We start from the raw sequence: 57671 nt of genomic DNA, 5'->3' as shown, positions 1-57671 counted from the left end.
CTGGCTCTCGTAGCCGCTGCAGCGACAGAGGTTGCCGGCCAGCTGGCGCGACAGCTCCTCGCGCGTGGCGACGAGGTTCGGGTCCTCCTTGGCGGCGCGGGCGAGCGCCAGCACGTTCATAATGAGGCCGGGGGCGCAAAAACCGCACTGCTCGGCGCCCTCGGCGGCCATCGCACGGGCCAGCGCCTCGGACTCGGCCTTAAGGCCCTCAAGCGTGGTGATGGTGTGGCCCTCTACACGGGCGGCGGGAACTGAGCAGCTCAGCACCGGGTCGCCGTCGAGCCACACCGTGCACAGGCCGCAGTTGGTGGTCTCACAGGCGCAGCGCACCGACGCGCAGCCCTGCTCGCGCAGCAGCGCAAAGAGCATGGTATCGGGGGCAATCTGAACCTTGACCTTGCGGCCGTTGAGCGTAAAGAAAAGATCGATGAGTTTGGCAGCCATTAGCGCACCTCGCTAGAATCGACGCCGGGCACGCGGCGGCAGGAATACTCGTCCGTGGCAAACTTGGGAATCTGCACGCCCTCGAGCTCGCGGGCAAGCGCGGCCGAAAGCTCGATGCCGGCGGCGCGGCGCACGGCCTGAATCGCCAGCGGGGCCGAGATGCGACGGCGGTAGTCGGCCGAGCCCCACATGTTGGTGCCATAGCTCAGCGCGCGTACGGACGCGGCAAGGGCGCGAAGCTCGTCCTCGGAAGGATGCTCGTTGGTAAGGCCGCACGCCTCGCCCTGCAGCAGGGTCGCGCGCAGCGGGCGGGCGCCCACGGTAACATGCCAGGAGCCGTCCCACCAGGCGGCGGTGACGTTCAGCGAGGGGAAGTCGGTCGCGGCCTTGCGCACGGCCTCGTAGCTCGCACGGTAATCGTGCTTGACGACCACAACGTGCTCGATCACGTCACGCACGTAGCCCATCCGCACGAACTCCGCGAGCGACACGCGGCCGTGGCCCGTCAGCTCAACATAGGAATCGAGCGCGAGGAAGGCGGAGAGAACGTCCGAGAAGCCAAAGCGGCCGTAGATGCTGCCGCCCACCGTGGCGGTATTGCGCAGCTGCACGCCCACGATGTCGTGGACGGCGAACTCAAAGACATTGTTGACAAGCGCGTTGAGCCCAGCATGACGCTCGAGCTGGCGCAGGGTGCACATGGCACCGATGCGAAACTCGGTCTCGGTCTCCTCGATCTGATCGAGTCCGCAGGCCGAAAGGTCAATCGCCGTCGCCACGCGACGCGAACCCAGGCGCATCCAAATGCCACCGCCCACAATCTTGTTGTTGCGGTTCTTCTGTAAGAGCTCATAGGCTTCGGCCGCGTTTCCAACACGGACGTAGGTACCGAACTTGAGCACGTTCTCCCCCATCTCTTCACTTGTCCAGTACCTTTTAGTGTACCAAACGAGGGGCCGCACACCGTTTTAGGACAAAATCCACCCACCCATCCTTAACTTGCGGTGATATACGGACTGATTAGCCGTTCTGGAACGCAAAACAGTCCGTATATCACCGCAAGTTATGAGGAGTCCTCCGGAATAGAAAAGGCTCCCAGCCGGATAGCTGGGAGCCTTCTGCGATGCTATGTCGAGCGAAGAATTAGCAGACGCCCTGGGCGAGCATGGCGTCGGCGACCTTCAGGAAGCCAGCGATGTTGGCGCCCATGACAAAGTTGCCCTCCTGGCCATACTCCTTGGCGGTGTCGTCCACGTTGTGGAACATGCCGCGCATGAGCTGCTCGAGCTTGCCGTCGACCTCCTCGAAGGTCCAGGACAGGTGCTCGGCATTCTGGCTCATCTCCAGGCCGGACACGAGCACGCCGCCGGCGTTGGCAGCCTTACCGGGCATAAAGGCAACGCCGTTCTCCTGGAAGTAGTTCGTAGCCTCGATGGTCGTGGGCATGTTCGCGCCCTCGCCGACCACCTTGCAGCCGTTGGCGACGAGCGCCTGGGCGTCCTCGAGCAGCAGCGTGTTCTCGCGAGCGCAGGGCAGCGCGATGTCGCAGGGCAGCTGCCAAACGCCACGGCCGTCGCCCTCGTGCCACACGGCGTTGGGCTTCTCGTCAACGTACATGGCGAGCGTAACGCCCTTGTCGTGGCCGGAGCGCTTCTTGTTGTAGATGTGCTCGAGCACGGTGTAGTCGATGCCGTCGGGATCCTCGACCCAGCCGTGGGTATCGGAGCAGGCGAGCACCTTGCCGCCGAGCTGGGCGACCTTCTGGACCGCGTAGATGGCGACGTTACCGGAGCCGTGAACGACGACGTTCTTGCCCTCGAAGGAGTCACCGCGGCTCTTGAGGTACTCGTCCACAAAGTAGACCAGACCGTAACCGGTGGCCTCGGTACGGGCGAGCGAGCCGCCAAAGGAAAGGCCCTTGCCGGTAAGGACGCCGGTCCACTCGTTGGTCAGGCGCTTGTACTGACCGAACAGGTAGGCAACCTCGCGGCCGCCAACGCCCAGGTCGCCGGCGGGAACGTCGGTGTTGGGGCCAATGTGGCGATAGAGCTCGGTCATGAAGGACTGGCAGAAGTGCATAATCTCGTTGTTGGACTTGCCCTTGGGGTCAAAGTCGGAACCGCCCTTGCCGCCGCCCATGGGAAGGGTGGTCAGGCTGTTCTTGAGGATCTGCTCCAGACCCAGGAACTTGAGCATGCCCAGGGTGACCGTCGGGTTAAAGCGCAGGCCGCCCTTGTAGGGTCCAATGGCAGAGTTGAACTCGACGCGGTAGCCGCGGTTGACCTGGACCTTGCCCTGGTCGTCGACCCAAGGGACACGGAACATAACGATGCGCTCGGGCTCGACGAGGCGCTCCAGCAGGGCGGCCTCCTCGTACTCGGGGTGGGCGTCGAGCGCCGGCTGGATGGTGCCGAGGATCTCGGTCGCGGCCTGGATGAACTCAGGCTGCTCGGGATAGCGGGCCTTGAGCTCGTCGAGAACTTTCTGCGTGTAGCTCATGCTTCCTCCAATTGATGGAAAAGAAAAGTGTCGTTCGAGGCGCCCCATGCGCCGCGAGCTTTATCGAGTATGGATAATATCGCACTGTTGCAGCAAAGTTTCGCATAAGCCGACGAGCAGATGTTTCGTTTTGATTACGATGCAGGTAGAAGCGTTTTTGAGTACCCGACGCACAAATCGCGTGTTTCGAAGCTGTTTCGTCCACATGTTCCACACCACCACATTGGGGACAGGCACCTTTGTGGTGGTGTGGTAGTTAGAGGACGAGTTGATGGTAGTCGGCAGGGGTAATGCGGCCTTCGGTGGCAGCGCGGAAAGCGGCGAGTGCATCGCCCGAGAACGGCATGGCCCAGCACAGCCCGCAACCTGCGGTAATGGAGCCGGGCAAAGGCATAATGCGCCCGGGCACACCGGCGGCAAGGCATAGCTGCTCGCATTCCATCACATCGAAGGTACTGTCAAACGACACGATGATCTTGCGTTCGTGATCAGGGGCATCACCGAACGAGGCCTCGCGGTGCGACTCGCGATACGCAGCCGCCGCTGCCTCTTCCTCGGCCGTATGTCCACAGCCGCCACAGCCGCAGGTGCAAGGCTCGGACCCATCGCAAGTGCAAGGTTCCCCGGTATCGGGGCAAATATCATGTGACACGGCATCTCCCGTCATTGATGTGTGCAGATCTAGGCGAGCAGCTCGGCTGCCGCAAACTCCTCGGGCGTATTGACATTCTCGAAGCAGAGCGTCGAGCCTGCGACCTTAACGATCTGCGGCTCATCCATATAACCAGCCTGAACGCGATTAATCAGGCAGCGAATGCGCTGACGGTCGCAGGCGAGCAGCTCTTGGGCGACCGGCGCACACGCGTCACGGCGCCAGACGGCGCAAAGCGGCTCAATCCCCCGCTCCTCGCGCGGCACGCACACGTCGAGCGCCTCGGCCTCGACACGATCGGCAAGCGCGCCAATGAGTTCCGGCGAGACAAACGGCATATCGCAGGCGACGATCGCTACGAGCGGCAATCGGGCCGCGGCCAACGAGCTCGCGATGCCGCGCATGGCGCCCGCCGACCCTTCAAGGTCCGCCACCACACGCGGCACCAAGCCGCCAAACGCGCACTCCTCAAGGTAGACAAGCTCGCTGGGACGCGAAGTCGTCACAACTAACTCGCCGGCAACTGGCGCCAGCCGACCCAGCACACGCTCGATGAGCGGCTCGCCGCAAAACGCCATGCGCGCCTTATCGCAGCCCATGCGCGAGGACAGCCCGCCCGCCTGGACGACACAAGAAAGATCGGCTCGTCTTACGGTAGTCATACGGCAAAACACCCCCATCGGCATGCTCGAAACCCGGTGCACGAAGCTAAATACCGCCGCCGAAATAGCGGCACTACGAAAAGCTCGTGCAAAAACAAAACAGCGCCTTTGCGGCACGCAGCAAGACCGCGAGCACAAAAGCGCTGGTAGCGTATGGCGGGAACGTATGTGAATCGAACACATCCAAGACGTTTTGCACGCCTCGCAACGGTTTTGAGGACCGCGGAGCCCACCGGAGCCCATCCGTTCCCAAGTGCGGCGGTATTTTACCAAACTAGCAGGGTAGTCTTTTTGGGACGGGGCTTTTTTAGCTGCCCCATCCGGAGCCCTCAAAGCTTAAGACATATTTGACATAGGGTAGCTAAAAAAGCCCCGTCCCAAAAAGACTACCCCGGTGTCGCGCCACGAAAACGGGCTATCTACTACGTTTGACCGGCATGGGTCGAGCATGCCCCGTTTTTAGAAAATCGGCAAACCGTCTACCTGCGGTTTTAATTTCGCGAATTTCGGAATGGTTGAGGGTAGTCGACTAAACGTAGTAAATAGGCCCTTTTCGTGGCGATCAGCCCGACTCAAGGCTCAAGGTGGCCAGCTTCAGCTGGCCACCCTCAAAGTTGCGGTGGAATAGTTCCTGGAAGAGGCATCTCAACCGGAAAACAGGAACTATTCCACCGCAACTGAGGAGGTGGGGCGGGGTGGCCGATCTAGCGCAGGGACCTCAGGCCGCCGGCCTCCTTGTCGAGCACCGTAAAGCGTACGGCGTCCAGATGCTCCAAGATGCTGATGGCGCGTTTGCGCGACACGCCCAGGGCCTCGCGCAGCACGCTCGTGGTGGCAGCGCCGCCGGCTGCCTCAATGGCGGCGGCGACGAGCTCACGCGCATGGGCCTCGGCGGCAGCGGACAGGGCAACGTCGCGCTCGACCTTAACGATCGAGCGGTTGAGCGAAAGCTCGCGCAGGGCACGCGTCATGGTGTCGCGGCCGAGCTGCAACTGTTCACCCACCTCGGGAAGCACCGGTGCGTCCAGGCCGGCCTCGTCAAGCAGCGCGACAATCCGCTCGCAAGCCTCTCGCACCACACGCGCAGCGGCGGCTGCGGAGTGTGGGTCGAACACCTCGGCGCCTTCGGCAGCACAAACGCCGCGCGAGCAGCCCTCGGCAATCAAGGCCGCGGCAACGGCATCGTCGGCAGCAGGCCAGGCAGCATGGGCAACGGCACCGGGCGTAAAGCCCGTCTCCTTGGGAGCCGCCGCGTGCATGGCCGACAGGGTCGTCGCCAAGGCATCCATCGCGGCGTCGAGCGCGGCGGTACTCGTGTACAGCGCCACGTCGCCCGCGGTAAGCTCACACACCGTGCCCTGGCCCACCAGCGCGCGCAGCGCAGCGTCAACATCTCCGGCAGCCATATCCAGCGCCGCGGCAACGTCGGCAGCCACGACCGGCAACGCCTGCAGCGCCAGCCACGCGTCCACACCAGTAACGACATCGCCGGCCTCAAGTGCTGCAAGCAGCGTACGCTCCCCCGCCGAAAGCTCGCGCGAGCGACGACAGCGCGAAAGCAGCACACGCCCGCCGCCAATGAGCATAACGGGCGAATACGACAGCACCACGGCATGGTCTCCGGCTCGCAGCGGCAGCGGCTCCTCCAAGCGCACCTGCACGGTACGGATCTCGCCCACCGCCATGGGGGCCTCGCCCTCCAAAAGCATGATGCGACCCACGACTTCGGCCGTGCCGGCCATCACATGCACGCGCGCGCCCGACTCGAGCACGCGCGGCTTGGCGCCCTCGCGGCCCAGGTAGGTGAACGTCATCATAAAGCGCAACGACTGACCAAAGCGGTCCGCCACGCCCAGCATCTCGCCACGGTCAAGCGCCGCGACACCGTCACCAACCAGGTTGAGCGCCACGCGCTGTCCGGGCAGTGCTCGCGGCGTATCGCCATGCACCTGAATCCCGCGCACACGACAGACCGTACGCGACGGCAGGGCGACGAGATCGTCGCCCACCGCAACCGGCGCATCGTGCAACGTTCCCGTCACGACAGTACCGACGCCCTTGATCGTAAAGCAGCGGTCAATCGGCAGACGCGGCGCGGCATCGGTGAGCTCGGCACGGGCACGGCAGGCATCCCAGCAAGCGGCAACCTGCTCGTCGAGCGTAGCCAGCAGGCCATCGATCCCCTCGCCGGTCTTGGACGACACGGGCACGATCGGCGCGCCTGCAAACACGGTACCTGACAAAAAGTCATCGACATCGAGCTCGGCAAGCTCGGTCATCTCGGCATCGGCCAGGTCGCACATCGTCAGCGCGACCACCATGTGCGTGACGCCCAACAGCTCCAGCACATGTACGTGCTCGCGGGTCTGCGGCATCACACCCTCGACGGCCGAAACCACCAGCACGGCTACATCGATGCCCGTGGCGCCCTGCACCATGGCACGCAAGTAATGCGCGTGGCCCGGCACGTCGACCAGGCCGACGATCTTGCCGCTCGGCAGGGCCAACTCGCCAAAGCCGAGCTCAACGGTCATACCGCGGCGACGCTCGACCTCCAAGCGGTCGGGATTCTTGCCGGTCAACGCCTCAATCAGCGCCGACTTACCGTGGTCGACGTGGCCCGCCGTTCCAACGATAACAGGGCATTCCACCAACGCTTCGACCCCACTCATCGGCGCGCCGCCTTGGCAACGCACGCGGAAAGCGTCGACGCCGCCGTCTCGATATCGCGGTCGCCCACGAGCGTGCGCACATCAAACAGGACGCGATCGTGCGAGGCGCGCGTGACGACCGGCGTGTCGAAATCTTGGACGAGCGAGCGCTTGAGCGCGTCGACAGACAGGCGCCCGTCGACCGGGCAGACGGCCACGCACATCGTGGGCAGCTCGACGGTAGGCAGCGAGCCGCCGCCGGGAGTCGACGACTCCTCGACGATTTCCACCTGCACGGCACACGGGCAGCCAGCCTTATCGAGGCCCGTCACCATCAGCTCGCGCAGCTTGCGTGCGCGACGCTCCAGATGAGCCTGCGGAAGCGTGAGCATGTTGAGCACCGGCACCTCGCGATGGGCCACATCCGCCCCGTCCATGTAGATGCGCAGTGTAGCCTCGAGCGCCGCCAGTGCGAGCTTGCCCGGACGCAGGGCACGCATAAGCGGATGCGACCCGCAGGCCTGGACCAGATCGCGACGGCCCATGATGATGCCCGCCTGCGCAGCACCAAGCAGCTTATCGCCCGAGCACGACACGATGTCGAGCCCGGCGGCAACCGAGGTCGGCGTGGTCTCCTCGCCGCCGCGCACCAAGATGTCATCGGGCAGGAGCGCGCCCGACCCCTGGTCCTCGTAGAACAGTAGACCATGCTTGTGAGCAAGCGCCGCAAGCTCCCGAGAACCTACCTCCTCGTGGAAACCCTCGATACGGTAGTTGGAAGGATGGACCTTAAGGATCATCGCCGTATCGGGCGTGATGGCGCGCTCGTAGTCGCCCAAATGCGTGCGGTTGGTGGCGCCGACCTCGACGAGTTTGGCGCCCGAAGCCGCCATGACATCGGGGATGCGGAAGCTGCCGCCAATCTCGACAAGCTCGCCGCGGCTGACGATAACCTCTTTACCCGCGGCATGGGTGGCAAGCACCAGCAGCACCGCGGCGGCATTGTTGTTGACCACGAGCGCGTCCTCGGCACCGGTGAGTGAGCGGATCAGCTGCGCGGCGTGCTCCTTGCGCGACCCGCGCGAACAGGTGTCGACACTGTACTCGAGTGTGCTATACCCGCGCGCGACCTCGGCCACGGCTTTGGCAGCTGATTCCGCGAGCGGGGCGCGACCCAAGTTGGTATGGATAACCACACCCGTGGCGTTGACGGCGGGACGCAGGCTCGGCAGCGCAGAGCGATGCGCACGCCACTCGATGGCCGAGGCCAGCTCGCGCTTGGAACGCGGGGCGGCGCCAACACGAATCGCGGAGCGCTCCTCGTCGAGCTCGGCCGTGACGGCGGCATGCACCACCGCGTCGCAGGTCTCCCCCGCCGCCTTCACTACCGGCCACTCGGCAAGCAGCTCGTTGACGGAGGGAATGGCGCGCAGGCGGGCGCGCACCTCATCGGACATGTTCTGGCTATCGCTCATGTGCGGCCTTTCAAAAACAGGGCTGAAACTATCGCGAATCAGTCGAATCAATCAGTTGCGTCAATCATTCGTCATTATCCTCGCACGCCGCAATCTTTTCCACGCGAACGGCGTTTTCCTGGGTAAGCGCGGCACCCGTCAACGAGTCCCAGCGCAGCGGCGTGTGGTCGAGCGGCCCGACGCCCAGGGCCTGCCGGCCACCACCCTCAGCACCCAATGCGCGTCCGCCGGGAGCGGCCGAGGTGAAGATACACGCCGGGTGCAGATAGGGCGTCGTCTCCACGCGCACGCGATCGCGGCCCATGTCGCTCACAAGCTCGACGACCTCGCCGTTGGCGATACCCATGTGAGCGGCGACATCGGCGTTCATCTGCACGGCGTCCAGGTCCGACCCCGCCTCGGCAGCACCCGCTGCAGCGAGCCTGCGCGACGTGTGCGACTCAAAGGGCCGGTTGCCGCCAATGAGGCGAAACATCCCCGGGCCGGGCTCCACCATGGGAGCGATCCAGTTGGGCACGCGACCCAGACCGGCACGTTCCCATACGTCGCTTGCCAGCGCAATTTTGCCGCCATCCAGGGGAATCGCCGGCTCACCCGTACGCGACGGCAACGAAACACCCGTATCGGCCCAGCCGCGCACCTTGAGCGCAGTGAGGTCGATCCCAAACGGAGCCACCTGGGCAGCCGCCAAGTCGTCAGGCGTAAAGTCAAAATACTCGCCCACGCCGCAGGCAGCAGCCAGGCCGGCAAAGATCTCCCGGCCGGGACGCGTGTCATCATGCAAGACCGGCAGCACGGCGTTGCGATAGAACACGCGCGCATCGTTGCGGCCCACGACCGTACCGACGCCGCGGTCGGCCTCCAGATACGTCACGTCGGGCAGCACATAGTCGGACGCACGCGCCGTCTCGGACCAGCGGATATCGATCGTCACGAGCAGGTCGAGCTGTTGCAAGATACCAAGCCACGCATCGGCGTTGCCGTAACCCGCACCGGGGTTGCTGGCATAGACGATGAGTCCGCGCAGGTCGCCGGCGAGGATCGATTGGCCGATGGTCGTGCACAGGCCGCGCACCGGATCGACGAGCGGATAACGCTCGGAACCCAACTTGGGCACACGCGGCACCGGCGGCGTCGCAAAGCGCGCAGGGTCCAAGTCGCCCAGCGCGAGCGGGGTCGGCGGGTTGAGCGCACCGCCCACATGCCCCAGGCAGCCCAACAGCACATCGACCAGGCAGATAGCGCGCGCCGTCTGGGTGCTGTTGGCATACGCAATGCCGATGCCACCGTGAAAGCCCGCGTCGACCACGGCGGCAGGCGCCGCAGCAGCCAGGTCGCGTGCCGTCGCGCGGATGTCATCTGCCGGTACGTCGCACATGGACTCGGCCCACCCGGGCGTCCAAGCGCCAGCCGCCTGCGCCAGCTCATCAAAACCCGTGGTATAGCGGGCCACAAAGTCGTGGTCGTACAGGTCCTCGGCAATCAGCACATGCGCGATGCCCAACAGCAGGGCCAAATCGCAGCCCGGGCGCACGCGCAGCCAGCGATCGGCAAGCGCGGCCGAGCCGCTGCGCCGAGGGTCAACCACGATAATCTTCGCCCCGCGCCGGCGTGCATCGTTGAGCGCGTCAACGGCCCCCATCGTCGACGAATCGACAATGGAACGCCCCAAATACATGATGCAATCGGTATGCGCCAGGTCGGACGCCGGGCTGTAGCCCAGGCTGTGCTCCCAGCCGGTCAGGCGGCTCACCTCGCAGGCGCCGTCGGCACCGTACACGTTGGGCGAACCCAGCGCATGCATAAAGCGATAGGCCCAGTAGCGGTCGAACGAGGGCACGCCAAGCGTCATGCCCAGCGCACGCGGACCATGCCCGTCGACAATCCCCCCAAGGCGCGCTGCAATCTGCGCAAACGCCTCGTCCCAGGTAATCGCATCAAACCCCGAGCCATCCCGACGGCGGCGCATGGGGTGCAAAATGCGGTCGCGCTCGTCAAACGGCATTGCCAGACGATGCCGTCCGCGGGCGCACAGGGCTCGTGCCGCGCACGGGTGCCCCGGCACCGGCAACTCGGCCACCACGCGACCGTCCTCAACGCGTGCCGCAAAGGCGCAATCGGCATAGCATCCCCCGCATGTGGTCACCACAGCGCGACCGTCACGCTCCACAGCAGATGCCATCTCGATTACCCCTTTCACAAGCCAAACACAACAGGCCAAAAGCCCGGCAACGAGCCCCAGACCCAAAAAGCCTCCCGCACGGCAACGCCCCGCGGGAGGCCCAACGTCAAACAGACGGTACCTTACGCCTCGGACTTCTTGGCGTAGATAAACCAGTAGCCGAGCGCGATCAGAACCGCGCCGCCCACGATGTTGCCCAGCGTGGCGGCGGATAGGTTAAACGCAATGCCCGCGGCGTTGAGTGCATCGGCCCCGGCGACCTCGGCACCATAACCGCATGCATGCATCACGGCACCCATGGGCAAAAAGTACATGTTGGCAACGCAGTGCTCAAAACCGCAGGCCACAAAGGCTGCGATGGGCAGCAGAATGCCAACGACCTTATCGACCACGGTCTTGCCGGCAGTACCGATCCACACGGCCAGGCACACAAAGATGTTGCATAGGATGCCGCGGAAGAAGATCGTCACCCAGTCGATCGTCACCTTGCCAGCAGCGACACTCACCATGGAATTGGCGACCGCCTCGCCGTTAAGTTTATAGATGCCGGCCATGTACACCAAAAAGACGATGAACAGGGCACCGACAAAATTGCCGACCCACACGACGACCCAGGCCTTGAGCATCTGGGCCAGAGTGATCTTTTTGCTCTTGAGTGCGCAGACCATAAGCGAATTGCCGGTAAACAGCTCGGCGCCGCACACCAGCACCAGCACCAGGCCCAGGCAAAAGCACAGGCCGCCCACGACACGCTGGGCACCCCAGCCCAGCGTGCTGTCGCTCAAAAACACCGTAAAGAACAGGCCGCCGAAGGCGATAAACGCACCGGCGAACATTGCCAACAGAAAGGCCTTAGCGACCGGCAGGTTAGCCTTGGTCACGCCGGCGGTCTCGGTCTTGGACTCGATCGCGGCGGGCGCCAGGCAATCGGGAGCGGGGTACTCCACCTTGGAATCTGCCATGTCAATCACTTCTTTCCTATTCAGCAGAGGCAAGCGCTGCTATAGCTCCTGCCCCAAGCGGACAAAGTGGGAAAAGTCGTTGGCGGCCACGGCGTCGTACACGGCGTCGACGGCCTCAAAGACCTCCGGGGACATGGGGTTATAGAACTCCGTATCGCCCGGCTGAATCCCTATGAAGACGATATCTTCGCACGATTGCTCGATTTCTTCGATCAGAATCGACAAGGGAAGCGAATGCGTGGTAAACATCGACTTGCGGGCCACATCGCGTTTGTCGAGCAGGCGGATGGCGCCGACGGGCAGCGCCATGTCGGCGGCATCGACCAACACCAGGCGCGGCGGACGCTCGCGCTTGACCTCGATGATGTCGTCCTCGGGCGTTTGCCCACCGTCGATGGTGTACCAACCGGCGATGGGCGTGTCCTCCATCTTTTTGGAGAGCACGGGGCCGGCGGCATCGTCGGCGCGCAGCACGCTTCCCGCCGTGAGCACAATGCCCGCAAACGGGGCGCCGTTCACACGGCCATCCACAACGCGACCCATTACTGTAGCCTCCCCGTCAGATACACGCCCGACACATCGCGCACACGCTCAACCAGATCGCGAAACTTCATTAAGAACGCAACCTGCTGGGCATGCAGGCCAAAGTCGTCATCGAACACCGAGATGCCGGCCTTGGCCGAACCGCGAAAACCACGATCGTCGAGCAGCGTGTCGCAGGCCTCGAGCAACGACGGCACCGCCGCCTTGTCGAGCTGGCACTCGCCAAAGGAGCGGATGGCCTCGAACTTGGTCTTGGCCTCCCCCTCCGGCAGCGCGTCGACGAGCGAATAGAACACGTTCACCGGCACCGACAGGCGCGGCTCAAAGCAGTCGAGCACGCCGGTGTGGTGGCCCACGGCGAGCGTGTAGTACAGCACGTCGCAGGCCTCCTGGGGAACGTCTTCCTCGGTCTCCACAAACTTACGCGTGAGCTCATAGAAGACCACCTGGTCGGGCGTATGGCCCAGGCAGGGGTCGGCGACGCCCTCGGCGGCCTCGTCGCTTGCGCGCGAGGCATCGCCAAAGGAGCCGCCGAGCATACCGGGGCCCGCAAAGTAACCAGAGCGGTCCGTGAGCTCCATCTAGCGACCTCCGGCCAGCACCAGATCCTGCAGCGCCGAGTAGACCTCAACGCGGCGAGGATCATCTTGCTTGTCGATGAGCAGCGCCATAGCACCGCGGATATCGCCCTTGGGCGCGCCCTCGAGCGTATCCATAAACTCATTGGCCAGGTCGCGGCCGTAACGGTAGCCGCTCATGGCGCGAGCTTCGCGCTCGATGGCAACGCGCAGCTTGTACGGCACGCCGGGGTGCAGGATATCGGCCTGCTCGCCGGCGGCCTCCACCGTGGTCTCGGCATGGAGCTTTTGGTCCAGCAGACCGAGCGCCATGGCAAAGCCGTAGATGGTCTGCGCGGGGCTAGGCGGGCAGCCGGGGATGTAGACATCGACCGGCAGAATCTTGTCCGTGCCGCCCCAGACGCAGTAGTTGTCGTAGAAGATGCCGCCGGTGCAGCCGCACGCGCCATAGGACACCACGATCTTGGGATCGGGTGCGGCCTCAAAAGCGCGCAGGGCCGGCATGCGCATGGCACGCGTCACGGCACCGGTGTACAGCAGCACGTCGGCGTGACGGGGCGAGGGCACGACCTTGATGCCAAAGCGCTCGACGTCGAAGACGGGCGTGATGGAACCGAAGATCTCGATCTCGCAGCCGTTGCAGCCGCCGCAGTCAACGCGGTAGACGTACACCGAGCGCTTGATCTTCTTAAGAAGGGTCGCCTTGGCCTTCTCGATACTCTCGTCGAGCTCGATCTTGGTCGGGCGGTACTGAAGCCGCTCGGGCAAAAGCGTGGGTTCGGCCATGGTTACTCCTCCTTCGTATCAAAATCCATGATGATGCCCTCGACCGGTGCAGGTCCAGCGGGGATCTCGGGCGCATCGGGGTTGAGCTCGCGGTCGACATACTCCGGGTTCACGCCGTGGCCGCCCAGATACTCCATGCCGGGGCCCTGGGGCTCACCGGACGCAAGCGTCTCGTTGGCAGCCATGCCGCGCGCGTTGCCGGTCTTTACGGCCGAGGCGGCGCGCAGGGCGTCGAGCTCGCGCTTGCACTCCTGGCACATACCGACGGTACGGGCGGCCTGCTCGGCCTCCATGCCGCCGGCCTTTTGCAGCAGGCGCTTAGCGTAGTCGATCTCCTTGTGCGGGGCAAACGGCTTGCCGCAACGCGAGCAGTGCTCGAGCGTGTAGAGGCTCTTGCTGGTGAGGTCGTCCTTGCTCATGACGGCCAGCTCAAACTCCTCGGTGAGCTTGATGGCCTCCATGGGGCAGGCTTCCTCGCAACGACCGCAGAAGATGCAGCGACCGTAGTCGATCGACCAGGTGATGGTATCGGCCGCAAGGTCGGTGTCCATGCGAATGGCATCGGCCGGGCACGCCACGCCGCAGGCACCGCAGGCGATGCAGAGCTCCGCGTTGTGCTCGGGCTTGCCGCGCATGTCCTTGTTGGTGGGAAACGGCGCAAACGGGTACTTGACCGTTGCGTCGCCTGCCTTGGCGTTAACCTTCCAAAGCTTCAGCATATTAGAGCGCCTCCTCATCGAGCGGAGCGGCCATGGTGCCCTCGCCCGCAAGCGGCGACTTGTCGCGCCAGACGTTCTCGAACTGCTCCTTGTCGAGCACGTGGTCGCGCTTGGCGGCGACATCGGTCACCGTCACGCGGTCGGTGCAGGAGTAGCACGGGTCGAGCGAGCCGACGATCAGCGCCGCATCGCCCACGGTGTTGCCGCGGAACATGTAGCGCAGGACCGGCCAGTTGCTGTACGTGGCGGCCTTGGCGCGCCAGCGGTAGCACTTCTGGTTGTTGCCGAGCATGGCCCAGTGCACGTCCTCGCCGCGCGGCGCCTCGGTGGCGCCGATGGCGTACTTGTGCGGGGTGTACTCCCAATCCGTGGTAAGGATGGGGCCCGACGGGCAGTTCTCGAGCATGGTCTCGATCATATCGATCGAATCGTAGACCTCCTGGATGCGAACGGCGGTACGGCCGAAGGCATCGCAGGTGTCGGCCGTAGCGGCGTGCATCTTTTGGACGTCCGGATCGGCGTAGCCGTCGAAGGGATGGTCAAAGCGCACGTCGCGGGCATAGCCCGAGCCACGCATGAGCGGGCCGACCGGCGAGAAGTCGCGTGCGATCTTGCGGTCCAGAATGCCGATGCCACTCGTACGCTCGATAAAGTTGGGCGTAGAGAGCAGCACGTCGACGAGTTCTTGAACCTCGGAGCGCAGCTGGTGGATGGTCGTGAGCGTGGAGAGCTTCTGCTCGGCCAAAATGTCGCGACGCACGCCGCCGATCACGTTGAGACCGTAGGTCTTGCGGTGACCGGAGAGCTTCTCGGCCAGGTCCATAGACTTCTCGCGGACGCGGAAGAACTGCTGGAAGCCGGAGTCGAAGCCGGTGTAGTGCGATGCGAGGCCAATATTGAGCAGGTGTGAGTGCAGACGCTCGACCTCAAGCATGATGGCGCGGATATACTGGGCGCGCGGCGGGACATGAATGCCCTGGGCGCGCTCGACGGCCTCGGCATAGGCCACCGAGTGAGCGCAGCCGCAGATGCCGCAGATACGGTCGGCGAGGAACGTCACGGCGTCATAGTTCAGGCGCGTCTCGGCGACCTTCTCCATGCCGCGGTGCACGTAGAACAGACGGTAGTCGGCATCGACAATCGTCTCGCCCTCGACGAACAGGCGGAAGTGGCCAGGCTCGTCGGAGGTAATGTGCAGCGGGCCCATGGGGACGAGCGTGGTCTCCTTGCCCTTGGTGTCGGCCAAGAACTCGTAGTTTTCCATGTCGCTCGCGGGAGCGGGACGGAAGCGGTAGTCCATGGAGTCCTTGCGCAGCGGGTACAGGCCGCTGGGCCAGTCATCGGGCAGTACCAGGCGGCGACGGTCGGGCAGACCCTCGGGGATCAGGCCGAACATGTCGCGCAGCTCGCGCTCACCCCACACGCAGGCGGGGACGAACGGCGTCACGGACGGGAACGTCATCTTGGCGGGATCGACCTCGGTGCGCACGGTCACCCAGCCGGGGTCCTCCCCCTCCATGGAGATGACGTAATACACGGCGTAACGGCCGCACAGACTGCGCTCGTCGTTGCCGATGATCACGGGAATCCAGCCGTAGCGCTCGTAATACAGGTAGTGGACGGCCTCGGGCAGCTTGTCCTGCTTGACGGTAATCGTCAGCTGGTCCTCGCACTGCCACTCGACCTTCTCGATGCAGCCCGGAACGGCGCGGCGCAGGGCCTCGACATGGCTCTCGCAGCGGCGGGCGTAGACCTTATTCTCAGTTTCAATCATTCGTTACTCCACCTCGCTCTGAGCGGTCTCGGTACCGAACACAGCGCGGTACATCGGCGTCGCGTGAAGTTCCTCGGTGCTCTGCTCGAGCACGATGCCGGTCGCGGTCTCCACACCGTGCACGAGGGGCAGCGGGGTGGCGATGCCAAACCACAAGATCATGACAGCCAGGATGATTTCGGGGATAAGCATGAGCGCCGGGGCCTCATGCTTGCCCATGCCCTGGGGCGCATGGCCGAATACCGACTTGAGTGCGATACGGGTGAGCGCGGAGATTGCCACGGTAAGACCGAGGGCGACCACGACGACCAGCCACATGGGGCCGGCGGTAACACCGGCGACAAAAGTCAGGAACTCGGAGATAAACATGCCAAAGGGCGGGAAGGCGGCAAGACCGAGCAGCGCCAGGATGGCGAGCGCAGCGGTTGCAGGGGCAACCTCGACGACGCCCTGGATCTTGGCCAAGCTACGCGTGCCAAAGGCGTGCTGAATGTTACCGGACACGCAGAAGGCAAGCGTCTTGGTAAAGCCGTGGAACACGCAGTGCAGCAGGGCCGCGGCGATACCCAGAGGGCCACCGATACCCAGGCACAGGGCGATAACACCCACGTTCTCCACAGACGAGTACGCAAAGCGGCGCTTGAGGTCGTCCTGGCGAAACATCGAAAGCGCCGCCACCAAAATGGACAGCGTGCCGACGATCAACAGCAAAAGCTGCGGATACTCGGCGCCCACGGCCTGGATGGTAAAGCCGTAGAAGCGCATGATCACAAGCATGGCGCACTTAAGCAGCACGCCCGAGAGCAGGGCCGAGACAGGGCTCGGGGCCTGGGAGTGGGCATCGGGCAGCCAAGTGTGCATGGGGAACAGGCCGGCCTTGGTGCCAAAGCCGATCACGATAAACGCAAAGGCGAGGCGCATGAGCGTCGGGTCGAACTGGTCGGCATACGGCAGCACGCACGACAGGAATGCGGCCTCGTGGGCGTTGGGAATCACGTCGGCGGCGTTGGCGTAGATCAGCAGCGTACCGAACAGGCCAAAGGCCACGCCGGCGGTGCAGACCATCGCATACTTCCAAGAAGCCTCGAGGGCCGTCTTGTTCTTGTAGATACCCACGAGGAACACAGTGGAAAGCGTGGTTGCCTCCACGGCGGCCCACGTGAGGATCATGTTGTTGGACAGGCACGCGAGCAGCATGGTGAACACGAACAGGCTAAACAGCGCAAAATACTGCTTGGCGCGCTCGGCGGGCATGGAGCCCTCCTCGATATCGGCCTTTACATAGGGCAGCGAGAACAGCCCCGTGAGAAAACCGATAAAGCCTATGAGCAGCACAAAGATGGCGCCCAGCGAATCGAGGTGGAACCACAGGCCAAGAGCGCTCGCGGTGTCGCCGCTCATAAGGACGTTACCGGCCGTCATAATCGACAGCACCAGGACGGCTGCGACGGAGACCAGGTTGAGACCGGCAAACACGTTATAGGACGTGTTCTTGGGCAAAAACGCCATGACCAGCGAGAACACCAAAGGAGTCGCGAGCAGGGCGAGAATCAACGTTTCCATGGACTACCCCCTCAGCTCGGACAGGTCGCGCGCATCGAGCGAGTGGGAGTCGTCCCAAATGCGACGCACGACGATGGACATGATGATGACGGCAAAGATGGCGTCGGTGGCGATACCGATCTCGATGATCTCGGGAGCGGTGGGGGCCAAAAGCGCGAGCGTCACATGGCTGCCGTTTTCCATAAGGCAGTATCCAAAGATCTGCTTCATGATGTTGCGCTGCGAGATGATGCAGGTGAGGCCCACAAAGAAGTGAGCGAAGCTAATAGCGAGCGCAGGCGTTGCGACCTCGGCCGTGGGCAGGCTGATCTGCGTCACGACGGCAAAGCAAATCGCGACCTCCACGGCGATGATGCAAATGGCCCATGCGGGCTTAAGGCCGGCCTTGAGCGATGCGTCGCTCGGCTCGCCCATCTTCTTGTATGCGCGGTTGAGGATGTAAGGGACCAGGACGACCTTGGTGATAAAGGCAGATCCAGCCCACATAAGCAGCTCCTGCGCGCCGGTAGTGACACCGAGCGTGGCGAGCAGCCCCACGAGCACCAGCGACTGCACCGCATACCAGCTGATGGCGTGCTTGATGTTCTTTGAGACGACCACCATGGTGGACGTGACGATCAGAAGGCCGCCAAGGATGTTGACGATCGAATAACCCATGTCGTTCTACCTCCTAACCGATCCAGCTGGCCGAAAGCGGGCCGCTGACGATGACCATGATGATGAGTACGATGAACACGAATGCCATTGCCTTGGGGAGCGGTGCACCAGCGGCGACTTCCTCGCTCGGCTCACCGGGCAGGCAATAGCCCATCCACTTGAGGAACCAGGCAAAGGTGGCGACGGTCTCGGCGACCATGATGCACACGAGCACAAGAATCGCGACGTTGCCGGCACCAACGGAAAAGCCGCCGGCGATAATCTGGAACTTCGAGAAGAACGTGTTCATGGGCGGCACGCCGGCAATGGCGAGCGCCGCCACACCAAAGCCCACACCCGAGATCGGGTACTTCTTTACGATGCCGCGCAGCTTGGGCAGCATACGCGTGCCGAGCGTAAAGGAGAACGAACCCGCGATCAGGAAGAACAGGGTCTTGGCGAAGGCGTGGTTAAAGATGTGGCACACGGCACCATCGAAGGCGAGCTGGCTGCCAAAGACCGAAAGGCCCAGACCAAAGAACACATAGGAGAGCTGGGCGATCGTGGAGAAGGCCAGCAGGCGCTTCATGTCCTTTTGCGGCAGGTACATCAGGAAGCCAAAGAGCATGGTGACCATGGCGTTGATAATGGCGACCCAGCCCACGATCTCGGGAATCTCGCCGGCAGAGACGAGTGCGCGCGCGAACACGCACACGCCGACCTTAACCATCGAGGCACCATGCAGGTAGGCCGAAACAGGCGTCGGCGCCTCCATGGCCGAAGGCAGCCACATGTACATGGGAACCTGTGCGGACTTGGCCCAGGCCGCAAACAGCACGAGCAAAAGGACGATAGCCTTGAGCTTGGCGTCGAGGCCGGCAATCGCGGTAATGGCGAAGGTGCCGGTGTGGGCAAACACGATGGCGGCGCCCAGATACAGGCCGAGCGCACCGATATGCGTAATGATCAGGGCCTTCATGCCGGCCTTCTTGGCCGTAGGCGACATATAGTAGCTGATGAGGCCCCAAGAGCAGGCACCCGTGATCTCAAAGAACACGAGCTGACCCAAAAGGGTCGAGCTGTACACGAGGCCGGCCATGGCACCGATGAAGGTCGCGAGATACGCGTAGAAGCGACGACGCGGTGCGTCGGGATGCTCACGGTTATTCTCGCTCATATAGGGAATCGAATAGATCACGACAAGCAGGCCGATACCCACAAAGGCGGGCGCGAGGAGCGTGCTCATGCGATCGAAGGTGAATCCCATGACGAGGGTCTGCCCAAACGAGATCAGGGGGACCTGCGTGTCGGGCATGCCGGCGCCAGCGAAATTCGCGGCGAGGGCGATGGTGCAGGCCGTCGAGACGGCGGCACCCAAAACGCTGAACCACTTGGCGTACGGACGGGGGAACAGGGCGACGAGCACCGAGGCCACCATCGGGGCCGCGATAGCGACCAAGCCGAGAAGGGACAGACTGACTGCAAATGACATTGTTTCTCCCTTCTCCTACACGCCGACGACCACGAAGACAAACGCCAGAACGGCGATGCCCACGACGGCCCAGGTCTGATTACCGAGTACCTTAAAACGCGAGCGCGAGCAGGAGTTCTCGATCACGCCGCACACGACAAAGTCGATAAGGCACTTCACCAGGAAGATGACGGCGCCCAGAACGGCGGCGGCGCCCACGGTCGCGGGCTCGCCCCAGGGGACGAAGATCGCGCAGAACCAAGCGACGACCAGAACCTGTTTCATAGACATGGCAAGCTTGGCCATGGCGAGCGACGGGCCGGAAAGCTCGGCGAGCGGACCTTCCTGAAGCTCTTGCTCGGCCTCGGCCTGATCAAACGGCAGCTTGCCGAGTTCCATGTAGCAGGCAATCGCAAAGGCGATGCCGGCGAGGATCACGGCGACCGGCGCGTCGATGGCGCCCGTCATGATGTGCTGGCCCATGGTGGCGATGTCAGTGGAGCCGCACACCAGGGCGGCGGCAAACAGCGCCAGCAGCATGGACGGCTCGATGAGCACGCTCATGAGCAGCTCGCGGACGCCGCCGATACCGGCGTAGGCGTTGGACGAATCCACACCGCAGAGGGCGAAGAAGAAGCGGGCGAGCGCCAGGCTGTACATGATGGTGATGGCGTCACCAAAGACCGGGATGGGGCTTTGTGCCGTAAAGAGCGGCAGACCCATCGCGAGCATAAAGGCGACGGCGAAGAACAGCGGCGGCATGATGCGCAGCGCAAAGCTCGCATCCTCGCTCTGGGACTCGGGGCGCGCAAAGAGCTTGGCCAGGTCGCGATAGTCCTGCATGATGCTGGGGCCGCGACGGTTGTGCATCTTGGCGCGGATCACGCGGCCGAGACCGGAGAAGAACGGTGCGACGGCCATGACGACCACGCCCTGCAGAACGGCAAGTACGATGTTGTTCATGCTCTCCCCTCCTTAACCCATTTGCACGGCGAGCACGAGGAACACCACGAGTGCCGCGACGATGTAGCAGATATAGATGCTGTAGTTGCCGCCCTCGAGCTTAGTCGCGAGGTCGGCGAGCTTCTCGACACCCTTATGCGGGGCATCGACGAGAACCTTGTCGGGTACGGGCTCCACAGCCTCGGCCACACCGGTGAGCTTCTGGAAGAAGTGCGCGATGGACCAGCAGACGGCCGTGCAGCGGTCGCGCAGCGTGTAGAGAGGCTGCATAAACCAGGACACCTCGGAGGCAAAGGTCGTGGCCACGACGGGCATATGCTCGTTGGGAGCATAGCCGCACGCCCACGGCTGGGACTTCTGCACCTTGCCGACGGTCTTGAGCTTGCGATAACCGCAGGCAAGGCCGACGAGCACCACGAGCGCAATAGCGATCGCGGGCGTGGAGGTGGCAGCGCCGGAGTACTGGTTCATGAGCTCCATGCCCTCGGCGGCAAACACGCCACCGTACGGATGCAGCACGGACGCGGCGACATCGACCAGCACGGGCGCGATCACGGGAGCGCCAATGCCCAGCACGACGCAGATGGCCGCAAGCAGGCCCTGCGCAAACACCATGGGGGCGGGAACCTCCTTGGCATTGGCCGCGGCCTCGGAGCGGGGCGCGGAGGCAAAGGAGACGCCATAGGCCTTGACGAAGCACGTAACAGCCAGCGCGCCGGTAATGGCGAGCGCGACGGCAGCGAACACGGCCACGATCATGACGGCCTTGTCGCCCTGCATGGCGGCATTAAACAGCGACTGGTAGGTAAACCACTCGGACACAAAGCCGTTGAAGGGCGGGATGGCCGAGATGGCAAGCGCGCCAACGAGGAAACAGATGGCCGTTGCCGGCATACGACGGAACAGGCCGCCCATCTTCTCCATATTGCGCGTACCCGTGGAGTACAGCAGCGCACCGGCGCCCAAGAACAGCTCGCCCTTAAACATCGCGTGGTTAAACGTGTGGTAGAGGGCGGCCATCAGGGCCAGGACGGCGATGCCGACAGAGTTGAGCGCCATGGCGGCCATGGAGGCGCCGACGCCGAGCAGAATGATGCCGATGTTCTCGACGGAGTGATAGGCCAGCAGGCGCTTGATGTCATGCTCCTGCAGGGCGAAGGCCACGCCGAGGACCGACGAGATCGCACCGAAGACCATGACCATAAGGCCCCACCAGACCTGAACGCCCGAGGCGGAGAGCAGGTCGAGACCAACCTTGAGGATACCGAAGATACCGATCTTGATCATGCCGCCGGACATGAGGGCCGACACGTTGGACGGCGCCTCGGGATGTGCCTTGGGCAGCCAGCCGTGCAGCGGGATGATACCGGCCTTGGCGCCAAAGCCAAAGAAGGCGAGCACGAAGCACACGGATGCGACCGCGGGGCTAAACTGCGTGGCGCGGAAATCCGCAAAGGCAAACGAGCCACCGGCGAAGTTGGTCATGGTGAGGAAGCTCGCCATGATGAGCACAAAGCCCACGTGAGCGATCACAAAGTAGAGCCAACCGCCGTGAATGGAGTTCTCGTTCTCCTCGATCACGACCAGGAAGTACGAGGTCAGCGACATGAGCTCAAAGGCGACCAGGAACCAAAACACGTTGTCGGCGGTGATGACGAGCATCATGGACGCCACGAAGGTGTTAAAGAAGAAGCCGGCGCGGCCCTTTTTGCCCGGGTACTCATCAAAGTAGTTGAGACCGTAGATCGAACCGGCAAACGCGAGCACCGAGATGAGCGCCACGAACAGACCGGACAGCTGATTGAGCAGCAGCTGGAAATGGGCAAACGGGAAGAACACGATGGTGTCGACCGACGTGACATCGCCCAGCACGGCCTGGATACCGGCCACAAACGAAAGCACCGCGGCGGCGGCGCCGATAAGGCAGCCGGCGGTTTTGGCAGCGTTATCGGCCTTGATCAGCAGAACCGAGGCGAGCGCACCGATGCACGAGACGGCAAGCGATGCGATAAACAGCGTCATGCTATCCATTGTTTACGCTCCCTTCTGCTTTCTCGGACAGGCCCTGGGCCACAGCGGTAACGTCGACGACAGGACCGTTTTCGATCGAACGCAGGCGCTTGGCCTCGTCGAGCTCGCGATCGGCCGCGCCGCCCATGACGGTCAGCGCCTTGGTGGGGCACGCCGCCACACAATGCGGGCCGTCTGGATCGAAGGCGCACAGGTCGCACTTGACAGCGCAGGTGTACTGGCCAGGAGCCCACGTAAGCAGGCTGCTCAGGGACTTAGGATACGAAGGCGTCGGATCGCACATGCCTGCGACACCGGCGATAGACGTGCCATCGGGATGGATGGCTCCGAAGGGGCACGCGATGGCGCACAGCCTGCACCCGATGCACTCCTGCTCCTTGACGTGGATGCGGTCGCCATCGTGCTCGATGGCATTCACCGGGCAAACCTCGGCGCAGGGGGCACCCTCGCAATGGTGGCAGGCAAGGGCGGCCGAAATACCGCCGGTCTTCACGAGCGCCAGGCGCGGCGTATCCTGAAGACCCTGCATCCGGTGGGCGTCGGCACAGGCGGACTGGCATGTTCCGCAGCCGATGCACCTCTCCGGGTTGATGTCGATGAAGCGGTTCATCCCCACTTCCTTTCAAAATAACGGGCCGGGCTCCCGAACGTACGGGACGCCCGGCCCAAAAAGCCAACGAGAACGGGACTACACGATTTGATTCACGTGTGTCTCGTCGTCGAACTTGGCGGCGCCGGGCTCAACGTCCTGGGGAGCGGCGGCGTCGACCAGAGCCTGCTTGAGCTCGGTGTACTGACGCTCGACCTCGCCCTCGGCCCAGACCTGGTCGGCGATAGCGTCGACCTGGCAGGCGGAGAACTTGTCCTCGGGCGTGTGCGAGACCGGGTCGACCTTGTGCATGGTCAGCTCGTTGCACTTGCCGATCCACCACTGGTAGGTCATATAGACCGTGCCCTTGTTGATACGGTCGCTCACGTCGGCTCGGCTGTATACCTGGCCGCGGCGGCTGTGAATCGAGACGATGTCGCCATTCTTGATGCCGCGTACCTCGGCGTCCGCGGGATTCATGCGGACAAAGCCGGGCTCGTCGGCGAGCAGTGCCAGCGTCTTGCAGTTGCCGGTCATCGAGCGGCAGCTGTAGTGGCCGACCTCGCGGACGGTGCACAGGATGAGCGGGTACTCATCATCGGGAAGCTCGGAGGGCGCCTCCCAGTCGTGCGCCATCAGGTTGGCGCGGCCGTCCTTGGTGGTGAACTTGCCACCAGCGAACATGTCGGGCGTACCGTGGTCGTTCACATCGGTGCTCTTGACGGGCCACTGGGCGTAGCCGCCCTCGGGAGCCATCTTCTCGTAGGTCGCGCCCACAAAGTTGGGGCACAGGCTAATGCACTCGTTCCAGATCTGCTCGGTGTTGTCGTAGTGCATGGGGTAGCCCATACGCGTAGACAGGTCCGCGAAGATCTCCCAGTCGTGGCGGCACTCGCCCTTGGGCGGAACAGCCGCATCAAAGTGCTGGAAGCTACGGTCGGATGCGGTAAAGACACCCTCGTGCTCGCCCCAGGAAGTGGCAGGCAGGATGACGTCGGCGAGCATGGTCGTCTGCGTCATAAAGATGTCCTGGCAAATGAACAGATCCAGCTCGGAGAGCGTCTTGCGCATACCGGCCGAATCGGGCTCGGTCTGCACCGGGTCCTCGCCGTAGTTGTAGAAGCAGTGCACCTTGCCCTCGTCGACCAGGTGACCCAGGTCGGTGAGCTTGTAGCCCTCCTCGAGCGGGAGCTTTTCCTCGGGCACGCCCCAAGCCTTGGCAAACTTGGCACGCACTGCCGGGTCGGTGACCTTCTGGTAGCCAGGGTACAGGTTAGGCAGCATGCCCATATCGCAGGAGCCCTGGACGTTGTTCTGACCACGCACGGGCGCGAGGCCGGAATTGGGTTTGCCGATCTGGCCGGCAACGCAGGCGATGGAGGCGATGGTGTGCACCGTCTTCAGGTTCTGCTTCTGCTGGCATACGCCCATGCCCCAGCCAATGATGGCAGAGGGCTTCGCCGTGGCGTACATCTCGGCAGCTTGGTGGATCAACGCGGGCTCGACACCCGTGATGTCCTGTACAGATTCGGGAGTGTAGTTCTTGATGGTCTCCCACCACTCGTCAAAGCCGTTCGTGTGCTCGGCGACGAATTCCTTGTCGTAGAGGCCATCGTTGACCAAGCAGTTGGCAAAGGCGTTGAGGAACGCAACGTTGCAACCGTTCTTGATCGGAAGGTAGAGATCGGCGATACGCGCGGTTTCGATATGGCGCGGATCGGCGACGATGATCTTGCAACCCTTTTCTTTGGCTCGCACGATACGCCTTGCGACGATGGGGTGCGAATCGGCAGGGTTATAGCCGAAGAGGAAAATGCAGCCCGCATCCTCCATACCGGGGATGGAGCATGACATGCAACCTGAACCAACCGTGTCCATCAGACCGAGGACAGTAGGGCCGTGTCAAGTACGGGCGCAGTTGTCCACGCTGTGGGTGCCGATGCACGCACGCGTAAACTTCTGCATGACGTAGTTCGCCTCATTGCCGCCGCCTCGCGAAGAGCCGGTGGTCATGACAGCGTTAGGACCATATTCGTCAATTATGGCCTGCATCTTAGATGCGGTGAAATCCAGTGCCTCGTCCCAGCTTACGCGCTCAAGATCCGCACCCTTAGTGCGGCGGATCATCGGGTGCAGTACGCGAGGAGTCAAGATCTTGGTGTCGTTGATGAAGTCGTAGCCGCTCATGCCCTTAAGGCACAGCTCGCTCTGGTTGGTGATGCCGTTGAGCGGTTCGGTGCCCACGACCTGGCCGTTTTGGACCAGGAGGTTAAACTGGCAACCGGCGCCGCAGTACGGGCAGATCACTTTATGCTTCTCCATGACACCCTCCTTCCTTTTTCTGCTACCGATTACTCGGTACTAATTTGACAAACATTGGGCTTGTCGCCCCAACGCTTACGCCTCGTTTTCGATGGTGGCGCGGGCACGCTCGGCAGTCAGTTCTGCCAGGCGTTCCTCGTCTACCAGGGTGAGGCCCTTGGTCGGGCACGCCTCGGCACACGCCGGACCGCCGGGACGGTCCACGCACAGGTCGCACTTGAGCACGAAGCTCTTGGTCTGCGAACCCACGCGAACGTCGCCCATCAAGACCGGAACCTGCGTGGTCGCCACGCTCACGGCGCCAAAGGGGCATGCCATGACGCAGCTCTTGCAGCCGATGCAGTTGTCCTCGTTGACGCCGATACGATGGTTCTTTGGATCAAAGAACAAGGCGCCCGTAGGACAGGCCTTCGCGCACGGGGCATCCTCGCAGTGATGGCAAGCCACCGGTGCGGAGATCTCGTACGTACGCGTCACGCGCAGGCGCGGCGCGGCGATGTTGCCGGGGATGTCGTGCGCCTCGATGCACGCCGCCATACAGGTTTGGCACCCAATGCAGCGTGAGGAATCGGCTACGACTCGTTTATTGCCCATGTTGTTCACTCCCTCCTGAATCCCATGCCGGAGAGACCCTGTCGACGTTGCCCCGGACCGCCCGTGGTCCGGCATCGGCGTATCGAGTGCATGCGGCGAAACAGGCACTTCGATAGAATTCCTCCAACGATATACAGGTTAAATATACGCAGTTGCAGGTGGCAAACTTGAGCATAGGCCCTGCAATACGGGTGTATTGCAGGGGTTTTGGCAGGTTGGAATTATTCTCTAGAAGCTATAAAGGTGAGTGTATTACATGCGTACATCCAAGGGAGATTTCACGCTCGTTTCTGAAGGATGTAGTACGTTTGTAATATCGTTTACACTCAATTACTCTAGTGCAATAAAGTAGTGGTTGTAAGATTGGCTATTATTAGCCGATGTTGTATTTGACTATTCAAATTGCACGCTCATTAAGGGAGGCCAGTGATGTCATCGACTCAAAAACGAGCCATCCTGCAGGTGCGCATTCGCGAGGAAGACAAGCAGCATGCCGAGCGTCTCTACGACGCCATGGGCACATCGCTCGCCGAGGCTGTCCGCTTATTTGTCGCGCAAAGCATTTTGATGCGCAAGCTCCCCTTTCAGCCGGTCGCCGTGCGCTCAAAGGACGGCACGGCCGCCTATGGACTGCTCAAAGCATACGGGGACCCCAATCGCCGCTCCGAGGAGCGCAATGCCTGGATTGAATACCTAGCCACAGAAAGCGACGAGTCGGTTTTGGGTCCCGAGGAAGTAGATATCCATGAGTAGCACCATCATCGACGAGACCGTCATCCTACGTTACCTGCTTGACGACGACGAAGTCCTGTCACCGCGCGCCGCCAAGGTCATCGCCACGCGTACCGCTCGTGTCTACCCCGAAATCATCACGCGCGTCGTGGTCACGCTGCGCGACGTCTATAAGGTTCCCCGAGTTGAAATCGCGTCGGCCATGACCAAGCTGCTCGATGACGTCATGGTTGATGAGCCCACCGTTATCGCCCTTGGTATCAAACTGTTTGGCAAAACGCATATGGACTTTACCGACTGTCTGCTTGCCGCCCGTACCGCCATCTATAACGACGACGTCGTGAGCTTTGGCAAGCCCATCATCCAAGGCATGATCGACTACCGCCGCCAGCGCCAAACCGCCGCCGATGCCCGCAGCCGAAGCACCGACTCCACTATCGACAAGCTCCGCCACCACGGTCGCCACTAACCGACAGACAACGGCATCGCCCGCCCCTCAGCCCCATCCCCTCCTCAGTTGCGGTGAAATACGGACTGTTTCATGCCTATAAAGGCCTCAACAGTCCGTATTTCACCGCAACTTATTAAAGATTGGCTGCGAACGATTTCGCTATCGGGAGTCGGCGTAGGGTTTTGTTGTCGGAATGCCGTAACCGCGCATCATGGCACCGAACATTTCAACGTCGTAGGTGTCCGAGAGTTTGAAATGAATGACGTTGTGGCCCATAGCGCGAAGGTTCGCGTCGCGCATGAGGGCCGCTCGATAGGTTTTTGCCGCCGATTGCTCTGGATCATTTTGAGCTTCGTCTTCAAACTTACCTAGCCCATGCAGCTCTGCCAGCGTCCATGAGCCGTCTGGCATCTGCCAACCATAATCTGCTAGATAATAGCCAGCGTTTCCCGGTCGTGTTATCTCAACTTGAAGCTCAGGCGCGGCAACCCCAGCAAGAATCATCGCTGCTCTCGCCTCGGACTCGCCGCCATTATCTGACCTGCCGTCCATAAACTCGAACATGCCAAACGCACGGGCGATGCCATGCAAACCGCGGCAATTGGCCTGTGCATACGCACACAGCTCTTCGCGATCGACATCGTACTCACGGGCCAAGCCATCGACATAGCCCAGCGCATAGCGAAAGGCGCTCGTTCGGGCGATATCAACAACCGTTCGATACGGATCCGTCAGTGTAAACAGACCGAGCCGCCACACCTCGCCCGCCCGCCAGCGCTTGTATTCAACGAACTCATACGTATCACGCCTTGTAGACCGTGGCAGCAGCACTTGCACTTTATCCAGAAGCGTATACGCCGAGCCGATGCCGTAGAGCAGCGCTGCCGTCGATCCGCAAAACACAACATCCGGTTCAACGACCGCAATAGCGGATGCCAGCTGAAAAATGCGATTTTCAACCCCAAGATTATTCCAATAGACCGGATCCGCATACACATGGTTGTAAAGACGAAGCATGAGCTCTTCCTGCATAAGCTCGCGCGCACGGCGTTCATCCCAAGGATCAATTGTTATAAGCAGCTGACTATCTTGATGAATTCCGAGGGCCGAGAATAGCATCCTTGCATATGATTGCGGAAAATGTTTGCCTTTATCGAGCATGGCCAACCCCATAACCATCACGGCGGAGAGAATGCCATTACGCTATCGCATGCTTCCGTCCGCAGGCCTTGCCAAAAGCTGACCAAAAGCTTGACGTCGCAGGTCAGAGCTTCAAAAAATATTTCCACTCTCGGTAGACGGTCGCTACGACCCTCCCAACGGCATCAAATTCCACCCTTACAAATAGTTGCGGTGAAATACGGACTACCTGGGCCGTAAAAGCCGAAAAACAGTCCGTATTTCACCGCAACTTAGGAGGGGATGTGGGGTCCCCGGCATGTATATGAAAACGGCTCTGGCACCAAATAGAGCCAAAGCCGCTAAAACTATCTTATGGAGCGGGCGACGGGAATCGAACCCGCGTCATCAGCTTGGAAGGCTGGGGTTCTACCATTGAACTACGCCCGCAAGATATGGTCGGGACGACAGGATTTGAACCTGCGACATCCTGCTCCCAAAGCAGGCGCGCTACCAAACTGCGCCACGTCCCGAAGGTGTTGAGCAGCTAAGGTCTAAACCTTGCGTGTCCCAAAGCGAAGGAAATTATAGGGGAGACTCCCCGCCTGTGCAAGCATTGATGCCCTAGCTCCTCGAATGTGCAACAAAACGACTATGGAGCAGGCCGATCACAAAGGCAACCACGGCAACCGGCGCCCACGCGGCACCGATGTCTGCCAGGGGTAGCGCATCAAACGGCAGCCACGTTCCCACAAAGAACGCATCGCGGACCGAGGTGATCACGCTCTGCACGGCAACCACACCGCCGACCCAGACCCACACCTGCGGATGAGCGTCGCAAAAGCCGTGTACCAAACCCATGAGAACCAGCACGATGGCGACGGGATACAAGGCGTTGAGCATGGGCACCGAGAACATAAGGATCACGTCGAGGCCCACGTTGGAGAGCACGCACGAAAATGCCGCGAACACAAAGGCGAGAATCGCGAAGGGGCGGCGCATGGCCTCCTCGGAGACCTCCGCTCCCCCTTCAACCACGTACGTCTCACAGAAATAGCGCGCGCAGCAACTAATGAGGCCAATGCACACGTTCATGCAGGCGAGGAAGAAGATGGCGAAGACCACAACCGTGCCGGCAAGGCCAAAGTGCATGGAGGCCGAGCGAGCAAGGATGGCAGCGCCGTTGGTGGCGTCGGGCATCACGGTGCCGAGCTGCATGCCGGCAAGAGCCAAGCCGCAATAGATGATGGCCATGAGCACGCCGGCGATCACACCGGAGCGCGAAATCTCAAAGGCCACGCGCTTGTCATCGGTAACACCCAGCTCGTGAATGGTCTCGGCGATGATGATGCCGAAGGCGAGCGACGCAAGCAGGTCCATGGTCTGGTAGCCGGTCAAGAAGCCTTGGACCGCAGCGCCGGCATCATAGGGAGCTTGCGGGGCAGCAGCCGGTCCCAGCGGCGAAATCACGGCGGCGCCGACAACGAGTACGATGAGCGCAATGAGCGCGGGGCCAGTAATGCGACCGAGCACGCGCGTGATGACGCCGGGGCGCAGCGTAAGTGCAAATGCGACCACGAAGAAGGCGACGGCGAAGACCAAGCGCGCGGTGCCAAGCGAAACACCCTCGGGCAGCAACGGTACCAGCATCTCAAACGCCGTGGAGCTCGTGCGCGGAATAGCCAGGCACGGGCCGATGGCCAGATAGACCGCCGCAACGAAGAATTCGCCAAACTTGGGATGCACGCGGCCGGCAAGCTCGCGGGCCGTGCCAGCGAGCGCGACGGCGATAAAGCCCATGACGGGCAGGCCGATGGCGGCAATCAAAAAGCCAACCATGGCAAGCGGTGTGGCCGTGCCGGCCTGGAGCGCCAGCAACGGCGGAATGATGAGGTTACCGGCGCCAAAGAGCATCGAGAACAGCGCAATGCCGACGGTAACGACATGGTCGGAGCGCAGGCCGCGCGGAGCGGATGAGGCCATAGGCACACCTTTCGGGTCGAAACAAAAACGGGACGGGCAAATACACCCGTCCCGCAAGTATAAACGGTCTAGCAGCTTTAGCAGGCTAAATCGCACAGAGCATCGATAGCCGTGTCGACTTCTTCGGTAGTGTTGAAATACCCAAACGAGAAGCGGACGACGCCCTGGCGCTCGGTCCCCAGCGCACGGTGCATGAGCGGGGCGCAATGGGCGCCGGGGCGCGTCGAAATCCCCCACCCTTGCATGAGCGCATCCGAGATCTCGGCAGAGTCGATATCGGCTACGTTGAGCGACACAATCGCAGAGCGCGCCTGCTGGTCAAAGGCACCGTAGAGCTTAATCCCCGGAATCTTGCGCACACCGGCAAGGAAGCGATCAGCGAGCGCACGCTCGTGGGCAGCAATCGCCTCGACCCCACCCTGGGCCTCGATAAAGTCGAGACCAGCGGAAAGTCCCGCGATGCCATGACCGTTGAGCGTGCCCGCCTCAAGGCGCGTGGGCCACCCAAGCGGCTGCAGCGCATCGAAGCTGTGCACGCCCGTGCCGCCCATGGCCCACGGAGCCACGTCAATGCCCTCCGCCACGGCCAGGCCGCCGGTCCCCTGCGGACCCATGAGCCCCTTGTGACCGGTAAAGCACACGACGTCGAGCCCCATGGCATCCATGTCAATCTTCGCCGTGCCGGCAGACTGCGAAGCATCGACGATCACCAGCGCGCCGGCCGCATGCGCGATGGCAGCCACGCGCGCAATGTCGACCGCGTTGCCGGTCACATTGGAGGCGTGCGTCACCACCACAGCACGCGTACCGGGCGTGACAAGCCGCTCGAGCTCGTCGTAGTCGAGCACGCCGTTGGTATCACAGCCCGCATGCTCAACCGTCACACCCTGCTCTGCCGCCAGGCGGTTGAGCGGACGCAGTACGGAGTTGTGCTCGAGCACCGTTGTGACCACACGGTCGCCGGGGCGCACCACGCCATTGATGACGGTGTTGAGCGCCGCGGTGGAGTTGGGCGTAAAACAAACATGGTCAGCACGCGGGCAGCCCAGCAAGCGCGCAAGCTTGGCGCGGCAGCCGTGGATGGTACGTGCCGCATCGAGCGCACCCGAGGTGGCACCGCGCCCAGCATTGCCGAGCGAGCACATCGCCTGCGTCACGGCATCGATGACCGTCTGCGGCTTGTGCATGGTCGTCGCCGCGTTATCCAGGTAGATCATCGCACGACCTCCCACATATTAATCACGGTATAGCCCTCAGTGGGAACGCCCGCCGCGGCGAGTTCGCCGCGCAGCAGCTCCTCATCGACAGGCAACGCCTTCCACGCCAAACCGCAGCCGGCAGCGACCTCCCCGGGCACGGGAATCGTCCGCCCGGGAAGACCGCGCTCGATGCACAGGGACTCGCAACCCATGGCGGCCGCCGTGGTGGGAAACGTGATGACAAGCGCCGGGCGCTTCTCCCTCATGGCAACTCCAACCAATACGCTACGGGCGCACGACGCGCACGGCCTGCTCCATCTTCTCCACGATCACGTACATGTTGGTGACCTCGCCCACCGCAAGCTGGTCCTTAATGTCAAAGTGGTCCAGGCAGGTACCGCAGGTGAGAATCTCGACACCCTGCTCCGCCAAGCCCTTCAGGTCATCGAGCACCGGCGAGCCCTCGACGGTGAGCTTGGCACCGCCGTTGTAAAACAGCATAGTCGCGGGCAGCTCCTCCTGCTGCGTCACGGCAAAGATGAAGGCCTTCATGAGCTTGTGGCCCAGCTCATCGTCGCCGCGGCCCATGCAGTCGGTGTAGACGGAAATGACGAGCTTGCCCTTGCCGGCGCTGGCATTACAGAAGACAGCGCCATCCTGCTCGGGATCGGCCACGGCAACGGCGCCAGAGGTCGCCACGGTCACGTGCCACTCGGCGTCAGAAACCTTCTCGACCGAGGCCGTGCAACCCTTCTCCTGCGCCATCTTGGAGATGTTCTTGACGGCGGTCTCGTTATCGACCGAGGTCACGACGGTGCCCTCGCCATCGAGCTGCTTCAGAGCTTTGAGCGTCTTGACGACGGGCAGCGGGCAGGCATCGCCCATGGCATTGACTTCAATCTTGGTAGACATAGTTTTTCCTTTCAAAAGGGACCGCCCAGAACAGTAGGCGGTCGCATAAACGGTTTTCCTTAATGCACAACGCGAACGGCAGGACCACCTGGCACCGGCACGCACACGCGACCGACGACGGCGGCGATACGTCCTTCAGCATGTAGACGGCACGCAAGCTCATCAACATCGGCAGCAGGTGCCGCGATGAGTAGGCCACCAGACGTCTGCGGATCGTACAGCGCATCCAGCATGCCCGGCTCCAGATCCTCGTCGGCAGCCACACGCGGGCCAAAGAAGTCCTGGTTGCGGTAGGAGCCCGCGGGGATAATGCCCAGACGCGCCATGTCGAGCACCTGATCAAAGAGCGGCACCGATCCCGACGCAAGCTCAACTTGCACGCCCGAGCCCTCGGCCATCTCGCACGCGTGCCCGATCAGGCCAAAGCCCGTAATGTCGGTGCAGCCGTGAAGTTCGAGCCCCTCGGCCAGACGAATCGGCGCCTCGTTGAGGGTGCGCATCGAGTCAAACATGGCTGCGGCCTCGTCCTGCTCGATAAGCTCGCCCTTAATGGCCGTGGTGATGATGCCCGAGCCGATCGCCTTGGTCAGCAGCAGAACATCGCCCACGCGTGCGCCGCTGTTGGCGAGCATGCGGTCGAGCGCGACAAAGCCGCTCACGGACAGGCCGTACTTGGGCTCGTCGTCGTTGATGGTATGGCCGCCCGCGATGGAGCAACCCGCCTCGACGCACTTGTCGGCGCCGCCCGCCAGAATCTGACCGGCAACCTCGATGCCCAGACAACTGGGTATGCAGAGTAGGTTCATGGCATGGCTCGGCCGCCCGCCCATGGCGTAGATGTCCGACAGCGAGTTGGCCGCGGCAATCTGGCCAAATAGAAACGGGTCGTCGACCATCGGCGGGAAGAAGTCGATGGACTGCACGAGACCCAAGTTATCGCCAACGCGAAAGACGCTCGCATCGTCGGAGGTATCAAACCCCACGAGCAAGTTGTCGTTATGCACATTGGGTAAATCGCCCAGGACCTGGGCGAGGGCTCCAGGAGCCAACTTAGCGGCTCAACCGCTCGCGGCCGTCATAGACGTGAGCCTCATGGTGTCCTTAGCCATACGAACCCCCTTCCAACAAATCAACGACTTTAAGTATACGCCCCAGGCACGCTTCCCAAGAGACCGCCGACGGCTCGAACGTCGAAGGCGGAGCCGCAAGCGCCTGCGCAATAGCATCTGCCAGCGCACGCTCAAACAACGGAAGGTCGGCCGCCACGGGCGTGTCGACATCCGTCATACGCGGCGACGCCACCCACGTCACGGGAGCACCGGGAAGCATCGCCTCCATCCAGGGACGAACGCCGGGCAAATCAGTCGCCACAACTTTGCAGCCGCACGCGAGGGCCTCGATCGTCACGAGCGGCAGACCTTCGTAAAACGAAGGCAGCACAAAGACGTCGGAACTGCGGTAGGCATGCACGAGTCCATCGCTATCCAGGCGCCCCGCCAGCGTCACCGGCACATCCGAGGCCGCGACCAAGCGCTCGATACGCGCGTACTCGGCATCGTCCCCGCGGCCGCCCACAAGTACCAAGCCAGATGGGCGGACGTCATCGTCAATCGGCAATGACATGGCTCGAACCAGCGACTCGACGCCCTTTTTAAAGCAAATCTTGCCCACGTACACAAGCGATCCCGGCTGCCTCGCCACGCTTGCGTCGCGACAGAAGACGCGATGGTCGTAGCCCGTCCCAATCACGTGGATGCGATCGGTATCGACGCCGCACACCAGGCTAATCTGCTCAGCCTGCTCAGCATGGAGCGCAAAGACGGCATCGAGCCGACGAACCGCACTTACGATGCGATCGCGCTCGAGCGCATGCGAACGCAGCTGGCGCAGGTCGGTCGAATGGCACACTGCAACAACTGGCACGCCCCGGACACACTCGCGCGCCAATGCGGTCACCAGATACAGGTGATGGCAGAGCACCAGATCGGGCCGAAACTCAGCCACCGCCCGATCGATTGCAGCAGCAAATGCCCGCTCAAATGCCTTGAGCATCGAAGGCGTCAGATCACGATAGCGTGTAGAGGGATAGGGCATGACATCGGACATACCGCAGATGGGAAACGGCAGCTCGGGCGACTCGAACGGTACGGCAAACACGGCAGCACGTCGGTCCAGCTCGCCTTGGGTATCACCCGGAGCCGCGCCGCAAAGCACGGCGGAGCGATGCCCCGTCTCGATCTGTTCGCGCACGAGCGCGGCAAGGTAGGTGCCGCTGCCGGTGCTATCTGGTTTTTGTGCCGAGATATTGAGGATGCGCATGTCGCGGTACACCCCTAGGCCAAGGCGGCGGCGCGAATCGCCGCGCCGATGGCACCGGCAAAGCGAGCCTGGGGCGAGGTGGTCACCGGCGACCCCAGTAGCTCGCCCAACCGCTCCACCACGAAGGCATTCTCGCACAGGCCACCGGTCAGGTAGTATGGAGCGCCCGCGGCCTGCCCGGCCATGGTCGCCACGCGCGAGACCACGCTGTCGATCACGCCACGCGCAATGTTCTCGCGCGGCTCGCCGCGACCGATCAGGCTGATGACCTCGCTTTCGGCAAACACCGTGCACATGCTGGAAATCTTGGTAGGCTCGCCGGTGCGGGCGAGGTCTGCCATCTGCTGCTGGGTAATGCCCAGGCGGTCGGCCATGATCTCCAAAAAGCGCCCCGTGCCGGCGGCGCACTTGTCGTTCATGGCAAATTTGGCCACGCGGCCGCCTTTAAGCTGGATGACCTTGGTGTCCTGACCACCCACATCGATCACGGTGCCATGGTCACCAAACAGACGCACGGCACCGGTGCCGTGGCAGGTGATCTCGGTCACGACCTTGTGCGCATAGGGCACGGCAACACGGCCGTAGCCAGTCGCGACCACGCGAGCATCTTCGGCCGTCACGTCATAGCCGGCCGCTGCCAGTGCCTCGCGCAGCCGCTCGGAAGCATCGACCGACGAGAACCCGGTTGGCTGCACACACGTCCACGCCACCGAACCCTCTCCATCGACCACAGCAGCCTTTGCCGCCGTAGACCCGATATCGATCCCGATCCCCATCATGGCTCACTCCCAATCTAAACATCAAAGCGTTCAGGCGCCTTAGCTCTAGGTTTCTCAGGTGCCGGAGATTGCCCCGAAAGAGGAGCGCAGCGTACTTTGGTACGCAAGCGACGGTTTGAGGGGCAAGATCCGGTGCCTGAGGAAGCTAGAGCGTCTCGATAAAGGCGGCGATTCGGGTCTCGATCTGACCCATGTCGCCATTGCTATAGTCGGTCTCGATCTTCATGTACGGAATGCCCGCACCCTCAATGGCCTCCTGCATACGAGCACTCTCAACGTTGAAGGTGTGGCACGCCTGCAGCACGCTCTCGACAACGCCATCGACGTGGTACTTCTCGCACATGACCAGTGTGTTTTCCATACGACCGTCGTTTGGCGTCATGACCGAGCAGTTAATGTCCAGGTAGCGATCGGCAATGGCGCGCAGGATATCGGGCGCATCCGGATCGATCATCATGGCCGCCGTGCGCTCGCCCGAGCAGTCGTCCATGCACACGACCACGCCGCCGTTGGACTCGATGGTGCGACCGATCTTGTTGATCACGCCGCCCACCGGGCAACCGGTGATCAGGATGCGCTTGGCATCCGCCGCGACCGGGCGCTCACCCGCGTCGTAGGCTTCGTGCAGCCTGGCAACCTTTTGCTCCAGCTGCTCCGTATAGGCCTCGATATCAAAGCTGAACGTACCAGCGAACATGGTGCTCATCAGGTCGACGCCGCTCATGGCCGCCGGCTGGTTGGCCTGCAGCGCAAACATCTCCAGCTGCGCGGCACGCAGGCGGTTTCGACGACGAACGGCAGCGCGCAGGTCATCGTCGGTAATCGTGATGCCGTAGAAGTTCTCGAGCTCCTCCTTGAGCATGCGGCATTCCTCGTACCAGCCCTCACGCTCGTAGGCGCGATCGCGGCCCTGCGGAAGATGCAGGATGTGCGTGCGCTTGAGCTCGTTGAGGAGCTCGTACATCTTCTTTTTGCCGTCGCAGGTGGTCTCACCGATGATCATGTCGCTAAAGTACGTAAACGGGCACTTTTGCGAGTAGGCAAATCCGTAGGTCGACTTGATGAGCGGGCACAGGTTTGCCGGCAGCACCTTCTCGGCATCGGGGATCACCTCGTCGGACGTACCGCACAGCGCCACCGTCGCCGCGCCCGCGGCATCGGTGATCTCGAGCGGTGTGTAGCTGCACAAGAAACCGATCAGACGGTTGCCGGCCTGCTTGTAATCCTTAACGCGAATAAACGCCGCCTTACGCTGCTCGTTGAACTCCTCAAACGTTCTGGGCAACGGCTGCTCCATATTTTCCGACATATAACTCCTTAACAAACTTTTTGACCAACCGAGGAAACGGCTTTCCCAGGAGCCCGAGGTTGCCGTGAAAGAGGAACGCCGCGTATTTTGGTACGTAAGCGACGGTTTGAACGGCAAGATCGGGTGCCTGGGGAAGCCGCCGGAACGGATACCCCTAAATGGTTTCCAAGAAAGCCTCGATCCTGGTTTGCAGTTGGCCTGCATCCTCGCCGGCGTAGTCGGTCGTGATGTGCATAAACGGAATGCCGGCTTCCTCGGCGGCCTTCTCCACGACAAACGACTCCATCTCGTAAAGCGTGCAGAACTGCAGGGCCACGTCGACGATACCGTCGGCATGCAGGTCCTTGGCCATCTGGACAATATCCTTCATACGCTGGTCGTTGGGCGTAAAGACGGCACAGTTGATCTTAAAGTAGCGCTCGGCGATGGCATCGAGCATCTCGTCAACCGTCTCACCGGACTCGTCAACCAGATCCTTGTAGTAGCGCGAGCCCGTGCAGGACTCCTCGCCCACCACAACGCCGCCGGCCTTCTCGATGAGGTTGAACAGCTTCCAGTTGGGCACGGCCATGGGCGTGCCGGTGTACAGGATACGCTTGGTCCCCTTGGGCGCCACGCCCTCGCCGGCCTCGACACGCTGCTCGCACTCAGCCGCCATATCATTGATGGCTCCGGTCAGACGCGGCGTGTCGTCCATAAAGGCGGCCTGAACGGTCAGCAGGCTGTCGAGACCACTGATGGGCGCCGGGTCGGCAGCGCGCGTGGCAGCGAGGCGCTGCAAGGCGCGGCGCTTCTCATTGACGGCGTGGACGGCAGCCTTCAGACGCTCGGGCGTAATCTTGACGCCGCACTCTTCCTCGATCTTGGCGGCGAGCTTCTTGACCTCGGCCTTCCAGGTCACGAGCGTAGACTCGTCGTGCACGTTGGGAATATCCATGACGTACATGTTCTTTTGCGTTGCAAAGAACTCGTAGGCCTTCTTCTTGCCATCGCAGGTGTTCTCGCCTACCACCAGGTCACTCGACTCAATGTAGGGGCAGACCTCGCCCAGCTTAAAGCCGGCAAAGCTCTTGATGAGCGGACAGGTGTTGCGCGGCAGGTGCTCCTCGACCTTGTCCGTTGCCCAGTCGGCACCCGAGCACAGGCCCACGGGAATACCGTCGCAGGCGAGCACAATCTCCTCGGGCACATACACGCAGAACGAACCGACGATCTTGGTGGCCTCGCCGGCCTCCTTCTTGTCGAGCATCTCCTTAATGCGGCCGCTGTGGATGTTGGTGGCAACAAAATCAAGGTAGGACGTGGACTTGGGGCGATTGTTCTGCGTCAGGAACATATCCCCGTACATCTGGCCCACGGCGCCCAGCAGCATGTCGTGGTCGGCAAGATTCATGCCGAGGCTCTCCCACATCGGATGGAAATCGAATTCTTCAGCCATGGCGGTTCCCCTCTCGAACCAAAAATGAATAGCTACGGTATTGCTGCACGGTGGGGGGCGAAAACCCAACCGCGCGTAAACCCGGAATTTTGGGGAACCTGCCTTGCGATCGGTTATTTAGTTGTGCGTCGTCTCTCCCGGAGCCGTGAACATACCTGCTCATATGCGACTCCGAGCCATATAGAGGGCGCGCGCGGCAACGCGGCGAATGTATGTCGTCTGCGGCATGTGCGCACCCTCCTTAACCAGTCAAGGTCAACTATATCAGCGGTCATCGTCCAGACGAACACCGTTGACATTCGTACGACAGCCTCGCGTGCCGTCGTTTAATAAATAATTATCTTGATTGATAAGAGTCTGTCATCCCTCATTCGGCAAGCGGCAAGACAAAGCCGCCGAGGCTTATATCCCCGACAGCATTACCCGGCGCTATCGACAAACCAGGTGGATCCTACTCGCATCGAAGTGCATGCGCAGCGTCTCGCCTGCTTGCGGCAGCCCGTCGGCAGCAACGTTCACTTTGTTGACCTTCCACTGCAGACGCGTGGGCGCATCAGCGCGCGGCACGTCCAGCAATACCAGCCGCTCAAAGCGCGAATCGCTCACACGGGCCACGTGCAAATCATAGCTGTTGCGCCCCCGCTCAGCGCGATTGTCAACATGGAAGTAGCTTGCGCGAATGCCCAGGAACGCCACAGTATCGGGAACCTCGCGACCCACGTTAAAGCTCATGCCCCAGTCGAGAGCCTCGACTTCCTCGTCGCCGACCTTGCGCGCCCGGCTTGTGTTCTTGCACCCCGTCAGGCGCAGTGCCGCCAGCGTCTGCGGACGGCGGACCACGTCCTCGACGGAGCCGATCTCCTCAACATGCCCATCGTGCATCACGCAGATACGCTGGCACAGGCGACATGCCTCGTCGATATCGTGGCTCACGTAGAGCACGGTGCGGTTGCAGACATCGAACAGGTCGAGCATATTCTGCTCGAGGGCGCTCTTGAGGTACGCATCGAGCGCACTCATGGGCTCGTCGAACATAAAGATGCCCGGATGCGCCGCCACCATGCGCGCAAGCGCCACACGTTGCTGCTGACCGCCCGAAAGTCGTGCGGAATAGCGGTCGGCAAAATCGGCTAGACCGAAAATGCTCAGATAGCGCTCGGCGAGCTTTTTGCGCGCGGCGGCATCGCCCGCGCCCTTTACACCGGCACATACGTTATCGGCCACCGTCATGTTGGGAAACAGCTGATAGTTTTGGAACAGCAGGGCGCATTTGCGCGCCTGGGGCGACAGGTTGATGCCCGCCGCCGAGTCAAAAAAGGTCACGCCGTTGACGACGATCTTGCCCTCGTCAGGCGTCTCCACACCGGCAATGCAGCGCAGCGTACAGCTCTTGCCACAACCCGAGGCGCCCAGCAGCGCCACGCGCTCCTCGCCGGCCTCGAGCTGCATGTCGAGAGTAAAGCCGGGATAGCGCTTTTTGATATCCAGAACGAGCGACATGGCTTATCGACCTCCCTTTGCGACCGTGTCATCGCGCATAAGCTCGGCCAACGCCTCGCGATCGATACGCAGCGCATCTCCGCCGACTGGGTCGAGCGAATCGGTCTGGCCGCCCAGCTGCTTGGCCTGCTTGCGCTCCGCGCGGGACAGGCCGCGCTCGCGATACTTTTGCGAATGCGCCGTGTACATGTTGATGAATAGGATGACCAGGAAACTGAACGCAATTACGACCACGACCCAAAAGAGGGCCACCGACGTGTTGCCGCCCATCCACTCAAAGTAGATGGCGATGGGGATGGTCTGGGTAATGCCGGCGTAGTTGCCCGCAAAGAACAGGGTGCAGCCAAACTCGCCCATGGCACGCGCGAAGGCGAGCACCGTGCCGGCGGCAATCGAGGGCCAGCCAAGCGGCATCATAAGCTTGGTAAAGATGCGACGCTCGGACCAGCCAAGCGTGCGCGCCGCATCGAGCATCTGCGTGTCGAGGCTCTCGAAGGCTCCGAGCGCCGTGCGGTAGACCAGCGGAAACGACACAACGACGGCCGAAATGACCGCCGCGGGCCAGGTAAAGACGATCGAGATGCCGTGCGCGATGAGCCACCGGCCCACCCCGGTCGAGCGGCCAAACAGCATGAGGAGCAAAAAGCCGCAGACCGTGGGCGGCAGCACCATAGGAATCGTAAAGACCGAATCGAGCAGGCCCTTGATGCGACTCGAGGTACCCATAGTCTTCCACGCGGCAAACAGGCCCAGTGCAAAGGCAATCACTAGGGCGAGGCCGCTCGTTTTGATAGACACCCAAAACGGACGGTAGTCGATACCACCAAAGAAGACTGCGGCGCGCTCCGCCAGCGACGGCGGCATCGTCGTCGACACGTCCGCATACCGCACGAGGGCGGCATTATCACTCCACAGGACGCCGTCACCCAAGTCAAGCTCGACATTCGCGGCGTCGGCGGCATTCACCACCGTGTAGTAATCGCCGTTGCCGCCCTTCACCTTAAACTGATAGCGGTAATCGCCCTGCACCAGCGCGTTATCCGAGGTAAAGACCCATTCGAGCTTAGAGTCCTCCAGCAACGCCCCACCCATGGAGTGCGACTTGTCGAGCCCTACGAGCATCTTCTTGAGCGCCTTTTGGTCATCTGCCTTTGAGATGTCGAACCCCGCGTCTTTGGCGGCATGGGCGTCGACCCAGACCACGATGTTCTCGGGCGTCGTCACCGTCACGAGGGTCGTCTTCTTGTAAATGAGAAATCGATAGCCCTCGGGCTGACCCGCAAACGAACGGGACGTGCCCTTGGCATTGCGCTCAAACGCGTTGAGGCCAAACCCGACACCATCGATAAGCGCGGAATCTTCGGTCGCCTGGCACCCATCGGCGGTGGTGAAGAGCGCCTCGGCCCGGGCAACTCCGGGCCGCGCGATCAGCGCGCACAGGACCGCAGCCAGCACAGCCAGCAGGCGAATCGTTTTTCTTGACACGGGCGACTCCTCAAACACACGGTAACGGCGCTGTGGGTACGCCGCTTCTATCTAAAAAGGGCGGGCGATCGCAAGAACGCCCGCCCTCAAGGATATCGTTATCCAGTGCTCTACCGCACTACTCGGAAAGCTCAAAGCCGTACTTAGCCCAAATCTTCTGAGCCTTCTTGTTGGTCAGGCAAAAGTCGATAAACGCCTTGGCCTCGTCGGCGTGCTCGGAGCTCTCGGCAACGGCACCCGGGTACACGATGGGCTTGTGCGAATCCTCGGGGCACACGAAGGCCTCCTCGATACCGTCGTAGCGGAAGATATCGGAGCTGTAGACAAAACCGGCCACGCAGTCGCCTGTGGACACATAGGCGGCGGCGGTACCAACTTTGTCGGCCAGGGCCACCTTGTCGGCGATCTCGGGAGCATACTCGCCATCGTCGCCCTCGGTGCCGGTGTAGAGGCCCACGGAGGCCAGGGCCTGGTTGGCGTACTTGCCGGCGGGAACGGTCTTGGCGTCGCCGATGGCGATCTTGCCGTCCAGATTCGCGACGTCGGCGATGACCTCGACCTTGGTGTCGGAGCCCTCGGCGCGAATGATCACGAGATCGTTGACGAACATATCCTCACGGGTGTCGGCGTCGACGAGCTCGGCGGCCTCGGCGTCGTCCATGGTGCCCTTGGAAGCGGTGATGAGCACGTCGACCGCAGCACCGGCGCGCATCTGCTCGACAAGGTCGCCGGACGCTTTGAACTGCGTGTCGGCAAACGTGGTACCGGTCTGCTCGGTGTAGAGCTCCTGAACCTCGGGCAGAGCCTTCTCGAGCGAGTTGGCGGCAAAGACCTGCAGCTCGACAGCCTTCTTCTTAGAGGAAGACTTGGCGGAGCCGGCATCGGAACCAGCGGGCTCGGACGTCTTGTTGCCCGAGCAGCCAGCAAGGCCAAAGCCGGCGGCAGCGGCAGCAGAAAGCGAGACAAAACCGCGGCGTGAAACCATATCGAACATATTCAACCCTTTCGGACCTTGTGCCCGGGTACCCCACCGCGGGCTTTAAACTGCAATCAGATTATACTTCTGCGAGAATAATGATAGTGAGAAATTATTCTCGCCAGAGAATATAGTTTCGAGTTGCCGTGCACCTCGGCGTCGCTTCGGCGGAAAACAAAGGCGGAGCAGCCGTTCAGGTCGCCCCGCCGCAGGTAAACCGCTTAGTTGGTATGTCCGCCGCCCGCTGTCATCTGAGCCGCATGCTCCAGCTGGTCTGCTATGGCCTCCCAGCTTTCGCGGGCGGCCTTCGTAGAACCGGGAAAGTTTACGACAAGCGTATGACCTCGTTGCATGCAAATAGCGCGCGAGAGCATAGCGCGGCGCGTCTTGGTCATGGAGTACGCACGGATTGCCTCTGCAATACCCGGCACATCGCGGTCGCAGACGGCACGCGTCGCCTCGGGCGTCACGTCGCGCATCGAAAGTCCCGTGCCGCCACAGGTGAGCACGACATTGGCGTGGCACTCATCGGCAGCTTCCACAATGGCATCACCGATCTCGCTGGCGTCGTCGCGCACGACCACATGTGAGACGACCGTCCAGCCCTGCGCCTTGATAAGTTCCTCGAGTGCGGCTCCAGCCTCGTCCTGAGCAAGATCGCGCGTATCCGAGCACGTCACGATCGAAATCTTCAACTCCATAGTCTTCCTCCTACAACACCGTGCCCTCGGGCAGGTCGACACGCACGACACCCACGACGTCGCCCGCCTTGAGCTCGCACGGTCCTTCGTCAATACGCAGCAGGCAGTTGGACCGCTGCATCGTGCCGAGCAGCGCCGAATTCTGCGTCTTGGCCTCGGTCACCAACAGCTCACCGGTCTCGGGGTCGCGCAAAACCGTGGCGCGATCGAAGAAGCGTCGGTCCTGGCGCTTTTTCACGCCGTGCGTGAGCGTCGCCTGCTGCACGGGACGCGCACCCACGGCAAAGCCACGCATCTTGCGAATCGCCGGGCGCGCGAGCATTTCAAAACCCACGTACGCCGCTGCCGGATTGCCCGAAAGCCCCAGATACGGTTTGCCGCCGAGCAGGCCAAACGTGATGGCCTTGCCGGGGCGCATCGAGATGCGGTCGAACAGGACCTCGCCTTCACGCTGGACAAGCGCCGTCACGTAATCGCAGTCTCCGGCCGAGGCGCCACCGCTCGTAATGACAAAATCGCACTCGCGCACCGCGCGGTGCACGAGCTCGGATATCGTCCGCTCGTCGTCGGGCGCAATGCCATAGAACACAGGCTCGGCGCCAGCATCGAGCGCCTCTGCCATCAGCGCTGACGAATTGGAATCGCGAATCTGACCACGCGCCGGCACCTCACTTGGCGAAACCAGCTCCGTACCCAGCGAGATGATGCCCACGCGAGGCGCGGCGTGCACCTTCACGCTCGCGTATCCGGCGCTTGCCAGCAGGCCCGCACCCGCCGGAGCCACAACCTCGCCGGTGTGCATCACGACATCTCCGACATGGGCCTCCTCGGCGGCAGAGCGAACATTCTCCCCTACCTTTACCGGTGCCGAAAAGCACACGTGCGAGCCCTCGTTGCCATCGCCGTCAAGAACCTCGACGATCTCGTACTTCACCACGGCATCAGCGCCCTCCGGCACCGGCGCACCCGTCATGATACGCACCGTCTCGCCCGCGCCGATCGTGCCCTCAAACACGTGACCCGCCGCCTCGTGCCCGACAACGGAAAGCGTCACCGGCGCATCGGTTGACGCCGTGACAAGATCAGCGACGCGTACGGCATATCCGTCCATAGCGCTGTTGGCAAACGGCGAGATATCGATATCGGCCACGGTATCCTCGGCCAAGGGAAGACCGGCGGCCTGCCACACGGGAATCTCGACGAGATCGGTCGGAACAACGTGCGACAGAACAATCGACTGCGCGTCCTCCAGCGGAATGAGTTTCTCTGCCATATGCACCTCTTAATGCCACGGCGCACAACAGGGGCGCCGATTCTTTATGCTTGTCTCAGTATAATCCCCCGACGCGCGGCCGCGACTTGGCCTGTACCCGCAAATACACCTGTCGGTTGCAGGCCGCGAAACAGAATGGAAACCAACCCACCGGCTCGTCGCGTTTACCGCGTTTTATAATGCTTGCGTTGCAACCTAAAAGAGGAACGTATGGCTCATAACGACAAACCCGAAAGCGCAAACGAAGCGCAGGATCATCCCCAGCCGCTCGACGACGGCGGCTTTTTCTCCCTGAACGACGTCATCATGGCAGGCAGGCATCAGCTCACCCGCTCCGAGCATCTCTTGGCTGCCGACACGCGCCGCAACGTCCGCAACCTACTCGCGAGCGCCAAGTTGCTCGTACTCGTCGTCATCGTCTCGCTCGCCATGGGCGTTGCCGCTTGGGCGTTTTTGGCCTCGTTGAATATCGCGACCGACTATCGCGAGCACCATGCGTGGATTTACGCGCTGCTTCCCGTTGTGGGCGTTGCCACCGCATGGGTGTACAAAAACCACGGTCTTGCCGCCAAACGCGGTAACAACCTGGTCATCGACTCCGCTCTGGGCACACGCCTCATCCATATGCGCATGGCCGTCCTCACCTTCGTCTGCTCCACGCTCACGCACCTAACGGGCGGATCGGCCGGTCGCGAGGGAGCTGCGGTGCAGATTGGCGGCACCATCGCCAGCAACATCTCGAGCCTCGCCCACCTCAAAAAGCATGACCACCACGACCTCATGCTCGCCGGCATCTCGTCGGCCTTTGGCGCCGTATTCGGCTCGCCCCTTGCCGGGGCTTTCTTTGGCATGGAGATGTGCTTTATCGGCAAAATCGACTACACCGCGGGCATCTACTGCTTGGTCGCCTCGTTTACCGGCTACTTTACATCACTCGCCCTGGGTACCGAGTACGAAGCGAATGTCATCGCCAGCGTTCCCGCTATGACGCCCAAAACGGTCGTCATCGTTGTTATCAGCGCCATTATCTTCGGTCTGACGGCACGCCTCTTTGCCTGGTCGGTTCGAACCGTCAAGAGCCTGTACGGTCACATTATCACCAATTACCTCGTTCGCGCGCTCGTGGGTGCGCTCGTGGTGCTCGCGGCCTACGCGATGCTCGACGCCTGGAAGTATGCCGGCCTTGCCACCTGGCTCTCAGGCGCCGGGTTCGCCGGCAACACCACCCTGGCGGACGCAGCCATCAAGCTCGTGGTTACGGCCCTCACCCTGGGCGCCGGCTTCCAAGGCGGCGAGGTCACGCCCCTGTTTGGCATCGGTGCGGCACTCGGCGGCTGGATCGGTTGCCTCGTCGGAATCGACCCCAGCTTTCTGGCGGCGTTAGGCATGCTCGGCGTGTTCTGCGCCGGCCTCAACGTGCCCATCACCACCTGCATGATGGCCATCGACCTGTTCCACGGCACGGCCGCCGGGTTCTTTGTCATCGTGGCCTTTATCAGCTACCTAACCGGCGGACACCGTGGCGTGTACCCCGCCCAGCGCATCATCTCACCCAAGCGCCGTTCGCTTATTGTGGATGAGGGCGGTACGGTAGCGGATGCTATCGAGCGCCACAACGACCTGATAGAGTAGACGTAAATATTCGCCGTGCAGCCACAATCGGGGGCAATTCGACCTGAGCGCGACCGCACCGTCACGTCATACGCCGGGAGTCACCCCATGCACGCAACTGATTTTGGTCGCACGCTCATCATCGCCAACCCAGCCGCCCAGTCGGGTGCGGCGCATGAAGTTGCCGAGCGCCTGCAGCGCTTTTTGGACATGACTGCACGCGCATCCCAGTTTGACCTGATGCTAACCGAGCGCATGGGACATGCCAAGGGACTTGCCGCACAGGCTCAGGGCTATCGCACCGTTATCGCCCTTGGCGGCGATGGCGTGATCCACGAGGTCGTCAACGGGCTTATGACGCAAGAGGAGGACGCCCGCCCCGCTCTTGCCGTCCTGCCCGTGGGCTCCGGCAACGATTTTGCCCAGACGCTCGACATCGACGATTTCTCCGGCAAGGATTTTGGCGCGCTGCTCACCTGCGAGCTGCAGCGTCAGGACGTCGGGCGCATTCGCTCGTGGAGCCCTGCAAGCGGCAGCGGCGAGGCTACCGTTGAGTACTACGACCAGACGCTTTCGGTCGGCATCGATGCCGCCATCGGCCTGGGCACCACCGAGCTGCGCAAAAAGACCGGCTTGACAGGCGCGCCGCTCTACACCCTCTCGGGACTTGAGCAGTTTGGCCTACGCTATCGCAACTACCCCATGACAGTCAGCTTTGACGGGACGCCTGCCGAGCGCGTGAGGGCGATCATCATGGCGATTCAGCTGGGCCCTACCTATGGATCGGGTTATCGCATCTGTCCCGACGCCGACCCCTGTGACGGTATATTCGACGTCTGCTACGCCTGCGGCCCCGTCCCTCGCGCGGTAGCCCTGCCTATGTTCCTTTCGGCCAAAGACGGCCACCACACCAAGCTGCCACCGGTTCGCATGCGCCGCTGTCGCCATGCTGAGCTTACCTTTGAGGAGCCCGACTACCCCATCCAGGCCGACGGCGAGCCCATCGTCGCCTCGCGCATCGAGGTCGACATCCTCGCCGGCGCCCTCCACGTCTGGCACCCCACCCGCTAACCCCACCTAAGTTGCGGTGAAATAGGGACTGTTTATGCAGCAAAAACCGCAAAACAGTCCCTATTTCACCGCAACGTATTGAGAAGATCATTCGTCGCTGCCCAGTTTGCGACGGTTGGCCTTTTTGATAGCGTTGAAGTGCTTGTCGTTGAGCCTGCGCTGGCGCGATCGCTGAGGCACCTTGGTCTTTACGCGTCGGCGCGGTGGACGCCCGCGACGCTCAAGCTCTGCCCTCAGCTTACGCAGACAGCAGCTGCGATTCTGAAACTGACTGCGGCTCTCACGCGCCGTCACGACAATCCCCGTGGGCCCATGCTTCATGCGCACCGCCGAGTCCGTCGTGTTCACGCCCTGTCCGCCCGGACCCGTCGCGCGAAACACCTGCACCTCGCAATCGCGTGCCAGCTCCTCGACCGACATCTCGGCATAGCGCGCATACTCGCGCCATCCCATCTTGTTCTCATCCATATCAATACCTCCCCTCATACAAAAAATGTGACAAAGGGACAGTCCCTTTGTCACATCGCATACCAATCGCTTGTGCTGCGCGCCTAGGCGAACGTGATCTCGCCGTTCTCGCAGTCCATTTCGGCGATACGGGCCAGGCTCTCAACGCGGAAGCCGCGCTCGCGGAGCTTATCGCCGCCGCCCTGGAAGCCCTTCTCCACCGCAATACCGATGCCGGCAACCTCGGCGCCCGCAGCCTCGCAGATCTTAATAAGGCCCTCAAGCGCGCAGCCGTTGGCCAGGAAGTCGTCGATAATCAGGACCTTATCGCCCTCGGACAGGAAACGCTTACCCACGATAACCGGGTACTCCTTCTGCTTGGTAAAGGAATAGATGGTCGTGGCATACTGCTCGCCGTCAAGGTTGATGGACTGGGCCTTCTTGGCAAAGACCACCGGCACGCCGCCAAAATGCTGAGCCGCGATGCAGGCCATACCAATGCCCGAAGCCTCGATCGTCAGGATCTTGTTGATCTCGACACCCTCGAACAGACGGGCCCACTCGGCACCCATGTGGTCGAACAGCTCAACGTCGCACTGGTGGTTGAGGAAGGCATCAACCTTAAGGACGTTACCGGCCTTTACGATGCCGTCATGGCGAATACGATCCTCAAGCTCCTGCATGGCGCAACCCCTTCTCGCGGCAACGATACCGCGCGATTAATAAACGTTGTTCGATAGTCTACCACGGACCGACCCCCGCCCGCCCCACAAGCCACATCGCACCATAAAGCTGCAAGACCAGTAGATAGGCCCGATTCGTGGCAGACAGCCTCCCAACACGCTAATGCCGGGTGCGCGTCCTCACCAAACGTACCAATGTGAGCGCAAAGCCCACGGTAGCAACGGCCATCAGCACGTAGAATACCAAACGGAAGCCAAAGAGGAACACGTCCGGACGACCCGCCACATAGCTCGTGACCGTCTTGCCCATCGCCGCGCTCGTCTGTCCATACAGGATGCGCGACGCCGCCGTAATACCCAGCGCTATGCCCGCATAGCGCGCCAAGCTGCTCAAGCTGCCCGCAAAGCCAAGCGCCTCACGCGGAGCCGAACCCATATACAGCGAATTATTGGGACTCTGGAAGATCGACGTGCCGCACGACATAAACGCGACGCAGCACACAATCATCAAGATGGAAGAGTGCTCGTCAAGCGTGCTCACCGCAAAGAGACCGCACACGTACACGCCCAGGCCAACGGCCGTGGGCGCTTCACAACCAACACGGTCGGACACCGAGCCCGAAAGCGGGCCCACAAAGGCATTCACGACCGGCATCGCCAAAAACAACAGGCCGGAGATATCGGAGCTAAAGCCGTGGGCATCCTGAAAGTAGAACGGCAGCACAAACTCGGAGGCACCGATACCCACGAACACGATAAGCATGCAAGCCAGGTTAATCGTGAAAGCCGAGCTCGCAAAGCAGCGACGCGCCGCCTCTGTCAACGGCATAGGGCGTTCGCCAGCCTCCGGCTTCACATGCGGCAGCGTATAGAGTCCCACGATAAACGAGATTACGCCAATGGGCAGATTGATAAGGAAGATGCTCTCCCAGGGAAAGCTCGCCACCAGCACGCCGCCGAGCACGGGGCCGCACATCATGCCAAGAGCCACAAAGGTCGCCAGAATGCCCATGGCACGGCCGCGCTCACGCGCCGGAAACGACTCGGTGATGATGCCCATATTGTTGGCCATCGCGGCGGCACAGCCAATGCCCTGCACGGAACGCGCCAAGATAAGCACCTCGAGCGAAGCCGAAAGCCCGCAAAGCAACGAGCCACCCGTAAAGACGATTACACCAAGCTGGAACACATTCACCTTGCCGCGCACATCGCCCAAGCGGCCAAACGGCAGCATGGCGACGCACGTCGCGAGCAGATACACCGAGCTCACGAGCTGAATGCGGTCGAGACCCACCCCCAGCTCCTTTTGCATCACTGGGAGCGCCACCGTCACGATGCTCGCATCCAGACACGCCATAAAGGTCATGACGAGCACGGTGAACAGAATCGCCCATTTATTCTTACCGTGGGTGTCGCCCTCTAGGGCAATGTGTTCGCGGCGCAGCTGCTCGGCAGTTTTCTCCATGTATATCCTTTCTATCGTGCAACGCAAAAACGGGACCCCAATCGCCTACAAACGGACACGATCGGGGTCCCGCCTACGGAATCGGAACTATGAGGACGTCGTCAGCCGAAAAGCCGTCCCACGCCTCGCACGCACGCTAGCCTAGCACTGCTCGAGTGCCTGCTCAAGGTCGGCAATCAAATCGGCCGTATCCTCAAGGCCGCACGACAGGCGCACCATATCGGCGGAGATGCCGCAGGCGATGAGCTCCTCGTCGTTCATCTGGCGATGGGTGGCGTTTGCCGGGTGCAGGCAGCAGGTGCGGGCATCGGCCACGTGCGTGGCAATCTGGGCGAGCTTAAGACTCTTCATAAAGGTCTCGGCCGCCGCACGACCACCGGTAAAGCCAAAGCTCACGACGCCGCAGGTACCGTTGGGCATGTACTTCTGAGCCATGTCGTAGTACTTGTCGCCCTCTAGGCCCGGATAGCTCACGAAGCGCACTTTGGGGTGGCCCTGCAGGAACTTGGCGACCGCCAGACCGTTCTCGCAATGGCGCGGCATACGCACGTGCAGGCTCTCGAGCGAGCTGTTCAGGAAGAACGCCGCCTGCGGGTTCTGCATGGGGCCGAGGTCGCGCATGAGCTGCGCGGTAGCCTTGGTAATAAAGGCGCCCTCGCGGCCGAACTTCTCGGCATAGGTCACGCCGTGGTAGCTCTCGTCGGGCGTGGTGAGACCCGGGAACTTGTCCGCATGGGCCATCCAGTCAAACTGACCGTGATCAACGATCACGCCGCCCAGGTAGGCCGCGTGACCATCCATGTACTTGGTGGTGGAATGCGTGACGATGTCGGCGCCCCACTCAAAGGGACGGCACATCACGGGCGTCGGGAAGGTGTTGTCGACCATCAGCGGCACGCCGTGGTCGTGCGCGGCCTTGGCAAAGCGCTCAATATCGAGCACGGCAAGCGCGGGGTTAGCGATGGTCTCGCCAAAGACGAGCTTGGTATTGGGCTGGAAAGCGGCCTCCAGCTCCTCATCGGTGCAGTCGGGTGCGACGAACGTGCAGGTCAGGCCCATGCGGCCCATAGTGTGAGCCAGCAGGTTGTAGGTGCCGCCGTAGATGGCAGAGCACGCAACCACGTGATCACCGGCACCGGCGACGTTAAAGATGGCGAGGAAGTTCGCAGCCATGCCCGAGCTCGTGAGCATCGCAGCGGTGCCGCCCTCCATCTCGCAGATCTTGGCAGCAACCAGATCGCACGTGGGGTTCTGCAGGCGGCTGTAGAAGTAACCGGACTCCTCCAGGTCAAACAGCTTGCCCATATGCTCGGACGTATCATACTTCCACGTGGTGGACTGGTAGATAGGCACCTGGCGCGGCTCCGCGTCACCCGGGCGGTAGCCGCCCTGAACACATGTGGTACCGATAGTCTGCTCGCTCATATCTTGCTCCCTTGCCTGGGTTTTAGTTTTATTCGGTTCACGATACCGCTACCCTGCACCCCTCTCAACCCATCCCAAAGGTAGGTTATGGGACTAATTAATCAAGGGTTTTATCTCAAGCCTTGGGCATTTGCTCGATAGATAAAAATGAGGCATACATGAAGCTCTCGATGATTACATGCACCGTCACGGGTACCATAGGCGAGTACACCGTAACCAAGGAGACAACGATGAAGCAAATCGATACGGCCCAGCTCGACATCAACGCCTGTCAGGCTCAGGCTGCCGAATACCACGCCCGCGGCTTTAACTGCGCCCAGGCCGTCGCCTGCACCCTCGCGCCTGCCGTCGGACTCGACCCCCAGATCGCCTTTACCCTCACCGAGGGCTTTGGTGCCGGCATGGGCGGCATGACCGAAACCTGCGGCGCCATCTCGGGCGCCGTGGCCATCATGGGCTTCGTGATGAGCGACGGCATGGAAAACCCCAAGACCAAGGGCCAGACCTACAAGCTGTCGCGCGAAATCGCCAAGCGTTTTGGCGAGAAGAACACGACGACCGTCTGCGGCACGCTCAAGGGCATCGGATCGGACAAGGGTCCGCTTCGCAGCTGCCCCGGCTGCATCGACGATGCCGTCGAAATCGCCTGTGATGTACTAAAGCAGCTCGCCGAGTAAACGGCAGCACAGAAAAACGACGGCCGGCGCGCTTGGGATCCATCCAAAAGCACGCCGGCCGTCGCCGTTAGAACTCGGCAAATACGGGAGCACCGACCTCGATCTCCTCGCGCCCCGCCATAAGCTCGCGCATCCTGGCGCAAAAAGACTCCTGCTCCCCCGCCTTAAACACCAAGTGAAGTGTCACGGCATCCGCGTAATCGGTATCCGAAACCTTGGCACCCGAATCCTGCGCCAAGCGAAGCACCTGCTCATACTGCGGATAGGCCACATGCACGTCAACAGGCACGACGCTCGTCATCTCGACGATCTGCCCGGCCTCCCGAGCCGCGGCCACCGCCGCTTGCGTCGCCGCGGTATAGGCGCGTACCAAGCCACCAGGCCCCAACAGCGTGCCACCAAAATAGCGCGTCACTACGCAGCAAACATTTTTGAGCCCCGCGCCGCGCAACACCTCGAGCGTCGGCATACCGCTCGTGCGGCTCGGCTCACCGTCATCGCTTTGACGCTCGCGTCCATCGACCAAAATCCACGCGGGAACATTGTGTCGAGCGTCGTAATGACGTTTGCGAACGGTCTCGATAAAGGCATTCGCCTCATCCTCGGACTCAATATGGACCAGCTGGGCAATAAACCGGCTCTTGCGGTCCACAAATTCGCCCGAAACCTCAATATTCGATTGCAGAGTAAAATAGCTGTCCAACAAAGCCCCTCAACAAAATAAAGCGCAGCAACAAACAGCCTCAATAATACGGCAAAGACAGCACCGTTGACCTCGCCAACAAGAACGGAAACGCCAATGATACCGTCACCAACAGCGAAAACCCGTCAGCGCGAGCAAGGTGCCTTGAAAGACAAGGGCATTGACCTTATGGTCATGCCCGAAGGCTTGAAAGGCAGATTGCCGCGCTGACGGGTTCGCAGCGTCAACAAAGTGCTGAGTGGGCCGATAAGCCGGGTTCTGTCGTGAACGGTCATTTATCTTGTCTGCACGTTACCGTGCAGTTCCACGCACGCTACCCGAACGCGGACCGGGCCGGCCCATAGCGTTCCTATTCGCGCTTGCTCCGGATGGGGCTTGCCAAGCCGCCGTGTTACCACGACGCTGGTGGTCTCTTACACCACCGTTTCAGCTTTTCCCTTTACGCCTTGCGGCGCAGGTGGGAGTCTTCTTTTCTGCGGCGCTTTCCGTCGGATCACTCCGCCCGGCCGTTAGCCGGCATCCCGCCCTCTGGAGCCCGGACTTTCCTCACGCGTGCTGCAAGCAGCACATCGCGCGACCGTCTGGCCCACTCAGCAGTGCAAGAGTGTAACACACCGTTGCCGCAGGCAATGGCACAACGCAAACGCTCGACACGATAAACCAAGAACCGCCATGCGCTACAATGGTCCTGTCGATGGGCAACGTCGTCAGTCGAGACGCGACCGCGCTCCACACCCCTCCGTCTACTCGGTGTGTTCCCGCCTCCTCCCCGAGGCGGGATGTCGGCATTTTTCATGCACTGACAACCCAATAGCCTGTGGACAGCCCGGGCAGCATCGCGCACCTCAGCAGCAAATGAAAAAAAGGACCCGTCCATTGCGGACGGATCCCTTAAAACAAGTGATCGTCAAACCGATTTACTCGGCGTCGGTCTCCTCGTCCTTCTTCTCGGAAGGCAGCGGGGTAACCTCGATCTCGACGCCCAGAGTCTCAGCAGCGGACTTCATGGACAGGGAGATACGACGACGGTCGAGGTCGATCTCCATGACCTTGACCTGAACCTTGTCGCCCACGTGGGTGACCTGAGAAGGCTGATCGACGTGCTTGTTGGCCATCTCGGAGATGTGCACCAGGCCCTCGATGCCCTCGCCCAGATCGACGAAAGCGCCGAACGGGACAAGCTTGGTCACAGTGCCCTCGACGATAGCGCCGACGGGGTACTTCTTGACCAGTGCGCGCCACGGATCCTCGGTGGTCTGCTTGAGACCCAGGGAGATGCGCTCGCGGTTGAGATCGACGTCGAGAACCTCGACCTCGACCTCCTGGCCGACCTTGACAACCTCGGAAGGATGGTTGACGTGGTTCCAGGAGAGCTCGGAAATGTGGATGAGGCCGTCGATACCACCGAGGTCGACGAAGGCGCCGAAGTCGACGATGGAGGAAACGGTGCCCTGGAGACGCATGCCAGACTTGAGCTTGGACAGGATCTCGGAGCGCTCGGCCTTACGGGACTCCTCGAGCACGACGCGACGGGAGAGGACGACGTTGTTGCGGTTGCGGTCCATCTCGATGACGCGGGCCTCGATGCGGGTGCCCATGTAGGAGGTGAGGTCCTTGACGCGACGGAGGTCGACGAGGGAGGCGGGCAGGAAGCCACGCAGGCCGATGTCGAGGATCAGGCCGCCCTTGACAACCTCGATAACCTCGCCCTCGACGTTCTCGCCGGAGTTGAACTTCTCCTCGATGCGGTTCCAAGCACGCTCGTACTCGGCACGCTTCTTGGACAGGACCAGACGACCGTCCTTGTCCTCCTTCTGGAGTACCAGAGCCTCGATGGGATCACCGAGTGCAACGATGTCTGCAGGGTTAGCGTCCTTGCGGATGGACAGCTCGCGGACCGGGATAACGCCCTCGGACTTGAATCCGATGTCAACGAGCACCTCGTCATGCTCGATCTTAACGACAGTGCCGTTAACGAGATCGCCCTCATCAAAGTCGGTAATCGTACCGTCGATGAGGTTGTTCATCTCCTCCTCGTTGACATCGTCAAGAGAGAAAATGGACGAGTTCTGAATCTCACTCAAAGGTGGACCCCTTTCGAACTACGGGGCCCCGATTGCTAGGACCTACAGAAGGGTGCGACAAGCACACAACGTTTAGGAACACTCGGGAGCCGACAGATACTAATGTGACGCTTATGCAATCACGTTCGTATAGGTTACGGGGAAATGAGTTCGATTTCAAGCGTGAACTGCGATTTTTTACTCGTGTGGAGACTTTTTCGTAATCTTATGAACACACGTCTCCGCAACTTGACGATAACCAGCTAGGCATTCGGCTTTGGGGTAAAGTATCCGGAGCCAACGATTCTAGATCGATTTTTCGAGAAAGGTGCCCGCGTGCTCAAAGCAGTCGTTTTCGATATGGACGAAACGCTTCTCAGCATCAACCTCAACGCGTTCATCCTTCGCTATTTTAAGGATGTCTCTTCGATGCTCGCGGATATCGGGCGCCGCAGCCGCGGTGGCACGATGGCGCGCCTCGGCACCATCCTGGTCGACCTCAACGCCAATCGCCGCAGCGGCACGGACAACCGCACCAATCTTGAGTTTTACCAAGAAGAGGTCGAGCGCCGATGCGGGATCTGCCTCTCCGATCCCCTCATCTACGAGGCGTTTACCTACTATGACCGCGAAGTTCTTCCGTACAAGAACGACGATATCATTAACGCCCACGCCATGCCGGGCGCACACGCCGCGCTCCAGGCCGTACAGGACGCAGGGCTGCGCTGCGCGCTCTTTACCAACCCCAGCTTTCCCCAGGGGGCCATCGAGTGCCGCATGGGTTGGGGCGACCTGGCCGACGCCCCCTTTGAACTCGTGACGCACATGGGAAACGCCACCCGCTGCAAGCCCGATGCCACCTACTATCTAGAGCAGCTTCAGGTGATGGGGCTCGAGCCACACGAGATCCTTATGGTGGGCAACGATCCCAAACGCGACTTCCCGTCCCCCGATTGCGGCATCCAAACCGCCTTTGTGGGCCAAGGCAAGCCCAGCCGAGCCACCTGGCGCGGAACCATGGAAGACTTCGCCCGCGAATTCAACGCCGTAATCGAAGCCTTCTACGAACACCAAGTAGCCGACGAACTGTCGTAGGACCCCTCGCTCCAAACCAAATATCGCCGCAGGTTGAGCACAAGTCAGCGAAAATGCCCCTAAGCGAGCAATGTGCCTTGAAAGAGGAGGGCATAGGCCTTCTGGCCATGCCCGACGATTGAAAGGCAGATTGCCGCTTAGGGGCATTTGCAGCGTCGACTGGTTACGCGGTTTGGTAAAACCGCGTAACTAGCACACCTGGGTTTTGCCGATCATGATGTTGAGGATCTCGATGTCGGTGTCCTTCATGCCCACGCGGCCTACGTAGCCCATACTGGCGATTGTTTGCTCAACGGTATCTTGGATCAGGCCCTCGCCGGCGCGGAAGCCGCGACCCTGCATGGCCATATCATGGCCCAGGATCGCTGCATCGACGGCAGCCGAGATCTTGGCGGCACAGCTCGCCTTGGCGCCATCGCACACGATGCCGCCCACATTGCCGAGCGTATTGGAGACCGTCGCACCGATTTGCTCGCGCGTGCCACCGCACAGCCAGGTAATCGCGGCACCGGCACCGCACGCAGCGCAAATAGCGCCGCAAAACGCCGAGAGCGCACCAATGTAGCTCTTGATATGCACGGCAATGAGATCGGACAGCATCACGGCACGCACCAGGCGCTCGTGGTCGCAGCGCAGGTACTCGGCATACTCCATGACGGGCAGTGCGCAGGTAATGCCCTGATTGCCCGAGCCGCACACAATGGCGACCGGCAGCGCGCAACCGTTCATGCGGGCGTCGGACCCGGCGGCCGCACGGGCACGGGCACGGCAGGCGACGTCATCGGCACGAGCACCCAGCAGCGTACGGCCCACCTCGGCGCCCCAAGCGTGCGCAAGGCCCTCGGCACTGATTGCGCCATTCAGCTCAATCTGACGCTCAACGGCAGCGCGGGCGCCCTCAATGTCACCGTCCTCGATAAAGTCGATGATGGAATCAATGGACATGGGCGTATCGGCGTTATCTGCCGCACGCTCGGCCACCACGCGCTCGGCGCAGGCGGCGCACTCCCCCGCCGACTTGCCGCATACCGGAATACCATCGAGCGTATGGCACGTGACATTAGTGTGGTGATCGGTAATCTCGACGACCGCGGTATGGCCCCCGGACGTCGCAGTCACCTTGATGTAGAGGTTGGGCACACCCTCGACAAGCGACACATCGCAGTAGCCGGCGTCGGCGAGGAGCTCGGCCACGCGAGCGCGGTCTTCATCGTTAACGCTCTCGAGCACCTCGAGCGCGCTCTTAGCGTCGCCGCCCACGGCACCCAGCACGGCCGCGGCTTCAATACCGTGCATACCGCCCGAGTTGGGCACGGTCACGCTCTTAACGTTCTTGATAATGTTGCCCGAGCAGGCAACATCCATATGATCGGGTTCGCAACCGAGCGTCTGGCTCGCCAGCGCTGCTGCGTAGGCAACGGCAATGGGCTCGGTGCAGCCAAGTGCACAGACAAGCTCGCGGTTCAAAACATCGCAAAACGCGGCATCACGAAGGGAATCGGTAGGCATAGGTATCTCCTGCTTGCATAACGGGCTGGGCTCTCGAAAATAATTAGCTCTTTTATTTGATAACAATGCATCAAAAACCGCAACCATGGTTCCGGCGGACGGCGCTCAAGCACAAACTGGCGGCATTCATTCATAAGGAGCCGGTCTTATTGCCTGCTAAAGCGTTTGACCAAAAAACACTCGAGCGTTTACGCAAAAGTCGCGCTATCATGCAGACGAACGCGGTAAAACCTTTAGCATTTGAGCCGCACAGACCAGAGAGGAACCATCCATGAAGATCGGTATCGGTAACGACCACGCCGCCGTCGAGCTCAAGAACATCATCTCCGAGCACCTGAAGGAGCGCGGCTGCGAGGTCGTGAACTTTGGCACCGACACCTCCGAGAGCTTTGACTACCCCATCGCCGGCTACAAGGTGGGTAAGGCCGTTGCCAACGGCGACGTCGATCTAGGCATCCTGATCTGTGGCACCGGCGTCGGTATCAGCCTGGCTGCCAACAAGGTCGAGGGCGTACGCGCCGTCGTGTGCTCCGAGCCCTTCAGCGCCAAGCTCTCCCGCATGCACAACAATACCAACGTGCTCGCTTTTGGCGCCCGCGTCGTGGGCTCCGAGCTCGCCAAGATGATCGTCGACGAGTGGCTCGACGCCG

The 57671-nt window shown here is 61.7% G+C and carries 50 protein-coding genes, 3 tRNA genes, 1 other RNA gene and 2 pseudogenes (2 of these 56 only partly in view); 7 read left to right on the top strand and 49 right to left on the bottom strand.

Features of this window, described 5'->3' with window-relative positions:
- The 24 genes and pseudogenes from PMX70_RS04095 to PMX70_RS03985 form a co-directional block, all read right to left on the bottom strand.
- Nucleotides 1–444, bottom strand: partial view of a molybdopterin-dependent oxidoreductase gene (locus tag PMX70_RS04095; RefSeq protein ID WP_271742958.1) — the 5' end (the start) only. Its footprint begins 2388 nt before the window's first position; the window shows 444 of its 2832 coding nt (coding positions 1–444); its start codon is at nt 442–444; its stop codon lies beyond the left edge, outside the window.
- Nucleotides 444–1346: an FAD binding domain-containing protein gene (locus tag PMX70_RS04090; RefSeq protein ID WP_271742957.1), complete on the bottom strand. Its 903-nt coding sequence runs from the start codon at nt 1344–1346 to the stop codon at nt 444–446. The genes PMX70_RS04095 and PMX70_RS04090 overlap by 1 nt, the downstream gene beginning before the upstream one ends.
- A 241-nt stretch (nt 1347–1587) precedes the next feature.
- Entirely contained in the window at nt 1588–2943 is a 1356-nt protein-coding gene (gene gdhA, locus PMX70_RS04085; protein WP_271742956.1) for an NADP-specific glutamate dehydrogenase, read from the bottom strand.
- A gap of 256 nt (nt 2944–3199) precedes the next feature.
- Nucleotides 3200–3595 carry a putative Se/S carrier protein gene (locus PMX70_RS04080; protein WP_171025173.1) on the bottom strand — a complete coding sequence of 132 codons (396 nt, stop codon included), beginning with the start codon at nt 3593–3595 and terminating at the stop codon, nt 3200–3202.
- 29 nt (nt 3596–3624) lie between these two features.
- Nucleotides 3625–4257 (bottom strand): molybdenum cofactor guanylyltransferase, encoded by a 633-nt coding sequence (gene mobA / locus PMX70_RS04075; RefSeq protein ID WP_171025172.1) that lies wholly within the window; start codon nt 4255–4257, stop codon nt 3625–3627.
- Nucleotides 4258–4411: 154 nt separating this feature from the next.
- Nucleotides 4412–4508: transfer RNA gene (locus PMX70_RS04070), tRNA-Sec, on the bottom strand.
- A 453-nt stretch (nt 4509–4961) separates the two neighbouring features.
- On the bottom strand, nt 4962–6929 hold the full coding sequence (gene selB, locus PMX70_RS04065) for a selenocysteine-specific translation elongation factor (RefSeq protein WP_271742955.1): 1968 nt from the start codon (nt 6927–6929) through the stop codon (nt 4962–4964).
- On the bottom strand, nt 6926–8383 hold the full coding sequence (gene selA, locus PMX70_RS04060; RefSeq protein WP_271742954.1) for an L-seryl-tRNA(Sec) selenium transferase: 1458 nt from the start codon (nt 8381–8383) through the stop codon (nt 6926–6928). Before selA ends, selB begins: the two co-directional genes overlap by 4 nt.
- A gap of 64 nt (nt 8384–8447) precedes the next feature.
- Entirely contained in the window at nt 8448–10565 is a 2118-nt protein-coding gene (locus PMX70_RS04055; RefSeq protein ID WP_271742953.1) for a molybdopterin-containing oxidoreductase family protein, read from the bottom strand.
- Nucleotides 10566–10687: 122 nt separating this feature from the next.
- Nucleotides 10688–11527 carry a formate/nitrite transporter family protein gene (locus tag PMX70_RS04050; protein ID WP_271742952.1) on the bottom strand — a complete coding sequence of 280 codons (840 nt, stop codon included), beginning with the start codon at nt 11525–11527 and terminating at the stop codon, nt 10688–10690.
- Between the two features lie 39 nt (nt 11528–11566).
- Nucleotides 11567–12070 carry a hydrogenase maturation peptidase HycI gene (gene hycI, locus PMX70_RS04045; RefSeq protein WP_271742951.1) on the bottom strand — a complete coding sequence of 168 codons (504 nt, stop codon included), beginning with the start codon at nt 12068–12070 and terminating at the stop codon, nt 11567–11569.
- Nucleotides 12070–12651 (bottom strand): formate hydrogenlyase maturation HycH family protein, encoded by a 582-nt coding sequence (locus PMX70_RS04040; RefSeq protein WP_195193050.1) that lies wholly within the window; start codon nt 12649–12651, stop codon nt 12070–12072. The genes hycI and PMX70_RS04040 overlap by 1 nt, the downstream gene beginning before the upstream one ends.
- Nucleotides 12652–13434, bottom strand: coding sequence for an NADH-quinone oxidoreductase subunit B family protein (locus PMX70_RS04035; RefSeq protein WP_022095195.1), 783 nt, complete (start codon nt 13432–13434; stop codon nt 12652–12654).
- Nucleotides 13435–13436: 2 nt separating this feature from the next.
- Nucleotides 13437–14153 carry a formate hydrogenlyase complex iron-sulfur subunit gene (locus tag PMX70_RS04030; protein ID WP_271742950.1) on the bottom strand — a complete coding sequence of 239 codons (717 nt, stop codon included), beginning with the start codon at nt 14151–14153 and terminating at the stop codon, nt 13437–13439.
- A gap of 1 nt (nt 14154) precedes the next feature.
- Complete coding sequence (locus tag PMX70_RS04025; protein WP_022095197.1) at nt 14155–15927, bottom strand: hydrogenase large subunit; 1773 nt, start codon at nt 15925–15927, stop codon at nt 14155–14157.
- A gap of 3 nt (nt 15928–15930) precedes the next feature.
- Nucleotides 15931–17490 (bottom strand): hydrogenase 4 subunit F, encoded by a 1560-nt coding sequence (locus PMX70_RS04020; RefSeq protein ID WP_271742949.1) that lies wholly within the window; start codon nt 17488–17490, stop codon nt 15931–15933.
- A gap of 3 nt (nt 17491–17493) precedes the next feature.
- Nucleotides 17494–18147 (bottom strand): hydrogenase 4 membrane subunit, encoded by a 654-nt coding sequence (gene hyfE, locus PMX70_RS04015; RefSeq protein ID WP_055286167.1) that lies wholly within the window; start codon nt 18145–18147, stop codon nt 17494–17496.
- Between the two features lie 13 nt (nt 18148–18160).
- Nucleotides 18161–19618 carry a hydrogenase 4 subunit D gene (locus PMX70_RS04010; RefSeq protein ID WP_271742948.1) on the bottom strand — a complete coding sequence of 486 codons (1458 nt, stop codon included), beginning with the start codon at nt 19616–19618 and terminating at the stop codon, nt 18161–18163.
- Nucleotides 19619–19633: 15 nt separating this feature from the next.
- On the bottom strand, nt 19634–20560 hold the full coding sequence (locus PMX70_RS04005; RefSeq protein ID WP_022095201.1) for a respiratory chain complex I subunit 1 family protein: 927 nt from the start codon (nt 20558–20560) through the stop codon (nt 19634–19636).
- 12 nt (nt 20561–20572) lie between these two features.
- Nucleotides 20573–22591, bottom strand: coding sequence for a hydrogenase 4 subunit B (gene hyfB, locus PMX70_RS04000; protein WP_022095202.1), 2019 nt, complete (start codon nt 22589–22591; stop codon nt 20573–20575).
- Nucleotides 22584–23201, bottom strand: a complete 618-nt coding sequence (locus tag PMX70_RS03995; protein ID WP_022095203.1) for a 4Fe-4S dicluster domain-containing protein — start codon at nt 23199–23201, stop codon at nt 22584–22586. The genes hyfB and PMX70_RS03995 overlap by 8 nt, the downstream gene beginning before the upstream one ends.
- 78 nt (nt 23202–23279) lie before the next feature.
- Nucleotides 23280–25367, bottom strand: a complete 2088-nt coding sequence (gene fdhF / locus PMX70_RS03990; protein ID WP_465038264.1) for a formate dehydrogenase subunit alpha — start codon at nt 25365–25367, stop codon at nt 23280–23282.
- Nucleotides 25353–25502: pseudogene (locus PMX70_RS10170) on the bottom strand (hypothetical protein); the annotation flags it as partial. The gene fdhF and the pseudogene PMX70_RS10170, both read right to left, overlap by 15 nt.
- A gap of 75 nt (nt 25503–25577) precedes the next feature.
- Nucleotides 25578–26096, bottom strand: a complete 519-nt coding sequence (locus tag PMX70_RS03985) for a 4Fe-4S dicluster domain-containing protein (protein ID WP_022095206.1) — start codon at nt 26094–26096, stop codon at nt 25578–25580.
- 429 nt (nt 26097–26525) lie between these two features.
- On the opposite strand from PMX70_RS03985, the gene PMX70_RS03980 reads away from it, so the two are divergent.
- Together PMX70_RS03980 and PMX70_RS03975 are read left to right on the top strand one after the other, a co-directional pair.
- Nucleotides 26526–26849 carry a type II toxin-antitoxin system RelB/DinJ family antitoxin gene (locus tag PMX70_RS03980; RefSeq protein ID WP_138112252.1) on the top strand — a complete coding sequence of 108 codons (324 nt, stop codon included), beginning with the start codon at nt 26526–26528 and terminating at the stop codon, nt 26847–26849.
- On the top strand, nt 26842–27297 hold the full coding sequence (locus tag PMX70_RS03975; protein ID WP_271742946.1) for a PIN domain-containing protein: 456 nt from the start codon (nt 26842–26844) through the stop codon (nt 27295–27297). Before PMX70_RS03980 ends, PMX70_RS03975 begins: the two co-directional genes overlap by 8 nt.
- A gap of 141 nt (nt 27298–27438) precedes the next feature.
- Here the strand turns inward: PMX70_RS03975 and PMX70_RS03970 are convergent, their stop codons facing one another.
- The 17 genes from PMX70_RS03970 to PMX70_RS03890 form a co-directional block, all read right to left on the bottom strand.
- Nucleotides 27439–28440, bottom strand: a complete 1002-nt coding sequence (locus PMX70_RS03970) for a hypothetical protein (RefSeq protein ID WP_271742945.1) — start codon at nt 28438–28440, stop codon at nt 27439–27441.
- A 334-nt stretch (nt 28441–28774) separates the two neighbouring features.
- Nucleotides 28775–28848, bottom strand: a tRNA-Gly gene (locus PMX70_RS03965).
- A 6-nt stretch (nt 28849–28854) separates the two neighbouring features.
- A tRNA-Pro gene (locus tag PMX70_RS03960) sits at nt 28855–28931 on the bottom strand.
- Between the two features lie 91 nt (nt 28932–29022).
- Nucleotides 29023–30381 carry a branched-chain amino acid transport system II carrier protein gene (gene brnQ, locus PMX70_RS03955; protein ID WP_271742944.1) on the bottom strand — a complete coding sequence of 453 codons (1359 nt, stop codon included), beginning with the start codon at nt 30379–30381 and terminating at the stop codon, nt 29023–29025.
- 77 nt (nt 30382–30458) lie between these two features.
- Complete coding sequence (locus PMX70_RS03950; protein ID WP_161145491.1) at nt 30459–31598, bottom strand: aminotransferase class V-fold PLP-dependent enzyme; 1140 nt, start codon at nt 31596–31598, stop codon at nt 30459–30461.
- Nucleotides 31595–31846: a putative Se/S carrier protein gene (locus PMX70_RS03945; RefSeq protein WP_161145490.1), complete on the bottom strand. Its 252-nt coding sequence runs from the start codon at nt 31844–31846 to the stop codon at nt 31595–31597. Before PMX70_RS03945 ends, PMX70_RS03950 begins: the two co-directional genes overlap by 4 nt.
- A gap of 19 nt (nt 31847–31865) precedes the next feature.
- On the bottom strand, nt 31866–32492 hold the full coding sequence (gene yedF, locus PMX70_RS03940) for a sulfurtransferase-like selenium metabolism protein YedF (RefSeq protein ID WP_271742943.1): 627 nt from the start codon (nt 32490–32492) through the stop codon (nt 31866–31868).
- A gap of 59 nt (nt 32493–32551) precedes the next feature.
- Nucleotides 32552–33601 (bottom strand): selenide, water dikinase SelD, encoded by a 1050-nt coding sequence (gene selD, locus PMX70_RS03935; RefSeq protein ID WP_271742942.1) that lies wholly within the window; start codon nt 33599–33601, stop codon nt 32552–32554.
- Nucleotides 33594–34811, bottom strand: a complete 1218-nt coding sequence (locus tag PMX70_RS03930; RefSeq protein ID WP_271742941.1) for a glycosyltransferase family 4 protein — start codon at nt 34809–34811, stop codon at nt 33594–33596. The genes selD and PMX70_RS03930 overlap by 8 nt, the downstream gene beginning before the upstream one ends.
- Before the next feature lie 14 nt (nt 34812–34825).
- Nucleotides 34826–35590, bottom strand: coding sequence for an acyl-CoA dehydratase activase (locus PMX70_RS03925; RefSeq protein WP_271742940.1), 765 nt, complete (start codon nt 35588–35590; stop codon nt 34826–34828).
- Nucleotides 35591–35735: 145 nt separating this feature from the next.
- A complete protein-coding gene (locus PMX70_RS03920; protein WP_271742939.1) occupies nt 35736–36899 on the bottom strand; it encodes a double-cubane-cluster-containing anaerobic reductase in 1164 nt (387 codons plus the stop codon).
- 154 nt (nt 36900–37053) lie between these two features.
- Complete coding sequence (locus PMX70_RS03915) at nt 37054–38337, bottom strand: double-cubane-cluster-containing anaerobic reductase (RefSeq protein WP_271742938.1); 1284 nt, start codon at nt 38335–38337, stop codon at nt 37054–37056.
- Between the two features lie 429 nt (nt 38338–38766).
- Nucleotides 38767–39837 carry a sulfate/molybdate ABC transporter ATP-binding protein gene (locus PMX70_RS03910; protein ID WP_271742937.1) on the bottom strand — a complete coding sequence of 357 codons (1071 nt, stop codon included), beginning with the start codon at nt 39835–39837 and terminating at the stop codon, nt 38767–38769.
- 3 nt (nt 39838–39840) lie between these two features.
- A complete protein-coding gene (gene modB / locus PMX70_RS03905; RefSeq protein ID WP_271742936.1) occupies nt 39841–41322 on the bottom strand; it encodes a molybdate ABC transporter permease subunit in 1482 nt (493 codons plus the stop codon).
- A 118-nt stretch (nt 41323–41440) separates the two neighbouring features.
- Nucleotides 41441–42316, bottom strand: coding sequence for a molybdate ABC transporter substrate-binding protein (gene modA, locus PMX70_RS03900; protein WP_271742935.1), 876 nt, complete (start codon nt 42314–42316; stop codon nt 41441–41443).
- A 203-nt stretch (nt 42317–42519) separates the two neighbouring features.
- Nucleotides 42520–42999 carry a MogA/MoaB family molybdenum cofactor biosynthesis protein gene (locus PMX70_RS03895; RefSeq protein WP_250787388.1) on the bottom strand — a complete coding sequence of 160 codons (480 nt, stop codon included), beginning with the start codon at nt 42997–42999 and terminating at the stop codon, nt 42520–42522.
- A gap of 10 nt (nt 43000–43009) precedes the next feature.
- The gene (locus PMX70_RS03890) at nt 43010–44272 is read right to left on the bottom strand and encodes a molybdopterin molybdotransferase MoeA (protein ID WP_271742934.1); all 1263 of its coding nucleotides are present in this window, start codon (nt 44270–44272) and stop codon (nt 43010–43012) included.
- 210 nt (nt 44273–44482) lie between these two features.
- Between PMX70_RS03890 and PMX70_RS03885 the strand changes: the two genes are divergently transcribed.
- Together PMX70_RS03885 and PMX70_RS03880 are read left to right on the top strand one after the other, a co-directional pair.
- Complete coding sequence (locus tag PMX70_RS03885) at nt 44483–45904, top strand: chloride channel protein (RefSeq protein ID WP_271742933.1); 1422 nt, start codon at nt 44483–44485, stop codon at nt 45902–45904.
- Between the two features lie 87 nt (nt 45905–45991).
- The gene (locus tag PMX70_RS03880) at nt 45992–46954 is read left to right on the top strand and encodes a diacylglycerol/lipid kinase family protein (RefSeq protein ID WP_271742932.1); all 963 of its coding nucleotides are present in this window, start codon (nt 45992–45994) and stop codon (nt 46952–46954) included.
- An 87-nt stretch (nt 46955–47041) separates the two neighbouring features.
- Here the strand turns inward: PMX70_RS03880 and PMX70_RS03875 are convergent.
- The 4 genes and pseudogenes from PMX70_RS03875 to PMX70_RS03860 all read right to left on the bottom strand — a co-directional run.
- Nucleotides 47042–47353: pseudogene (locus PMX70_RS03875) on the bottom strand (peptide chain release factor family protein); the annotation flags it as partial.
- A 152-nt stretch (nt 47354–47505) separates the two neighbouring features.
- The gene (locus PMX70_RS03870) at nt 47506–48084 is read right to left on the bottom strand and encodes a xanthine phosphoribosyltransferase (protein ID WP_117758705.1); all 579 of its coding nucleotides are present in this window, start codon (nt 48082–48084) and stop codon (nt 47506–47508) included.
- Between the two features lie 160 nt (nt 48085–48244).
- Nucleotides 48245–49549 (bottom strand): MFS transporter, encoded by a 1305-nt coding sequence (locus PMX70_RS03865; RefSeq protein WP_271742931.1) that lies wholly within the window; start codon nt 49547–49549, stop codon nt 48245–48247.
- Nucleotides 49550–49690: 141 nt separating this feature from the next.
- The gene (locus PMX70_RS03860) at nt 49691–50974 is read right to left on the bottom strand and encodes an O-acetylhomoserine aminocarboxypropyltransferase/cysteine synthase family protein (protein WP_195620594.1); all 1284 of its coding nucleotides are present in this window, start codon (nt 50972–50974) and stop codon (nt 49691–49693) included.
- Nucleotides 50975–51204: 230 nt separating this feature from the next.
- Here PMX70_RS03860 and PMX70_RS03855 point away from each other — a divergent pair, with 230 nt between their 5' ends.
- Nucleotides 51205–51651, top strand: a complete 447-nt coding sequence (locus PMX70_RS03855) for a C-GCAxxG-C-C family protein (protein ID WP_229089678.1) — start codon at nt 51205–51207, stop codon at nt 51649–51651.
- Nucleotides 51652–51718: 67 nt separating this feature from the next.
- Here PMX70_RS03855 and PMX70_RS03850 read toward each other — a convergent pair whose 3' ends face one another.
- From PMX70_RS03850 to rpsA, 3 genes are all read right to left on the bottom strand, one after another.
- Nucleotides 51719–52357 (bottom strand): YigZ family protein, encoded by a 639-nt coding sequence (locus PMX70_RS03850; protein WP_192923900.1) that lies wholly within the window; start codon nt 52355–52357, stop codon nt 51719–51721.
- A 228-nt stretch (nt 52358–52585) separates the two neighbouring features.
- An RNA gene (gene rnpB / locus PMX70_RS03845) (RNase P RNA component class A) lies at nt 52586–52947 on the bottom strand.
- A 324-nt stretch (nt 52948–53271) separates the two neighbouring features.
- Nucleotides 53272–54438 carry a 30S ribosomal protein S1 gene (gene rpsA, locus PMX70_RS03840; RefSeq protein ID WP_022095232.1) on the bottom strand — a complete coding sequence of 389 codons (1167 nt, stop codon included), beginning with the start codon at nt 54436–54438 and terminating at the stop codon, nt 53272–53274.
- A 315-nt stretch (nt 54439–54753) separates the two neighbouring features.
- Here rpsA and PMX70_RS03835 point away from each other — a divergent pair, with 315 nt between their 5' ends.
- Nucleotides 54754–55512, top strand: coding sequence for an HAD family hydrolase (locus tag PMX70_RS03835; RefSeq protein ID WP_271742930.1), 759 nt, complete (start codon nt 54754–54756; stop codon nt 55510–55512).
- 189 nt (nt 55513–55701) lie between these two features.
- Here the strand turns inward: PMX70_RS03835 and PMX70_RS03830 are convergent, their stop codons facing one another.
- The gene (locus tag PMX70_RS03830) at nt 55702–57021 is read right to left on the bottom strand and encodes an L-cysteine desulfidase family protein (RefSeq protein ID WP_271742929.1); all 1320 of its coding nucleotides are present in this window, start codon (nt 57019–57021) and stop codon (nt 55702–55704) included.
- 271 nt (nt 57022–57292) lie between these two features.
- Here PMX70_RS03830 and rpiB point away from each other — a divergent pair, with 271 nt between their 5' ends.
- Nucleotides 57293–57671, top strand: the 5' portion of a protein-coding gene (gene rpiB / locus PMX70_RS03825) for a ribose 5-phosphate isomerase B (RefSeq protein WP_117762860.1). It continues 89 nt past the right edge of the window; the window shows 379 of its 468 coding nt (coding positions 1–379); its start codon is at nt 57293–57295; its stop codon lies beyond the right edge, outside the window.

Source organism: Collinsella aerofaciens (assembly GCF_028206795.1).
Taxonomy (GTDB): domain Bacteria; phylum Actinomycetota; class Coriobacteriia; order Coriobacteriales; family Coriobacteriaceae; genus Collinsella; species Collinsella aerofaciens_AX.
This window is presented reverse-complemented; position numbering and strand designations above follow the sequence as displayed.

Coding starts and splice junctions, on each gene's coding strand:
- gdhA (WP_271742956.1), bottom strand. CDS start 2,943: ATGAGCTACACGCAGAAAGTTCTCGACGAGCTCAAGGCCCGCTATCCC.
- mobA (WP_171025172.1), bottom strand. CDS start 4,257: ATGACTACCGTAAGACGAGCCGATCTTTCTTGTGTCGTCCAGGCGGGC.
- selB (WP_271742955.1), bottom strand. CDS start 6,929: ATGAGTGGGGTCGAAGCGTTGGTGGAATGCCCTGTTATCGTTGGAACG.
- selA (WP_271742954.1), bottom strand. CDS start 8,383: ATGAGCGATAGCCAGAACATGTCCGATGAGGTGCGCGCCCGCCTGCGC.
- PMX70_RS04055 (WP_271742953.1), bottom strand. CDS start 10,565: ATGGCATCTGCTGTGGAGCGTGACGGTCGCGCTGTGGTGACCACATGC.
- PMX70_RS04050 (WP_271742952.1), bottom strand. CDS start 11,527: ATGGCAGATTCCAAGGTGGAGTACCCCGCTCCCGATTGCCTGGCGCCC.
- hycI (WP_271742951.1), bottom strand. CDS start 12,070: ATGGGTCGCGTTGTGGATGGCCGTGTGAACGGCGCCCCGTTTGCGGGC.
- PMX70_RS04040 (WP_195193050.1), bottom strand. CDS start 12,651: ATGGAGCTCACGGACCGCTCTGGTTACTTTGCGGGCCCCGGTATGCTC.
- PMX70_RS04035 (WP_022095195.1), bottom strand. CDS start 13,434: ATGGCCGAACCCACGCTTTTGCCCGAGCGGCTTCAGTACCGCCCGACC.
- PMX70_RS04030 (WP_271742950.1), bottom strand. CDS start 14,153: ATGCTGAAGCTTTGGAAGGTTAACGCCAAGGCAGGCGACGCAACGGTC.
- PMX70_RS04025 (WP_022095197.1), bottom strand. CDS start 15,927: ATGATTGAAACTGAGAATAAGGTCTACGCCCGCCGCTGCGAGAGCCAT.
- PMX70_RS04020 (WP_271742949.1), bottom strand. CDS start 17,490: ATGGAAACGTTGATTCTCGCCCTGCTCGCGACTCCTTTGGTGTTCTCG.
- hyfE (WP_055286167.1), bottom strand. CDS start 18,147: ATGGGTTATTCGATCGTCAACATCCTTGGCGGCCTTCTGATCGTCACG.
- PMX70_RS04010 (WP_271742948.1), bottom strand. CDS start 19,618: ATGTCATTTGCAGTCAGTCTGTCCCTTCTCGGCTTGGTCGCTATCGCG.
- PMX70_RS04005 (WP_022095201.1), bottom strand. CDS start 20,560: ATGAACAACATCGTACTTGCCGTTCTGCAGGGCGTGGTCGTCATGGCC.
- hyfB (WP_022095202.1), bottom strand. CDS start 22,591: ATGGATAGCATGACGCTGTTTATCGCATCGCTTGCCGTCTCGTGCATC.
- PMX70_RS03995 (WP_022095203.1), bottom strand. CDS start 23,201: ATGAACCGCTTCATCGACATCAACCCGGAGAGGTGCATCGGCTGCGGA.
- PMX70_RS03985 (WP_022095206.1), bottom strand. CDS start 26,096: ATGGGCAATAAACGAGTCGTAGCCGATTCCTCACGCTGCATTGGGTGC.
- PMX70_RS03980 (WP_138112252.1), top strand. CDS start 26,526: ATGTCATCGACTCAAAAACGAGCCATCCTGCAGGTGCGCATTCGCGAG.
- PMX70_RS03975 (WP_271742946.1), top strand. CDS start 26,842: ATGAGTAGCACCATCATCGACGAGACCGTCATCCTACGTTACCTGCTT.
- PMX70_RS03970 (WP_271742945.1), bottom strand. CDS start 28,440: ATGCTCGATAAAGGCAAACATTTTCCGCAATCATATGCAAGGATGCTA.
- brnQ (WP_271742944.1), bottom strand. CDS start 30,381: ATGGCCTCATCCGCTCCGCGCGGCCTGCGCTCCGACCATGTCGTTACC.
- PMX70_RS03950 (WP_161145491.1), bottom strand. CDS start 31,598: ATGATCTACCTGGATAACGCGGCGACGACCATGCACAAGCCGCAGACG.
- PMX70_RS03945 (WP_161145490.1), bottom strand. CDS start 31,846: ATGAGGGAGAAGCGCCCGGCGCTTGTCATCACGTTTCCCACCACGGCG.
- yedF (WP_271742943.1), bottom strand. CDS start 32,492: ATGTCTACCAAGATTGAAGTCAATGCCATGGGCGATGCCTGCCCGCTG.
- PMX70_RS03930 (WP_271742941.1), bottom strand. CDS start 34,811: ATGCGCATCCTCAATATCTCGGCACAAAAACCAGATAGCACCGGCAGC.
- PMX70_RS03925 (WP_271742940.1), bottom strand. CDS start 35,590: ATGATGGGGATCGGGATCGATATCGGGTCTACGGCGGCAAAGGCTGCT.
- PMX70_RS03920 (WP_271742939.1), bottom strand. CDS start 36,899: ATGTCGGAAAATATGGAGCAGCCGTTGCCCAGAACGTTTGAGGAGTTC.
- PMX70_RS03915 (WP_271742938.1), bottom strand. CDS start 38,337: ATGGCTGAAGAATTCGATTTCCATCCGATGTGGGAGAGCCTCGGCATG.
- PMX70_RS03910 (WP_271742937.1), bottom strand. CDS start 39,837: ATGTCGCTCGTTCTGGATATCAAAAAGCGCTATCCCGGCTTTACTCTC.
- modA (WP_271742935.1), bottom strand. CDS start 42,316: ATGTTCGATATGGTTTCACGCCGCGGTTTTGTCTCGCTTTCTGCTGCC.
- PMX70_RS03895 (WP_250787388.1), bottom strand. CDS start 42,999: ATGGAGTTGAAGATTTCGATCGTGACGTGCTCGGATACGCGCGATCTT.
- PMX70_RS03890 (WP_271742934.1), bottom strand. CDS start 44,272: ATGGCAGAGAAACTCATTCCGCTGGAGGACGCGCAGTCGATTGTTCTG.
- PMX70_RS03885 (WP_271742933.1), top strand. CDS start 44,483: ATGGCTCATAACGACAAACCCGAAAGCGCAAACGAAGCGCAGGATCAT.
- PMX70_RS03880 (WP_271742932.1), top strand. CDS start 45,992: ATGCACGCAACTGATTTTGGTCGCACGCTCATCATCGCCAACCCAGCC.
- PMX70_RS03870 (WP_117758705.1), bottom strand. CDS start 48,084: ATGCAGGAGCTTGAGGATCGTATTCGCCATGACGGCATCGTAAAGGCC.
- PMX70_RS03865 (WP_271742931.1), bottom strand. CDS start 49,549: ATGGAGAAAACTGCCGAGCAGCTGCGCCGCGAACACATTGCCCTAGAG.
- PMX70_RS03860 (WP_195620594.1), bottom strand. CDS start 50,974: ATGAGCGAGCAGACTATCGGTACCACATGTGTTCAGGGCGGCTACCGC.
- PMX70_RS03855 (WP_229089678.1), top strand. CDS start 51,205: ATGAAGCAAATCGATACGGCCCAGCTCGACATCAACGCCTGTCAGGCT.
- PMX70_RS03830 (WP_271742929.1), bottom strand. CDS start 57,021: ATGCCTACCGATTCCCTTCGTGATGCCGCGTTTTGCGATGTTTTGAAC.